The 53,030-nt window shown below is 38.2% G+C and carries 42 protein-coding genes, 1 tRNA gene and 1 pseudogene; 43 read left to right on the top strand and 1 reads right to left on the bottom strand.

The window, feature by feature from the left end; genetic code table 11:
• Positions 1-211 precede the first annotated feature (211 nt).
• The gene (locus HCZ11_RS17885; protein WP_167659119.1) at positions 212-2,860 is read left to right on the top strand and encodes a family 20 glycosylhydrolase; all 2,649 of its coding nucleotides are present in this window, start codon (positions 212-214) and stop codon (positions 2,858-2,860) included.
• Positions 2,861-3,407: 547 nt separating this feature from the next.
• Positions 3,408-4,691, top strand: a complete 1,284-nt coding sequence (gene nagP, locus HCZ11_RS17880) for an N-acetylglucosamine MFS transporter NagP (RefSeq protein WP_130050447.1) — start codon at positions 3,408-3,410, stop codon at positions 4,689-4,691.
• A 507-nt stretch (positions 4,692-5,198) separates the two neighbouring features.
• On the opposite strand, the gene HCZ11_RS17875 is transcribed toward nagP, so the two are convergent.
• A tRNA-His gene (locus HCZ11_RS17875) sits at positions 5,199-5,274 on the bottom strand.
• Between the two features lie 279 nt (positions 5,275-5,553).
• Between HCZ11_RS17875 and HCZ11_RS17870 the strand changes: the two genes are divergently transcribed.
• The 41 genes and pseudogenes from HCZ11_RS17870 (at position 5,554) to HCZ11_RS17670 (ending at position 52,940) form a co-directional block, all read left to right on the top strand.
• Positions 5,554-6,372, top strand: coding sequence for a mechanosensitive ion channel family protein (locus HCZ11_RS17870; RefSeq protein ID WP_054563554.1), 819 nt, complete (start codon positions 5,554-5,556; stop codon positions 6,370-6,372).
• 36 nt (positions 6,373-6,408) lie between these two features.
• Complete coding sequence (locus HCZ11_RS17865; RefSeq protein WP_130050448.1) at positions 6,409-7,188, top strand: YdiY family protein; 780 nt, start codon at positions 6,409-6,411, stop codon at positions 7,186-7,188.
• A gap of 126 nt (positions 7,189-7,314) precedes the next feature.
• Positions 7,315-9,984 (top strand): SLBB domain-containing protein, encoded by a 2,670-nt coding sequence (locus HCZ11_RS17860; RefSeq protein WP_167659120.1) that lies wholly within the window; start codon positions 7,315-7,317, stop codon positions 9,982-9,984.
• 58 nt (positions 9,985-10,042) lie between these two features.
• A complete protein-coding gene (locus HCZ11_RS17855; RefSeq protein WP_167659118.1) occupies positions 10,043-11,005 on the top strand; it encodes a Wzz/FepE/Etk N-terminal domain-containing protein in 963 nt (320 codons plus the stop codon).
• A gap of 85 nt (positions 11,006-11,090) precedes the next feature.
• Positions 11,091-11,972, top strand: a complete 882-nt coding sequence (gene rfbA, locus HCZ11_RS17850) for a glucose-1-phosphate thymidylyltransferase RfbA (RefSeq protein ID WP_167659117.1) — start codon at positions 11,091-11,093, stop codon at positions 11,970-11,972.
• A complete protein-coding gene (gene rfbC / locus HCZ11_RS17845) occupies positions 11,969-12,514 on the top strand; it encodes a dTDP-4-dehydrorhamnose 3,5-epimerase (RefSeq protein ID WP_058583919.1) in 546 nt (181 codons plus the stop codon). The genes rfbA and rfbC overlap by 4 nt, the downstream gene beginning before the upstream one ends.
• A gap of 11 nt (positions 12,515-12,525) precedes the next feature.
• On the top strand, positions 12,526-13,590 hold the full coding sequence (rfbB, locus tag HCZ11_RS17840) for a dTDP-glucose 4,6-dehydratase (RefSeq protein WP_167659116.1): 1,065 nt from the start codon (positions 12,526-12,528) through the stop codon (positions 13,588-13,590).
• Complete coding sequence (locus HCZ11_RS17835) at positions 13,587-14,420, top strand: NAD(P)-dependent oxidoreductase (RefSeq protein WP_167659115.1); 834 nt, start codon at positions 13,587-13,589, stop codon at positions 14,418-14,420. The genes rfbB and HCZ11_RS17835 overlap by 4 nt, the downstream gene beginning before the upstream one ends.
• Positions 14,401-15,378: a hypothetical protein gene (locus tag HCZ11_RS17830; RefSeq protein WP_167659114.1), complete on the top strand. Its 978-nt coding sequence runs from the start codon at positions 14,401-14,403 to the stop codon at positions 15,376-15,378. The genes HCZ11_RS17835 and HCZ11_RS17830 overlap by 20 nt, the downstream gene beginning before the upstream one ends.
• A complete protein-coding gene (locus tag HCZ11_RS17825; protein ID WP_167659113.1) occupies positions 15,372-16,616 on the top strand; it encodes a hypothetical protein in 1,245 nt (414 codons plus the stop codon). Before HCZ11_RS17830 ends, HCZ11_RS17825 begins: the two co-directional genes overlap by 7 nt.
• Positions 16,609-17,196, top strand: a complete 588-nt coding sequence (locus tag HCZ11_RS17820) for an acyltransferase (protein WP_167659112.1) — start codon at positions 16,609-16,611, stop codon at positions 17,194-17,196. The genes HCZ11_RS17825 and HCZ11_RS17820 overlap by 8 nt, the downstream gene beginning before the upstream one ends.
• A complete protein-coding gene (locus tag HCZ11_RS17815; protein ID WP_167659111.1) occupies positions 17,189-18,529 on the top strand; it encodes a hypothetical protein in 1,341 nt (446 codons plus the stop codon). Before HCZ11_RS17820 ends, HCZ11_RS17815 begins: the two co-directional genes overlap by 8 nt.
• The gene (locus HCZ11_RS17810; protein ID WP_167659110.1) at positions 18,516-19,622 is read left to right on the top strand and encodes a glycosyltransferase; all 1,107 of its coding nucleotides are present in this window, start codon (positions 18,516-18,518) and stop codon (positions 19,620-19,622) included. Before HCZ11_RS17815 ends, HCZ11_RS17810 begins: the two co-directional genes overlap by 14 nt.
• 7 nt (positions 19,623-19,629) lie before the next feature.
• Positions 19,630-20,634, top strand: coding sequence for an acyltransferase (locus HCZ11_RS17805; RefSeq protein WP_167659109.1), 1,005 nt, complete (start codon positions 19,630-19,632; stop codon positions 20,632-20,634).
• Between the two features lie 8 nt (positions 20,635-20,642).
• Positions 20,643-21,530, top strand: coding sequence for an NAD-dependent epimerase/dehydratase family protein (locus HCZ11_RS17800; protein WP_167659108.1), 888 nt, complete (start codon positions 20,643-20,645; stop codon positions 21,528-21,530).
• Complete coding sequence (locus HCZ11_RS17795; protein ID WP_167659107.1) at positions 21,530-22,078, top strand: sugar transferase; 549 nt, start codon at positions 21,530-21,532, stop codon at positions 22,076-22,078. Before HCZ11_RS17800 ends, HCZ11_RS17795 begins: the two co-directional genes overlap by 1 nt.
• A gap of 148 nt (positions 22,079-22,226) precedes the next feature.
• Complete coding sequence (locus HCZ11_RS17790) at positions 22,227-24,155, top strand: nucleoside-diphosphate sugar epimerase/dehydratase (RefSeq protein ID WP_167659106.1); 1,929 nt, start codon at positions 22,227-22,229, stop codon at positions 24,153-24,155.
• Between the two features lie 27 nt (positions 24,156-24,182).
• On the top strand, positions 24,183-25,349 hold the full coding sequence (locus HCZ11_RS17785) for a nucleotide sugar dehydrogenase (RefSeq protein WP_167659105.1): 1,167 nt from the start codon (positions 24,183-24,185) through the stop codon (positions 25,347-25,349).
• Between the two features lie 125 nt (positions 25,350-25,474).
• Positions 25,475-25,960, top strand: coding sequence for a transcription/translation regulatory transformer protein RfaH (gene rfaH / locus HCZ11_RS17780; RefSeq protein WP_167659104.1), 486 nt, complete (start codon positions 25,475-25,477; stop codon positions 25,958-25,960).
• 831 nt (positions 25,961-26,791) lie between these two features.
• Positions 26,792-27,910 carry a polysaccharide export protein gene (locus tag HCZ11_RS17775; RefSeq protein ID WP_167659103.1) on the top strand — a complete coding sequence of 373 codons (1,119 nt, stop codon included), beginning with the start codon at positions 26,792-26,794 and terminating at the stop codon, positions 27,908-27,910.
• 11 nt (positions 27,911-27,921) lie between these two features.
• Complete coding sequence (locus tag HCZ11_RS17770; RefSeq protein WP_167659102.1) at positions 27,922-28,356, top strand: low molecular weight protein-tyrosine-phosphatase; 435 nt, start codon at positions 27,922-27,924, stop codon at positions 28,354-28,356.
• A gap of 14 nt (positions 28,357-28,370) precedes the next feature.
• Positions 28,371-30,611, top strand: a complete 2,241-nt coding sequence (locus HCZ11_RS17765; RefSeq protein ID WP_167659101.1) for a polysaccharide biosynthesis tyrosine autokinase — start codon at positions 28,371-28,373, stop codon at positions 30,609-30,611.
• A 308-nt stretch (positions 30,612-30,919) separates the two neighbouring features.
• On the top strand, positions 30,920-31,834 hold the full coding sequence (gene cysD / locus HCZ11_RS17760) for a sulfate adenylyltransferase subunit CysD (RefSeq protein WP_058583902.1): 915 nt from the start codon (positions 30,920-30,922) through the stop codon (positions 31,832-31,834).
• A gap of 74 nt (positions 31,835-31,908) precedes the next feature.
• A pseudogene (locus HCZ11_RS17755) lies at positions 31,909-32,252 on the top strand (four helix bundle protein).
• 55 nt (positions 32,253-32,307) lie between these two features.
• A complete protein-coding gene (gene cysN, locus HCZ11_RS17750) occupies positions 32,308-33,747 on the top strand; it encodes a sulfate adenylyltransferase subunit CysN (RefSeq protein ID WP_167659100.1) in 1,440 nt (479 codons plus the stop codon).
• Entirely contained in the window at positions 33,747-34,505 is a 759-nt protein-coding gene (locus HCZ11_RS17745) for a sulfotransferase (RefSeq protein ID WP_167659099.1), read from the top strand. The genes cysN and HCZ11_RS17745 overlap by 1 nt, the downstream gene beginning before the upstream one ends.
• The gene (locus HCZ11_RS17740) at positions 34,466-35,752 is read left to right on the top strand and encodes a hypothetical protein (protein WP_167659098.1); all 1,287 of its coding nucleotides are present in this window, start codon (positions 34,466-34,468) and stop codon (positions 35,750-35,752) included. The genes HCZ11_RS17745 and HCZ11_RS17740 overlap by 40 nt, the downstream gene beginning before the upstream one ends.
• Positions 35,730-36,863, top strand: coding sequence for a glycosyltransferase (locus HCZ11_RS17735; RefSeq protein WP_167659097.1), 1,134 nt, complete (start codon positions 35,730-35,732; stop codon positions 36,861-36,863). The genes HCZ11_RS17740 and HCZ11_RS17735 overlap by 23 nt, the downstream gene beginning before the upstream one ends.
• A complete protein-coding gene (locus HCZ11_RS17730) occupies positions 36,860-37,867 on the top strand; it encodes a glycosyltransferase family 2 protein (RefSeq protein WP_167659096.1) in 1,008 nt (335 codons plus the stop codon). Before HCZ11_RS17735 ends, HCZ11_RS17730 begins: the two co-directional genes overlap by 4 nt.
• Positions 37,864-39,270 (top strand): mannose-1-phosphate guanylyltransferase/mannose-6-phosphate isomerase, encoded by a 1,407-nt coding sequence (locus HCZ11_RS17725; RefSeq protein ID WP_167659095.1) that lies wholly within the window; start codon positions 37,864-37,866, stop codon positions 39,268-39,270. Before HCZ11_RS17730 ends, HCZ11_RS17725 begins: the two co-directional genes overlap by 4 nt.
• Before the next feature lie 102 nt (positions 39,271-39,372).
• A complete protein-coding gene (locus HCZ11_RS17720) occupies positions 39,373-40,791 on the top strand; it encodes a phosphomannomutase (RefSeq protein ID WP_167659094.1) in 1,419 nt (472 codons plus the stop codon).
• A 179-nt stretch (positions 40,792-40,970) separates the two neighbouring features.
• Positions 40,971-42,362: an undecaprenyl-phosphate glucose phosphotransferase gene (locus HCZ11_RS17715; protein ID WP_167659093.1), complete on the top strand. Its 1,392-nt coding sequence runs from the start codon at positions 40,971-40,973 to the stop codon at positions 42,360-42,362.
• Positions 42,363-42,379: 17 nt separating this feature from the next.
• A complete protein-coding gene (locus HCZ11_RS17710; protein WP_167659092.1) occupies positions 42,380-43,546 on the top strand; it encodes a nucleotide sugar dehydrogenase in 1,167 nt (388 codons plus the stop codon).
• 35 nt (positions 43,547-43,581) lie between these two features.
• Positions 43,582-44,880, top strand: a complete 1,299-nt coding sequence (locus HCZ11_RS17705) for an oligosaccharide flippase family protein (protein ID WP_217702839.1) — start codon at positions 43,582-43,584, stop codon at positions 44,878-44,880.
• Positions 44,881-44,937: 57 nt separating this feature from the next.
• Positions 44,938-46,665, top strand: coding sequence for an SLC13 family permease (locus HCZ11_RS17700; RefSeq protein ID WP_167659090.1), 1,728 nt, complete (start codon positions 44,938-44,940; stop codon positions 46,663-46,665).
• Between the two features lie 164 nt (positions 46,666-46,829).
• Positions 46,830-47,207, top strand: coding sequence for a four helix bundle protein (locus HCZ11_RS17695; protein ID WP_167659089.1), 378 nt, complete (start codon positions 46,830-46,832; stop codon positions 47,205-47,207).
• A gap of 59 nt (positions 47,208-47,266) precedes the next feature.
• Positions 47,267-47,866, top strand: coding sequence for an adenylyl-sulfate kinase (cysC, locus tag HCZ11_RS17690; RefSeq protein ID WP_167659088.1), 600 nt, complete (start codon positions 47,267-47,269; stop codon positions 47,864-47,866).
• A 114-nt stretch (positions 47,867-47,980) separates the two neighbouring features.
• A complete protein-coding gene (locus HCZ11_RS17685; protein WP_167659087.1) occupies positions 47,981-48,937 on the top strand; it encodes a DHHA1 domain-containing protein in 957 nt (318 codons plus the stop codon).
• Positions 48,938-49,198: 261 nt separating this feature from the next.
• Positions 49,199-50,107 carry a UTP--glucose-1-phosphate uridylyltransferase GalU gene (galU, locus tag HCZ11_RS17680; protein WP_167659086.1) on the top strand — a complete coding sequence of 303 codons (909 nt, stop codon included), beginning with the start codon at positions 49,199-49,201 and terminating at the stop codon, positions 50,105-50,107.
• Between the two features lie 267 nt (positions 50,108-50,374).
• Complete coding sequence (locus HCZ11_RS17675) at positions 50,375-52,513, top strand: YjbH domain-containing protein (RefSeq protein ID WP_167659085.1); 2,139 nt, start codon at positions 50,375-50,377, stop codon at positions 52,511-52,513.
• Positions 52,514-52,595: 82 nt separating this feature from the next.
• Positions 52,596-52,940, top strand: coding sequence for a four helix bundle protein (locus HCZ11_RS17670; protein ID WP_167659084.1), 345 nt, complete (start codon positions 52,596-52,598; stop codon positions 52,938-52,940).
• Positions 52,941-53,030 lie beyond the last annotated feature (90 nt).

Genomic DNA, 53,030 nt, shown 5'->3' with positions numbered 1-53,030 from the left:
TAGCTGATAGCTGATAGCTGATAGCTGATAGCTGATAGCTGATAGCTGATAGCTGATAGCTGATAGCTGATAGCTAACTCCTCACCTATATTTTTCATAAAATGATAGCGCTGTCATTTTAGTTTTTATATGATAGGAACGAATTATTAACAAAAATGACAAATAGTACGCAGAAATACCGTACACTCAGGGCTTAAACGAGGAGAATGTAATGGGCTTTAAAAGGTCAGTATTCGCGGTAATGCTAGCAACTGCGCCTGTGATGGCAAATGCAGCGTTGACCCAATCGCAAGTTAATCACTTTGCTAAAGATACCGAGTTATTATTTTCGGTTGAAGATAACTTTCGTAATAAAGATGCGGGCTTTTTAGGGAAAATTACCCTCAATAATCGTTCTGATGTGCCATTACCTGCGGGTGAAAGCGACTGGCAACTTTATATTCACTCAGTGCGTGAAATTTCGACAGAGCATGTTGCTGGCCTTAATATCGAGCACGTTAATGGCGATTTACATCGCATTGTACCAACCAGTTCATTTAAAGGTTTAGCGGCTGGCGAGAGCTTAGAGCTGCCGTTTGATGCACAAGTGTGGATTGTCGCTTACAGTGACTTTATGCCACGCGCGTTTTTTGTTTCAGGTAAGAACAAACCCGCGGTATTCGCAAATACCGACACTGAAGACTTTAAACAGTTTGTAGCACCATTTACCCGCGAAAATCAGTTACGTCGTTACAATGAACCAAAAGATTTATCGGTTTTAGCAACAGCTAAGATCCGCTATGAACGTAATAGTGCTGATAAGTTTTCGGTCAGTAAAGACGATGCTTTAAAGCGCATTATTCCTAAACCACGTAAAGTCGATTTTAATCGTGGCAGCGCGACACTCAATAGTAATTGGCAAATTAGTTATCAAGGGCAACTTAAACACGAAGTCATGGTGTTTATGCAAGACTTACAAGATGACTATGGCATTAGCCTTAAAGCACAACCTGACCATATTAATGTAGGCAAAGACAAAGTTATTCGCCTGAAAGTTGACCCTAAGCTCAATAATGCAAAAGCAGAAAGCTATACCCTTGAGATTGATGATGAAGTAATCACAATCGTGGGTAGTGATAACGCAGGTGTATTTTATGCGATGCAAAGTTTATTGAACCTGATCCCTGCAAACAGCCAAGGTAGTGCGAGTTTACCGCAGTTAGAGTTAGAAGATTCACCGCGCTATGGCTGGCGTGGCATGCATTATGATAACGGTCGTAACTATCATGGCAAAGAAGCCATGTTCAAGCTTGTTGAGCAAATGGCACGCTACAAAATGAATAAGCTGCATTGGCACTTTTCAGAAGATGAAGGTTGGCGACTTGAGATCCCTGGTTTACCTGAGCTCACTGACGTTGGCGGTTATCGCTGTTTTGATTTAGAAGAGCGCGAGTGCTTATTAACTCAGCTTGGTACTGGGCCATTTAAATCTGGCTCAGGTAATGGCTATCTGAAACGTGAAGAGTTTGTCGAGTTACTAAAGTTTGCCAAAGATCGCCATATTCAAATTATTCCTGAAGTTGAAGGCCCGGGCCATGCGCGTGCCTCAATCAAAGCGATGGAAGCACGCTATCACAACATGCTAGAGCAAGCTGAAAAAGCCGCTAAAAATAATATTAAAACTCGTTCAGCGAACAAAGAAGTTCAGCACATCGATATGGGACCAGCAACACAATACTTGCTAACCGATCCTAAAGATACCTCTGTGTACATGACGGTACAAAACTACAAAGATAACTCAATGAATGTGTGTATGGACTCGACCTACGCATTTTTAGATAAAGTGACCTATGAGCTTCAGCAGATGTATCGCGAAGCAGGTGTTCAGTTAAAGAACCTGCACATTGGTGGTGACGAAGTAGGTGCTGGTTCGTGGATTGGCTCACCAATCTGTCAGGCGCTATTTGCAGATCCTAACAATGGTGTGTCTGGCCCCGCTGATTTAAAGCCTTACTTTACCCAGCGTGTTGCAACCTTACTTGAAAAGCGCGGTATTTCTCCGGGTATTTGGGAAGACGGCATCATGTATGACCGCGAAAATTCGTTTAAACGTGATGAGTTCCCTAATAAAACTTTTACCGTTAATACCTGGGATAATATTTGGGAGTGGGGTGTTGCAGATAGAGCATACCGCCTAGCCAATGCAGGTTACCAAGTGGTGCTATCACATGGTACGCACTTGTATTTTGACCACCCATATGAAGCAAGCCCAGAAGAACGAGGTTATTACTGGGCAACCCGTTACACAGATACTAAAAAAGCGTTTAATTATATGCCAGATGACGTGTATGCAAATGCTGATTACACGCGCACCCGTGAGCCAATCGTTAATTTAGAAGCTTTGGTTGGTCGTCCATTACCTAAACTTGAAAAGCCTGAGAACATTTTAGGTATGCAAGGTCAGGTATGGTCAGAAACGATTCGCACTGAAGATCAAGTATTAGCAATGATCTTCCCGCGTATTCTGTCAGTAGCAGAGCGCGCATGGCATAAAGCCGATTGGGAAGGTGAAAGTGTAGATACTAAAAAACAAGCAAAAGATTGGGCTGAATTCTCAAGTGCAGTAGGCTTAAAAGAGCTTGATAAATTAGCTAAAGACGGCATCAACCTGCATTTACCAGTACCGGGTGGTGTGATTGAAAATGGTAAGTTATATGCCAACAGTGCATTTGGTTATTTGAGCATTGAATACAGCTTAGATAACGGCCAAAGCTGGCAAACTTACGCTGAACCAGTCAAAGTTGATAGCAATGCAAAAGTTACGTTACGCACTCGCTTAAACGCACAGCAAGCCAGCCGCGTGACCGTTGTGGGTGAGTAATGCCTTCGTTTTGCGATAAATAAACATGACGCCTGCAGTAAACCGCAGGCGTCATTTTTTGTTTTAAACCACTTATTTTCACAAAGAGGATAAGAGACGCTACGCTTAAGAGAAAGTAATGTTTTGGTTTCCTCATTCTTTTCTCATTCATTACTCTTTGTGCAAAAAATTATTGAACCACAGAGTACACGGAGGCGCTGCGCGCTTCACAGAGAAAGCCAAATGATTACAAAGAGGGTAAGAGAGCGCTACAAAAAGCATTATTAGTACTTCCTCATTCTTTTCTCATTTACTTCTCTTTGTGAATAAATTTTCGCGCGAAATAAATTTCACGCCTACGGTATTGACTATCACTTCAGTTACGTATCCGCACATTCGGCTCAAAACTGACAGCTGAAAGCTGACCGCTCCTAGAAACCACTTAAAAGAAATATGTCAGCGCTGTCATTTTTGTTGCAGTAGTGTTATAAATATTTAATATACCTTTTATATAATCATCTAAATGAGCAGCGCTATAGAATTGAACTGTGCTGTTACGGGAAATGTTATGTCTGAAATGAATAAACAAAGCAGTGTTGTGCCTATGGCAATTGTTGCCACGCTGTTTTTTATATTGGGTTTTGCTACGTGGTTAAATGGCTCATTGATGCCGTTTCTACAGCAAGTTTTACAGCTGTCACCTTTTCAGGCATCGCTGATTATTTTCTCATTTTATATTGCAGTGACCTTTACTGCCCTACCTTCAGCAATGATCATCAGAAAGGTCGGCTATAAAAATGGTATGGCACTGGGTATGGCAACTATGATGGTGGCAGGCTTGCTATTTATTCCTGCTGCAAAAACGCAGGTGTTTGCGCTATTTTTATTTGCGCAACTTGTTATGGGAGCTGGGCAGACATTGCTACAAACAGCAGTTAACCCGTATGTTGTAAGAATCGGCCCAGAAGAGTCAGCTGCAGCCAGAGTAAGTATTATGGGTATATTAAATAAAGGTGCTGGTGTTGTTGCGCCGATTGTATTTACCGCATTAATACTGAGTGATTTTAAAGGTTTTGTCGGTAAAGAACTTAGCCAAACTGATATTGATGCCATGGCTAATGGCTTAATATACCCCTATTTAGGAATGGCACTTTTTATTGGTATACTTGGTTTTGCAGTAACGAAAATGCCACTGCCAGAACTTATTGATGATGCTGATGAACAAAAACCAGGGCAAGTAAAAGAAGCACTAGCGCATCCAAGCCTTGCTTTAGGTATTGTAGCATTATTCGTATATGTTGCTGTTGAAGTGATAGCAGGTGACACAATAGGCAGTTTTGCGTTGTCGTTAGGTGTTGAAAAATATAGCGTGATGACCTCGTACACCATGGGTTGTATGGTGTTAGGTTACTTTTTAGGGATTTTACTTATCCCACGAGTACTGTCGCAGCAAACAGCGCTGACTATCTCAGCAATATTGGGTTGTGTGTTAACGTTAGCGATAGTCACAGGTAGTAATGAATCTGTATTTATATCAACATTATTTGGCCTAAAATCGGTACTGCCTGATACCCTATTGCTCATTGCTGTGCTAGGCTTTGCTAATGCGATTGTTTGGCCAGCCGTTTGGCCGTTAGCACTATCTGGTTTAGGCAAACTTACAAGCGTAGGTTCTGGTCTGCTTGTTATGGGTATAGCCGGTGGCGCATTTGGCCCATTATTTTGGGGCCTTGCAAGTGGTGGTGTAAAAAGCGCTGAAGCGCAACAAATGGCTTACATTGTTATGTTGCCTTGTTATTTATTCATACTTTTCTATGCTGTGAAAGGCCACAAGATGAAAAGTTGGAAGTAATTATGAGCTTGAGGCTAGATGTAAACCTAATGGCCTTGAGCTTTGAAAAGCATTTCTAGTAAATAGAAATAATCCCGTGTGTAATGCCACCGAAAGGTGGCATTTTTTTGTTTGGGATTTGAGAGATTAGGTTCTAGGCTTTCGCGCGAAATAAACTTCACGCCTACAATATCTCGCACCTCGTATTTCGCATTTCGTATATCGTAGGAACGGCTTTAGCCGTGAATAGGTCAAATCTGTTCGGCGTTAAAACGCCTCCTACAATGTAGGCCTCACGCTTGCTTGGCGCGTCTTCCATTCAATACCCAGGCGGCAAAACAATACGGTTCCAACAAACAAAACAATCTAGCTTACAGCCAACCGCTTAAAGCTATTACCCACAGACAATACAGTTCGGCTCAAAACTGACAGCTGAAAGCTGACGGCTTTTTGAATTGAAAGCAGGTGTTAAAGATAAATCTTGGAACTTAAAATAGAAAATTATATGGATTTACTAAGGGAGAGAAGTGGGGCGACTGATGGGGCTTGAACCCACGACAACCGGAATCACAATCCGGGGCTCTACCAACTGAGCTACAGCCGCCACTGAGATACACCTCGTTTGGTGTGGCGCGCATATTACATAATTAAGTTTAGCTTGTGAACCCCTAAAATGAAAAAAGTCGAAAAAACTTACTTGTCTCAGAAAATTCAGAAATAACCCTTTGGTCAGCTGGCGTTCAGTTTCGCAGATTAGACTTGCGTTTTTTGTAATTGAGCAAATACTCATTTCTTAGTTTTGCGTGTAATTTAATGATTTTTTAACCAAAGATCATATATAATTTGCACAGCGTCATGCTACAAATGAACTTCAGGAGAGAACATGGATACAATAATGAACTGGATCAACGAGAATTCAGGTTTAATCATACATTACGCCGTTCAGGCGGTTCTAGCGCTAATCATTTTCTTCATCGGTGGTCGCATCGCTAAATTCTGCGAAGGCTTAACCGAAAAAGCATTTGATAAAAAGAAAGTCGATAAAGCTGTAGGTTCATTTGTTGCTAGCATTGTCTATGCAATTGTATTTGCTGCAACAATCTTAATGGCATTATCTCAACTTGGTATTGAGACAACATCGTTCATTGCTATTTTAGGTGCGGCAGGTCTAGCTGTAGGCTTAGCACTTCAAGGTTCACTTTCTAACTTTGCATCAGGCGTTTTAATCATCTTACTTCGTCCTTTCAAATCAGGTGACTATGTAGAAGCTGGTGGTAAAGCGGGTACAGTTAAGAAAATCGAAATTTTCTCTACAGAATTACGTACACCAGATAACAAAGTAATTATCATGCCTAACTCATCAATTATGGGCAGCCCAATTACTAACTTCTCTCGTGAATCAACTCGTCGTATCGATTTAGTTATCGGTGTTGGTTACGATGCAGATCTTAAAGAAGCGAAAGCAGTACTTAAATCAGTTTTAGATAAGGAAGAGCGCTTATTAAAAGACCCAGCATACACAGTAGCTGTATCTGAGCTTGCTGATTCAAGCGTAAACTTTGTCGTTCGCCCTTGGGTTAACTCAGCTGACTACTGGCCAACGTATTTCGACTTAATGGAAAACATTAAGATCGCATTAGATGATGCCAACATCACAATCCCATTCCCGCAAATGGATGTTCATTTGCACAAAGAAGACTAATAAGTCTAACTTACAAGTAGTAAAGGTTATTTTTTAATGAAATTAAAAGCTTTATCAGTTCTAGTTGCAGCAAGCGCTGCAACTAGCGCATTCGCAGCAGATGAAACCAAAACTTGGGATGTAACCAGTGAATTAGGTGCTATCGTAACAAGCGGTAACACTGAAACAACCACACTTAAAGGTGGTATCAAGGTTCTACATAACCTAGAAAACTGGAATAACGAGTACAAGTTAGACGGTCTTTATAAAGAAGATGAGATCGAAAACGACCAAGGCGTTAAAGAAACACAGCGCACTAACGAAAAGTACTCAATCTCTGCACAAGGTAACTACAAGTTAAACGAAAAGCATTCACACCTATTCATTTACGGTTCGCACGTATCTGATTACTTTGGTGCATACCGCAACGAATCTGTTATCTCAGCGGGTTACGGTTTACGCTTAATCGACCGCTCTGATATGTGGTTAAACGCTGAAATTGGTCCGGGTTATAAATACTTCCAATACCCTGATAACAGCACAGAAGTTGATGACAACGGTGAATCACTTGCTGGTGAGCGTGAAGGCGAAGTAATCGCTTTAGGTAAAGTTGACTATAACTGGCAGATTTCAGACAGCGCACGTTTTACTCAGTTAGTATCAGTTGAATATGGTGATACCAACACTAAAACACGTTCAGAGTCTGCAATCCTTGCTAAGATCAACGGCTCACTACAAATGAAAGTAGCATACAACATTACTCACAACTCAGATGTTGCGGATGATAAAGAAAACACAGATACAGAAACGTCACTAACGCTAGTTTACAGTTTTTAACTAAATAAATCGTTTTGTTGACAATTTAATGACAAAAAGGGACGAAAGTCCCTTTTTTATTTCTGTAATTTTCAGGTAGAATAGAAAACCTTTTTGACTGTAGAACTATGGATATCCCTACCTGTGATGTTATTTAAAAGACTCTTCATTACTTTTTTGCTGTTAACTTCCGCATCAGTATTGGCTTTTACCCCTACAGCCGCACAAATCGAGCAATTTAAAAAGCTTCCTAGAGCACAGCAAGAAGCGCTAGCAAAGCAGTATGGTGTCGACTTATCGACCATTACAGGTAAAAAGTCTTCAAGTGAATCTGCAGAGCAAGAACCAACAGTTCAACCTCGTCTAGAGCAAAATGATGAGCCATTAACTGATGAAGAGCGCTTTGCTCCAAAAGTTGATGAAGTAAAGCCTTTTGGTTATGACTTATTTGCTGGCGAGCCTACATCATTTATGCCAAGCGAAAATGCAGCAGTTCCCGACACCTACTTAATTGGTCGTGGAGATACACTTAATATCAACTTTTACGGTAAAGAAAGCGAGAGCTATGAAGTTGTTGTTGACCGCGAAGGGCGTATCAGCATTCCAAACTTAAGCCCTGTCCAAGTGGCGGGTCTGACTTTTGCAGAAGTTAAAGAGTTAATTAAAGCGAAAGTTGAGCAAGAAGTAATTGGTATTAAAGCATTTGTTTCAGTTGGCAAACTTCGTAGTATTCGTGTTTTAGTACTTGGTGAAGCATACAAACCAGGGAGTTATTCTGTTTCATCACTGACAACCGTATCGCATGCACTATTTGTTAGTGGTGGAGTGTCTGATATTGCCTCATTACGTAATATCCAAGTTAAACGAGCTGGTAAAGTTGTCGCAAATTTTGACTTGTATGACTTATTAATCAACGGTGATAGCAGCAACGATATTATTTTAAAGCCTGGCGATGTAGTTTTTATCCCATCAGTTGGCTCACAAGTCGCTGTTGAAGGCTTGGTCAAACGTCCTGCTATTTTTGAGCTAAAAAAAGGTGAAACAGCAGCACAGTTATTAAAAATGGCGGGTGGCTTAAAGCCGCAAGCTTACGCTAAAAAAGCAATTGTTGAACGCTTCAATAACAATAATATGAAAGAAGTATTATCAATTGACTTTAGTAGCAATAAAATTAACTACACTCCTCGTGATGGCGATCGTATTCGTTTTAATCCAGTGAGCTTCCAATATCAAAACAGCATTAGTTTAATTGGTGCTGTTGCACGTCCGGGTCATTATCAGTGGCATCAAGGTAAACAAATCTCAGATGTTTTAACTTCTGTTCGCGGTGATTTACTGCCTCAGGCTGACTTAGGTTATGGGTTACTTGTGCGTGAAGTAAACGTAGCCGGTGATATTCAAGTTTTTCAATTTGATATAGCACAAGCGATTGTTAAGGCTGCTGAGCATGATCTAGAATTGAAAGCTAATGACAAGCTTTTTGTGTTTAGTCGCTACCAGGAAAAACAAGCGGAAGAAAGTGCTCTTGCGAATATGGCGCTTACTGAAGAGCAGCAACAGCAGCAATATAAAGTCAAGCAATGGCACGAGTACCAGCAAAGAGAATTTGAAAAGTATATTGGGGTTACAGGTTCAGCTAATAATCCTAAATTAGAACGCGATAATGCAAAATCAATTGAAGATATTTCTAAGGGTAGACTGGGCGCTGGTAACAAGGAATTATCACCAGACGATTATGCAGTATTTAGTCGTTATAGCTTATTAAAGCCAATTATTTCAAAACTTAAACAACAAGCTTCAGTTTCTGCAGCGATGCAACTTGTAGAAATTAATGGTCACGTAACTTACCCAGGTGTATATCCACTTACTGTTAACAGTCAAGTAAACGATTTGATAGCAGCTGCAGGTGGTTTACTTGAATCTGCTTATACGGAGCAAGCTGAGATCACTCGCATAATGAATGGTGATGCGTCAAAGGTTAAACACATTAAATTTAACCTGCAAGCAGCAATGCTAGATAGTAATGGTGAAAATATCGCATTACGCAGTAAAGATAGTATAAATATTTTTTCTATCCCTAATTGGCAAGAGAATGTGAAGGTTCAATTAAGAGGGGAAGTTAAATTCCCTGGTGTTTATACAATTCGTCGTGGCGAAACATTAAGCAACTTACTTGAACGTGCGGGTGGTTTTTCTGAATTTGCCGCGCCTAATGCCGCTATCTTCACTCGTGAAGCAATTCGCAAACAAGAGCAAAAGCAACTTGCAAAACTTTCTGAAGATTTGCGCCGTGATATTGCATCTAAAAGTTTCGAAAATTCAGTAAGTAGCAGTACTCTGTCTTATGATGAAATGAATAAGCTATTGAATGATCTCGCAAATGTTGAGGCTATAGGTCGACTAGTCATTGATTTACCATTAATTGTTGAAGATAAACAAAAGCTCGTTTTACAAGATGGTGATGCCCTATATGTACCAAGCAAGCGTGATTCAATTAGTGTCATAGGCGAAGTTAATTATGCAACCTCGCATTTATTCAAACAAGGTATCTCAGTTGATGAGTATATTGACCTTAGTGGTGGCTTAAAAGAGCGCGCAGCTGATGAGCGTATTTATATCATCAAAGCAAACGGTTCTGTGAAAATTCCATCCTCTGGTAGTTGGTTTGCTGTAAATGACACAAACACACTTGAAGCGGGCGATACCATTGTTGTACCTATGAATTCAGATTACATGGATAACTTAACCTTGTGGAGTACAGCAACACAAATCGTATATCAGTTGGGTGTAGCTGTAGCCGCTATTAGCAGTATTTAATTTAATAGTTACCGAGCATTTAATTTTAGTAACTTTAAATAAATGAGATAACTTAACAATGGAAAGAAGTGTGGATTCACAGAATATTCAACAAAGTATGTATGCAGAAGATGAAGGCGTAGATCTTAAAGGCTTTTTCTTAACTATTTGGAAAGGCAAGTTAACAATTGCAATAGTCGCCGTCATTTTTACATGTTTATCTGTTGCTTTAGCGCTTAGCCTTCCAAATATTTATAAATCAGAAGCACTGCTTTCTCCTGCTGATAGTGGTCAAGGAGAAGGTGGTTTAGCTGCATTAGCTGGCCAATTTGGTGGTCTAGCCAGTATGGCTGGAATTGATTTAGGAGCAGGTTCTTCTGATAAGTCAGCATTAGCAATTGAAGTATTAAAATCTAGGAAATTTACAAGTGAGTTCATTGAGCGACATAATATTTTGCTAGATTTAATGGCTGCTAAGAGCTGGTCATACGAAGCTAATACTATATCCTACGATGAAGATATCTATGATGCCAAAACAAAGACTTGGGTCAGAGATGTTAATCCTCCATTTAAGCCAAAGCCATCATTACAAGAAGCTTATAAAGAGTTTAAAGAGATTGTCTACGTAAACTCTTCAAAAGACACTGGCATGATTACAATTTCTGTGGAACATATCTCGCCTTACATAGCCCAACAATGGGTAATTTGGCTCATTGAAGATATTAACAAAGAGATGAAAGAGCGAGATGTAGCCGAGGCAATTAAAAGTACTGAGTTTTTAAAGCAACAAATTGAAAATACAAAAGTTGCAGATATTAAAACAGTACTTTTTAAGCTTATCGAGGAACAAGCTAAAACAATTATGTTCGCTGAAGTTCGAGATGAGTATGTTTTCAAAACTATCGATCCAGCATTGGTTCCTGAAGAAAGAGTAAGTCCAAAAAGAGCGCTTATATGTGTTGTAGGGGCCTTATTTGGGATCTTAATTGGTATTCTGATTGTTTTAGGAAAGAACTATTTTAGAGAGCAAGAAAGTGCTTGATAATTAAGTACTATTTTGAAAATCACTCTATATCATTTTTTTAAAGTTAAGCCTGAAATTCAGGTATTAATATTATGGAAGTTATATGACTAAAGGTATTATTTTAGCGGGTGGTAGCGGTACTCGCCTTTACCCATTAACGAAAGTCGTAAGTAAACAACTTATGCCCGTCTATGATAAACCGATGGTTTATTATCCGATCGCTACCTTAATGAATGCTGGCATAAAAGATATTCTAGTTATAACAACACCAGCAGAATTAGACCGCTTTAAAGAACTACTAGGTGATGGCAAAGATTGGGGCATCAATATTGAGTACAAAACTCAACCGTCGCCAGATGGTCTAGCTCAGGCTTTTTTGTTGGGTGAAGAGTTTATTGGAAATAGCAATGTTGCATTGATCTTAGGTGATAACCTTTTCTATGGCCACGACCTTGTTAAGTCACTGCAGCTAGCTGCTTCTAGGGAGTCTGGATCAACGGTTTTTGGCTATCATGTAGCAAACCCATGTTCATATGGTGTTGTTGAGTTTGATGAGAGTGGCAAAGCTATTTCTATAGAAGAAAAGCCAGAAGCGCCAAAATCAAACTATGCTGTCCCAGGTTTATATTTCTTTGATAATAAAGTTGTTGAGTATGCAAAGAATGTTGAACCTTCACCTAGAGGCGAGCTAGAAATAACCGATGTGATCGAGCAATATTTGGAGACTAACTCTTTAAATGTTGAAATTATGGGACGCGGAACGGCTTGGTTAGACACCGGCACACATGACAGCCTATTACAAGCCGCGCAATTTATCGAAACCATAGAAAAAAGACAGGGGTTAAAAGTAAATTGTCCTGAAGAAGTCGCTTTTCGAATGGGATATATCAATGAGCAACAGTTACGGCAATTAGCTGCTCCATTAGTCAAAAGTGGTTACGGTGAGTATTTGTTGAGCCTACTTTCAAGAAGGGTCTTCTCATGAATATAATTGATACAGCTATCCCTGATGTAAAAATTTTAGAGCCTAAAGTATTTGGTGATGAGCGAGGTTTCTTCTTAGAAACATTTCGTGAAGACTGGTTCCGAGAGCATGTTGCAGATGTAACTTTTGTGCAAGACAATCACAGTAAATCTGGCCAAGGTATTTTAAGAGGTCTGCATTATCAAACGCAGCAAACGCAAGGGAAATTAGTGCGCGTGATAGCTGGAGAAGTTTATGATGTTGCCGTTGATATTCGAAAAGATAGCCCGACTTTTGGAAAGCATGTAGGTGTCTTATTAAATAGTGACAATAAAAGACAGCTTTGGGTGCCAGAAGGGTTTGCACATGGCTTTTATGTAACAACTGAATCTGCTGAATTTGTTTATAAGTGCACAAATTATTATGCACCTGAATTTGAACAAAGCATTTCTTGGGATGATCCTACTCTTGCGATTCAATGGCCTCTTGTAAATGGTATGCAGCCATTATTATCACCTAAAGATGAAGCTGGTTTAATGCTAGCAGATGCTCCTACCTTCTAATCGAGTAATTTATGAGTAAAACAATTTTTGTAACCGGCGGAGCTGGTTTTATTGGTTCAGCATTGGTTCGCTTCTTAATTAATGAAACTGAACATACAGTAGTTAACTTCGATAAGCTAACGTATGCAGGTAATTTAGAGTCATTAGCATCTGTAGAACAAAATGAAAGATATAATTTTGTTAAAGGTGATATTTGTGATCGAGAGATAGTTAGCGCTACGTTTGCCAAATTTCAACCTGACTTTATCATGCATTTAGCAGCGGAAAGCCATGTGGATCGTTCTATTGATGGACCAGGTGAATTTATTCAAACAAATGTTGTTGGAACCTACGAGCTACTCGAGGCTGCCAGAACTTACTATGCTTCTCTAAGTGATGAAAAGAAAACAGTATTCCGCTTTCACCACATTTCAACAGATGAAGTATACGGCGATTTAGGTGAAACGGGTCTTTTCACTGAAAAAACGCCCTATGAGCCTAGTTCACCTTACTCTGCGTCTAAAGCTGCATCCGATCATCTTGTTCGAGCATGGAACAGAACTTTCCAACTACCAGTAGTGCTAACAAACTGCTCAAATAATTATGGTCCATATCATTTTCCGGAAAAATTGATCCCGCTAATTATTCTTAATGCTTTAGAGGGTAAAAAACTACCTGTATATGGCGATGGTAAGCAAGTAAGAGATTGGTTATTTGTTGAAGACCATGCGAGAGCACTTTATAAAGTTGTATCTGAGGGCAAACTAGGCGAAACATACAATATTGGTGGCTTCAATGAGAAACAAAATATTGAGGTAGTTACAACAATTTGTAACCATCTGAATGATCTAATTACAGAAAAGCCTGCTGGCTTAGATGACTTTAAAGAGTTAATTACATTTGTACAAGACAGGCCCGGCCATGACTTAAGGTATGCAATCGATGCTTCAAAAATAAACAAAGAGCTAGGTTGGCAGCCACTTGAAACATTTGAGTCAGGTATTTTAAAAACAATTAAATGGTATTTAGAAAACTCACGATGGTGTGAAAATGTCCAGTCTGGTAATTATCAACGTGAGAGGCTTGGCAGCGCATGATTTACACAGTTATTGGTGGTAAAGGTTTCATCGGTAGTGAGATTGTAAAGCAGCTTAGAGAGGCTGGTGAGCAAGTATATGTTCCAGAAAAGCTAGATGAGGGTGTTTTCACTAAAGCATTAGGCACAGTGATTTATGCTGCAGGCCATGGAGACTGCGCTAATAATCCAATGAAAGTACTCGACTCAAACGTCAGTTACCTAGTAAAAATGCTAGAAAGTAGCCAGTTTGATAGGTTTATTTATATTTCATCTACGCGTGTATACATGAATCAGCAAGCAAGTTGTGAAAGTGCCGACCTCACTGTTTGCGCTAAAGATAACAGAGCGCTATTTAACTTAACAAAGCTTACGGCTGAGAATTTAGTATTAAACCTAGTAGATAAAGCAATCATAGTTCGACCTAGTAACGTTTATGGATTAGCGGTAAACAGCCCTCTATTTTTACCTTCAATAGTTAGAGATTCGATCGCCAAAAATGAAGTAAATATGTATATCCGCGAGGACTATCAAAAAGACTATGTTTCAGTAGTTGATGTAGCTAGTGCAATCTACAAGTTAGCCAAAGCTGACATTCAAAGTAATGAAATATTTAACATTGCTTCAGGAAGAAACACTCGAGCAGATACAATTGCAAAAGTATTGACTGATAAAACAGGCTGTAAAGTAAATTGGTTTGAAAGTAACGTTAATGAAGCCTTTTCTGAAGTTGATATTAGCAAGCTGCAAAGTGTGATTGACTTTAGCCCGAATACAATTGAAGACGATCTCGAATCAATGATTAATTCATTTACGGAATTTTACAACAAGCATGAAAGTTTTACTCTTTAGTCCAGATACGTTTGGCTATTACACAAAAATTATAAATGTGATGGAGTCAAAAGGTCATTCTGTAGACTGGATTAACCACATTTATGTAAAGAGTAACTTTGATCGAGTAAAATCAAGGTTAATGCCAAGCCTCACAAGTAAGTTAACAGAAAAGTACTTCATAAATGAAATTGACTGGCAAGGCAACTATGAGTTGATTGTTGTCATTAAAGGTGAAGGACTTTCAGAGTTTTTGCTTGATAAAATGAAGCAGACCTTTAGCAAAGCTAAGTTTGTGTATTACTCGTGGGACTCACTGTCTAATGTGAAAGGTGCTAAAGGTAAGTTTAAGTATTTTGATGCGATAAAATCATTTGATAGGGTTGATTGTCAACATATTGAACACCTTGAGTATTTACCGCTTTTCTATAGCAAGGAATATAGCCGAAAGCCAAATTCAGTCACAGATAATAAATACTCAGCAGCTTTTGTTGGAACACTACACTCTAATCGCTTTAGTGATGTACTAGGGATGGCTTCTCTAGTTGAAAAGAATCTTAATAAACCTGCTTTCACATTTTTTTATTACCCTAGCAAACCCGTCTTTAAAGTACTCAAAGTTATTAACAAATCCTTTCGTAAGGTACCAATAGAAGAAGTTTCGTTCGATAAGCTGAGCGCTCAAGATGTTTCTCGTGTAATGTGTGATTCTGAGGTCATTATTGATTATGGACACCCTAATCAAACAGGCTTAACAATGAGAACCATTGAGACCTTAGGAATAAATAAAAAGCTAATAACTAACAATAGACTAGTAATGGAAGAGCCATTTTATAAAGCTGAAAATATTTTTGTAATTGGCGAGCAGAGCGAGCAAGAACTAGCACAATTTCTAACTTCACCATATGTTCCAGTTAGTAATGAAGTTTATGAAAGCTACGCGATAGAAAACTGGGTTGAGCGCTTAATTCAATGCTAAAAAAACTCTTTTCTAGTGCATTTTTATTAATGCTTAGTACTTTAATAGCGAAAGGCTTTATATTAATTCTTAATATTTTAATTGCTCGTTACACATCAAAAGATGTTTATGGAACTTTTGTGTTTTTGCGAAGTACAATTAACTTATTTGAGACTACATTTAGCTCAGCAGTTAACCCTTTTGCTGTTAAAGAAAGCTCTAAAGAGAACTTTAGTAGGGTGTCAGTGCTTGCGTATGGTGCATTTTATGCATTTACTGCATTAATAATCTCAACCTTATGCCTGTCATTATGGGCAAGTAGTTCATTTTTAGGAAGTTTATCTTCTTTTGATTTTTTGACACTTCAAATAGTTTTGACAGTAGTAATATTGATCTCACTAACTCTGTTAAATGGCTATGCGATCTCTGTGTACATAGGGAAAGGCAATTATAAAGTAATTTTCTTCTCAACAGTAATTAGCATTGTTTTATCAGCCGCTTTTATTTTCAATACATATGAAGATATTACTGTAGAAATAGCTTTATTTTATATGCTTATTTATCAGCTTACAGATTTAGCAATCAAAGCATGTAATGTCTTGATGAATCATACGCATATTTTAAAAAATATTAAATACGATGTGCTTTTTCAGAAAACTAAAGGTGTATTCAATACGATAAAGCCAGTAATTTTAGGTTCTGCAATTAATGCTTTTATCTTTTGGTTTGTAAGGTATATAACAGCTAACAGTGAAAATGGCTTTGTAGCACTCGCTGAATTCGATGTTTCATTTCAGATGTTTATGATTTGTTCAATCCTTTTAAATATCATCTGTAATATTGTTTTACGAAAATTAACTAAGCTCCATGAATCGGGTAGCAATGTAAAACAGCTTCTTATCTACGCTTTGCGTTATATGTTTTTATCTTGCCTTCTGTTCATTGCTGTAGGTTACTTACTTTACGACTATTTCTTACTTTTATATGGTGAGCAATATACTGCGAATCTATTTTTAGAAGTAACTTTAATCTGTTTATTCTATTCTATTGCTTTAGCATTCAACCGAGTAATGGTAGTTATGAATAAAACATATCAACTCTTTTACGTTGCTTTGACTTCTGCGGTAGTAATGGGCATATATATTTTGGCTGCAACTGCCAGTGCAGAGAGCTTAGCAATTTCGTTTAGTATTTATTATCTAACGTCATGTGTTGTTTATTTATATATCTTTTCGCAAATAGGCTTATCTAATGATTAATCGTATTATGAAACTTTACCAAGACAGTGGCTTACTACTTTTCTGTGTACGAATTCCTTTACGTTTTCTAAAAGTCTTTTTCGATATTTTAAATACTCTATTTTATAAGGCAGTATGTAAAAAAGTAGGTAAGAATGTTCGTATCGAGTTTGGCGCTAGAATTGAGTCACCTAAGCTTGTAACCATCGGTAATGGGGTTTTCATCGGAAAAGGAACATTGCTTGTATCAGAGAACAACACCGGTGAATGCATTATCGAAGATAAAGTACATATATGCCGAAATTGCCATTTAGATCACACTGGTGGATTAACTATTGGAAATAACACCTTGTTATCAGAGGGAGTTGTTATTTACAGCCACAGCCATGGCTACGACCCTAAAAGTAATCCTGTTGGTATAGAAAAGGAAATTGCAGCAAATTGCTGGTTAGGTACACGTGCAATTTTATTAGAAACCGCTGAAAGTATCGCTGAAAAAACGATCGTTGCTAGTGCTGGGGTTGTATCTAAGTCTATTACAGAAAAGCAATGTATCTTTGGTGGTGTACCTGCAAAAAGAATAAAACAATACAATGATTGATGCATTTATAACCTTTTATTTTATTGTCCTATTGCTGTTGCTTCTTTATTTGAAAAAGGGGAAGAAAGACTTTTTTCATGTAATTCCCTTTTTCATTTTGTTCTCTATGGCCGAAGTGCCGTATCTATATTTTATAGCCCATAATCCGCAAGAGCTTCATCCAAAAGTTATCTATCACTTAGATGATTTTAGTTTTGCTTTTTTTCAGCATGTTATGTACAAGCTAATATTTGCAATTGTTTGTATTTTCACCATGGCTTTTTTTGAACCTAAGGGCAAACTTTTTGGCGTATCAAGTATTGGCGTAGGCATGAAGGTCGTAAAGTTTAAATATGCGAGCTACTTCTTTATTGCCCTCACTATACTAATGTTTGCTTTGTTTCTTCATAAAGTAGGTGGTTTCTTCTTTCTGATAAGTAATATGGATAATAAAACCTTGGTAGTTCAAGGCACTGCAATGTATAGGAATATCTTTTTTATATCTGCGATGCTTTCTATAGGCTACTATATAACTTACTTGTCATTAAAAAGAATTAAGCTTAAAAATTACCTTTTTCTATTTTTTATATCAGTGTTTTTCTTTGCCATGTTGGCATCTTACGGCGAAAGAAAAAATCCACTACTCCTTTTAGTTTTCTTAGTTCTAATGTGGAACTATAAAATTAAAAATGTAAATGTATTTTCTGTTAAAAACTTACTCTTATTATTCTTTTTAGTTTTCTTTGCTTCTCTTGCACCTGTTTTAAGGGTCGATGGAGCATTAGATTACTATATGTCAGATCCAAGCTCATTAATACCTGATGCCCTGCCATATATGGGCGAGTTATTTAAGCGATTCAGTGATATTGATATTTCGCTATTTATCTTTCCATATTTTGACTCTATTAATAAGCTTTGGTTTGGTAGTACGTTTATGGACTTCTTTACAGGGTTTATTCCAAGCTCATTTTATGAGGCTAAACCACCACTAGATGAAGGTGTTTATATCTATAATTTCGCGCAGGGGAATAATGTTGCAATTAATTCACCATTTAAGTACATGATCCCTGTAGGTTGGCCTCTAAGTCGTGTAACTGCAGGTTATGTACACTTTGGTCCTGTTGGAGTTATTTTGTATGCAATTTTGACAGGTATGATTTTAAAATATTTCTATCAAGTAATGATCAGTTCAAAGTTTGCTCCTTTATGGGTTTCTTTTTATGCCTTTATGATGTTAACAGGGTTTGGTATTTCAAACGCTTTTATTTTTAACACATTAACCATATTCGTTTTATTAATGTTATTCACTTTGTTTATTTACTTATTTGAGGGCAAGAAGAATGTATCTCGTTAACTTTTCAAATCAGATTGCTGCAGGCCCCAAAAATATTGCTAATAATTTTATCCGTAATGCATTGCAAAGCGGTGAGAAGTTCGTATTTATTGTGCCAAACTTGCCTGAGTTTCTAACATACTCAGAGACAGAAAATTGCAAATTTGTAGTTGTTGATGTAGTACCTGGCAGCATTAAAGCTTTATTGAATGTGTTTAAAGTCAACTTTTCTTTGATGAATTCATTAGTAAAACAATATGAGCCTAAAGCAATTCTTGCTTTCGGTAATTTTTTATTTGGTATTAAAAGTAATCAGAAAAAAGTAGTCTTACTTCATCATCCATACATCGTTGATGATCGTTTATATGGTAATTTATGTGGAGTTGCAAAAATTGCCGAGAAAATTAAGCGTTACCTTTTTGGTAAAACAGTTAAAGCTGTAGACACAGTTGTTGTTCAAAGTAGCTACATGCAAAAATTGCTCAATGAAAAAGTAACAATTGATTCTGAAATTATTTTTAACCCAATTAGCGACAACTTCAAAAGAGAGAGCATAGCAAATTTTCAAGCTAAACAAGAGTTACCTAAAGTAAAAGAACTACTTTATGTTAGTCGCTTTTATGCACATAAAAATCATGCATTTTTATTGAAGCTTGCTTCTGAAATAAAAGAAAAGGCATTACCTGTTTTTATTAATATTACGGTTGATGAGTCAATAGCTGAAGCTGCAGAGTTTATAGCAGCTATAAAAGAACAACAATTACCGATCAATAACCTAGGGGAGTTACCTCAGGCAGATCTTAAGCAATATTATCAAGACTTTGCATTTGCGGCTATTTTTCCTTCAAAATCTGAAACCTTCGGTAACCCTTTAATAGAGGCTATGTTTTACGATCTTCCAGTTATTGCCCCAGACCTTGATTATGCTCATTCAGTTTTAGATCAAGCGGGTGTGATTTACAAAGAAGATGATGTGCATGATTGCGTAAACCAAATAATTAAGTTATTTGATCTGGAAATGTATAACGATACGCGCCTAGCTTCACACACGAGAGCGCAGTTATTTCCTGATTCAGAGTCATGGTTTGAAACTTACATGGCGCTTTTGAGGTAGTACATAAATGAAGTATGTTTATAAAAGCAATAATCTAGACTTTTTAAGATTGGTACTTGCCACGGCAGTAGTGTTTTTACACTTAGCCTTTTTAGCTAAAACCCCCCTGACTGAGTCAGTTAGTGAATCACTACACTGGTTATCTGGTAGTGCCGTGTCAACATTCTTCATCGTTAGTGGCTTTTTGATTTATATGAGCTACGACAGAAAAAAAACCGTAATTAATTATTTTTGGGGACGTTTTCTTCGCCTTTACCCCGCATATATTTTGTTAATTTTGTTTTCTAGCTGTTTATATTTTATGGTCGGGGACGGGAGTTCGGTTGGAAACTATGCATCTGAAATTAAGTACTTTATAGCTAATGCGGTTTTTCTGAATTTCTTAGCACCTACTATTGATGGTGTATTTTCAACGAATCCAGAGCCCTTTATTAATGGTTCATTATGGACTTTAAAAATAGAAGTTATGTTTTATTGCATGGTTCCTATTATTTACATGCTGTTAGAGCGCAAATATAGTTACTTATATATGTTGGTAATCTATGGATTATCATTCATTTATAAAGATTTTATCTTATTGCATAAAGATACTATTCCAATGGCTGAAACACTGGCATCACAGCTGCCAGGGCAAATGATGTATTTTGTTTCAGGTATATTTTGCTTTAAATACTTTGATATATTGAAAAGACAATTTTCAGCTTTGTTAATTGCATCTATTATTTTGATGTGGCTGAATTTCCCTTACTTACAACCATTTGTAATTGCTGTTTTCATTACATTGGTATTTATTTCACTGCCTAATGTACTTTCATTTAAAAAGTTGGGCGATATTTCATATGGTGTATATATCTTTCATTTCCCGATCATTCAGTTATTTATAGCAAATGGTTTTGAGTTTAATACGGTTTCATCTTACTTCGTGCTATTTACGACGATATTTGTCGTTTCTACAGTTTCGTGGAAACTAGTTGAAGCACCGAGTTTAAGACTTAAGAATAGATTCTTTTAGGAGTTAATGTGGGAGTCTTAATTACAGGTGGAAATGGCTTTATTGGTAAGAAGCTTGTTGATTATTTAGCAAAAGATTTCTCTATCTCGATAACACAAAGAGAGGGCGAAATTACTACTCAAGCCGCAGTTAAATCTGTAGTAACTGGTGACTTATCTGAATTTGCTCAGTGGGATAGTGCGCTAAAAGGATGCACTCAAGTTATTCATTTGGCATCGTTTGCTCATAAACATGCACCAGCTATTCAAGAGCTTGAGCAAACAAATATTAGTGCTCTAAAGGACTTATTAGTAGCGTGTAAAAACAGTAATATAAAAAAGTTTATTTACTTTAGTACGGCATATGTGCACGGTAAATTCGCGAATTTAGATATTAATGAAAACTCTTCATTAATTGATGGGGAGCCACAACTTCAAACGAGAATCATCGCAGAAGACTTAGTAAAAACTTTTTGTTCCGATTCAGGCATTGATTACATTATAATTCGCCCTACACTTGTTTTGAGCCATGATGCACCTGGGAACATAAGAACTTTAGCTAAACTGGTCTCTAAAGTTCATGCTTTTCCTTTCAAAGCAATTAGCAATCAGCGTTCTTACTTATCAGTAGATAAATTACTTCGTTTCACCAAACTTTGCTTAATGACCGACAAAGTAAATGGTGAAACTTACCTATTAGCTGATGAAAAAGCTTTATCACTTCAACAAGTGCTGAATTATCTTGCAGGTAGTCAAAAAGTAAATATTAGGCACTTTTACTTTCCTGAGGTATTGCTGCGTTTGGGTTTAAGAGTTCTAGGGCAAAAAGAACGTGAAAATGTCCTGCTTGATAACTTTGTGGTCGACTCTTCGAAAGCAGACAAACTTTTAACAGAAATAAATATGGGTAGACGTTAATGTTACGTATTTTAGATTTTTTCATTGCTTTGTTCGGATTGGTATTTGCTTTTCCTTTTTTGATTATACTTTTCATTATTGGTTTATTTGATACAGGCTCTCCAGTCTTTAGACAAGAGCGGGTTGGACGTAATCAAAAGCCATTCATCTTAGTAAAGTTTAGGACAATGAAGGTTGATACCGCATCTGTGGCAAGTCATCTAGCAAGCTCTGCTTCAATAACTCCATTTGGGTCGTTCTTACGTAAGACTAAATTAGATGAAATTCCTCAATTATGGAATGTGCTAAAAGGAGAAATGAGCTTAGTAGGTCCAAGGCCTGGGCTATTTAACCAAGAAGAGCTCATCTTAGAAAGAAGTAAATTAAACGTATTTGATGTGCGACCAGGAATTACTGGTTTAGCACAAGTAAACGAAATTGACATGTCAACGCCAGCTAAGTTAGCTGAGGTAGATAAGCAAATGATTGATACATTAAATATAAAACTGTATTTCAAGCTAATACTTATGACAGTAACAGGCAGTGGTAGTGGTGATAGAGTAAAGTAAATGACTTGGTAACAAATTTACACTCATTATTACAAACTAATAAAGAGTTCGCAGTCGTTTAAGGTTAAATTATTTTCATTGTTATGAATGTTGTTGCTGTAGTAAAATCGGCACAGATGTGAACACTTAGCTCAGGAAGGGCCCTCGATTGTTACTTAATTACCTTGTGAAATTACCAAGAAGCCAAAAACGTATTTTGTCTGTGGCTATTGATACAGTATTTATATTTACTGCTTTTTGGCTGGCCTTTATCTTGCGTTTAGATAACTTTGATGAATTCCACGAAGTAAAAAATTGGTGGTTGGTTTTTGCCATAACTCCATTAAGCCTTCTAAGTTTCATAAAGTTAGGCCTTTACCGTGCTGTGCTTAGGTACATAAACTCACAAGCTCTATGGGCAATTCTTGCGGGTGTAATTTTATCAACAATTTACTTTGTTGCTAGCTCATTCTTTTTAGGCGTACAGGTACCAAGAACTGTTCCTGTTATATACGCTTGTATCTGTTTATTGTTTATCGGTGGTAGTCGATTAACTGTCCGTGCGATTGTCGGTAAACTGATAATGCGCAGAAAAGAGAATGTAATTATTTATGGCGCTGGCTCTGCAGGTCGTCAATTATCCACAGCTCTAGCTAATGGACCTGAGTATGCGCCAGCTGCATTTATTGATGATGATATTAAAAAGCAAAATACCTTTATCCAAGGTATTAATGTTTTTCATCCTGATGACATTCCCTCAGTGGCAAATAGTAAATCGGCAAGTAAAATTTTATTAGCTCTTCCAAGTGCAGGGGGAAGCCGAAGAAAAGAAATTCTAAATAAAATTGAGTCTTTTAAATTACAGGTTATGACAATCCCTGGTATGGCAGATATTGTGGCTGGTAATACAAGCTTAGAGCAAGTCAAAGAAGTTGGTGTTGAAGATCTTTTAGGGCGGGACCCAGTAGAGCCAAACACAGAATTAATGTCTGCTAATATTCAAAATAAGGTTGTTTTGGTATCTGGAGCTGGTGGTTCTATAGGCTCTGAGCTTTGTCGTCAAATCGTTAAAAACTCACCGACGAAGCTAGTTTTGTTTGAGCTTTCTGAATATGCATTATATGCCATTGAAAAAGAGTTAAAGGATTACGTATTTAAAAATTCTTTAAATATCGAAATAGTGCCAATTCTTGGCTCTATTCAAAACTTTAAACTCATCTCAATGACACTTTCGTCATTTAAAGTGCAAACTATCTATCATGCTGCGGCTTACAAGCATGTTCCTTTGGTTGAGCATAATGTGATTGAAGGTGTTAAAAATAACATATTTGGTACCAGTAACATTGCCCGTGCTGCGATAGAAAACAACGTTGAGACCTTTGTACTTATTTCAACTGATAAAGCGGTTCGACCTACTAATGTCATGGGTACGACTAAGCGTATGGCTGAGTTAGTGCTGCAAGCATTATCTGATACACAAAAAGCTACGCGCTTTACTATGGTTCGTTTTGGTAATGTTCTGGGTTCTTCAGGCTCTGTTGTACCATTATTCAGGCAACAAATTAAGCAAGGCGGCCCTATCACTTTAACCCATAAAGACATAACTCGTTATTTTATGACTATTCCTGAAGCTGCACAGCTTGTTATTCAAGCAGGTGCAATGGGTAAGGGGGGCGATGTGTTCGTTTTAGATATGGGCGAACCGGTTAAAATAATGGATTTAGCGACTAAAATGGTCCACCTTTCAGGCTTAGAAGTAAAGTCAAGTAAACATCCTGCAGGCGATATTGAAATTCAATGTACTGGTCTACGTCCTGGCGAAAAGCTTTATGAAGAGCTATTGATTGGTGATAACGTTGTTGGTACTGATCATCAAAGAATCATGAGTGCACATGAAGTTAAAATGCCATGGGATGAGCTTGAACAAGTTTTACTTGAGCTTAAATCGTCATGTGATTTAAACGACCATCACTCGATTCGCAAGCTGTTGTTAGAAGCGCCAACAGCGTTCAATCCAACTGATGGTATTTGTGACCTCCACTGGCTTGAAAGTGTTAAAAATAACGAAAACGTAACTGTATTGAAGAATGCAAAGTAAAAAATAAAGCAGTTTAATTAGGTATATATGAAGATTACAATCGCGGGTACGGGTTATGTTGGTTTATCTAATGCCATGTTGTTGGCCCAACATAACAATGTAGTAGCTCTAGATATTGTTGAAGAAAAAGTAGCGCAACTAAATGCCGGGAAGTCGCCAATATCAGATACAGAAATTGAAGACTTTCTTGCTAATAAGCAACTAAGTTTTACTGCTACTACAGATAAGCAATTGGCTTATCAAAATGCAGATTTCATCATTATCGCTACACCTACCGATTATGATCCAAAGACCAATTACTTTAATACAAAGTCAGTTGAAGCTGTTATTGCTGATGTACAAGCAATAAACCCAACAGCAGTAATGGTTATTAAGTCAACTGTGCCTGTTGGTTTTACCGAAAGCATTAAACAAAAGTTTAATACCGATAACATTATTTTTTCTCCAGAGTTTCTAAGAGAAGGTAAAGCGCTGTACGACAACTTACACCCGTCGCGTATTATTGTGGGTGAGCGTTCAGAACGCGCCGAAGTATTTGCAAATTTATTAGTACAAGGGGCTATTAAAGAAGGTATTGAAGTTTTATTCACAGATTCAACCGAAGCAGAAGCAATCAAGCTGTTCTCAAATACTTACCTTGCTATGCGTGTTGCTTACTTTAACGAGCTTGATAGCTACGCTGAAAGTCATGGTTTAAACTCTAAACAAATAATCGAAGGGGTTAGTTTAGACCCACGTATCGGTGGTCATTATAACAACCCTTCTTTTGGTTATGGTGGCTATTGTTTACCTAAAGATACCAAGCAACTGTTGGCTAACTATCAAAACGTACCAAACAACATGATCCGCGCCATTGTAGACGCAAACTCTACTCGTAAAGACTTTATCGCAGAGTCGATTCTCGCCAGAAAGCCAAAAGTGGTTGGCATACATCGCTTAATTATGAAAGCTGGTTCAGATAACTTTAGAGCATCCGCTATTCAAGGCATCATGAAGCGAATTAAAGCTAAGGGCATTGAAGTAATTGTTTATGAACCTGAATTAGATGAAGCAACTTTCTTTAACTCTAAAGTGACCCATGACCTAGCTGAATTAAAGTCTTCTGCTGATGTAATTATTGCCAACAGAATGGTTACTGAGCTCGATGATGTTACTGAAAAAGTATACACCAGAGACTTGTTTGGTAGTGATTAGTTCTCACTAGAGGTTATAACAATTTTGTAATAGACACGCCTAAATTCTCTGCGTATAATCGCTGGCTCATAAAAACCAATCCTTTTGGATTGGTTTTAAGGAAAATGAGTATTTTAGGTGTGACTATGGAAAGTTGGTACTTACTTTTTTGTAAATCAAAACAAGAGCTAAGAGCTCAAGCTAACCTTCAAAACCAGGGTTTTGAAGTCTTCTTTCCCGAACATAAAATCGAGCGTATCGTAAAAGGTCGCCGTTCAATTCGTACATCTCCTCTTTTCCCTAGTTATTTATTTATAAAGCTAGACTCGCAAAACTGTAACTTTTCTGCAGTAAAAAATACCCGTGGAGTGAGTGGCTTTGTTGCTTATGGTCATAAATTTCAAATCGTACCTGATCAGCTAATTGCTCACCTCAAATCTATGAGTGATTTAAGAGAGGTAACATCAACGCTACCAAAAGCCGGCGACGTTGTTTACCTAAATACCGAATCATTTAAAAATGTCCAAGCTATATACCAAGAGTCAGATGGTGACATGCGTAGCATTTTGTTGGTTAACTTATTGAACAAACAAGTCACCGTAAGTGTAGATAACAAAGAAATCAGTTTATGAGTCGCGATTCAAAACGACATTAACGTAGGAACGCTTTTAGCCGTGAACATGATTTAAATGTTCGGCGTTAAAACACCTCGTACGGAACGGATAATTTATAAGTCGTGATTCCGCGCGACATTAACGTAGGAACGGCTTTAGCCGTGAACATGTTCAAAATGTTCGGCGTTAAAACGCCTACTACGGTGTAAGCATTAAGGTTTAACACGTAAAAAACAAAAAATAATAAAATCAGTACGTAGGAACTGCAACCTAGGGGCGGAAGCGTGCCCGAAGCCGTAGGAACGACTTTAGCCGAGAATGATTGAAAATGTTCGGCGTTAAAACGCCTCCCACGGTCGTTGGCGTCACGCTTGCTTAGCGCGTCTCAAATACGGCGCTGTTGTTAATAATTCGCGCGAAATAAATTTCACGCCTACAAAAGGGCGAATTCCGAAGGGTAAGGCTTAGCCAATCGCGTAGGAACGGCTTTAGCCGTGAATGGTGAATAATGTTCGGCGTTAAAACGCCTCCTACGAAGTAGGCTTTTGTATTAATAACGCGATACCGCTTGCAAACACACACAAGCAACGATTTACAATCTTGAAGAACCTAGAACCTAGAACCTAGAACCTAGAACCTAGAACCTAGAACCTAGAACCTAGAACCTAGAACCTAGAACCTAGAAGTATTCATTAACTATTTTGCAAAAACCTGTCACAAGTGAGCGTTTACTAAACACTCAGTCTTGCGAACCTTGTAATGCCATGCTTTAATTAGGCAGCGTAAAAATAAACAGTTGTGGTTTTATTTTAACTGGACGTTTTAAGAATAATTATTTGGGAAATAACAATGGCGCTTAGCTGTAAAACAATTGTAACGTCATTTGCGTTACTAGCAATGACTGGCTGTACAATCATCCCCGGTAGCCATTTTGAAGGAATCGAATCGGGCGAACAAATAGATAATCTTGAGAAGGAGCTCGATAAAGTTAATATCCAAATCATCGACTCTTCTCTAATCAACCAACAAAAGCAAAGTAAAACGAAACCAGCGTTACCATCAAGCCTTGATGGCATCGACACCTCTGATTACCAGTACAAATTAGGTGTTGGTGATGTAATCACAATCGGCGTATGGGACCATCCTGAATTAACAATTCCTGCTGCAGTACAGCGTACTGCGGAGTTCGACGGCTTCCGTGTGCAAGCTGACGGCACAATTACCTTTGCCTACGCTCCAGATATTCAAGCAGCAGGTAAAACAGTACAGCAAGTTCATAAAGAGCTTGTTAAGCGTTTAAGCCGCGTAATCGAAGACCCACAAGTAGATATTAAAATTGTTGGCTTTAGAAGCCAAAAAGCCTATGTAACAGGTGAAGTAAATAACCCAGGTGTTCTTCCTGTAACTGAAGTGCCACTTACTCTAATTGACGCATTAAACCAAGCCGGTGGTTTAACAGATGCCGCTGATTGGCGCACTGTAACCTTTACGCGTGGTGATAAAACAGAGGTAATTCAATTAGATGATTTTTATGCCCATGGTGATATTTCGCAAAACCGTTTATTAAAACATGGCGATATTGTGCATGTTAATCGCAACGACATGCAAAAAGTGTTTGTATTAGGCGATGTAAAGCGTGCTGGTACAGTTGGCGTTAATCGTTATGGTTTAAATTTAGCGCAAGCTTTAAGTGATGCAGGTGGTTTAAACGAAAACACCGCTGACGCAAATGGTGTATTTGTGTTACGTAAACGCAGCTTAGAAAAAGACGGAATTATTGCTGATGTATATCAACTACATGCTAAAAATGTTGCAGCATTGGTGTTAGCAGAGCAGTTTGAATTACAGCCGCACGATATTGTGTATGTAACTTCAGCACCGCTAGCGCGTTGGAACCGTGTAATCAGCTTGTTATTACCATCGGTCAGCTCAGTTAATGCGATTGATGATGTTACAGGGTCAAACTAGGGGTAAGTAGTATGTTTGATTCTGTATTGGTTGTGTGTGCCGGCAATATTTGTCGAAGCCCAACCGCTGAATATGTATTAAAAAGTAAACTACAAGGTAAAAATGTTAGTGTGTCTTCAGCAGGTTTAACGGCCCTTGAAGGTAAGCACGCAGATGCACAAGCACAGCAAATTGCAACGCAACATGGTATTGATATGAGTGAGCATCAGGGCAGGCAAATCACCTCAGCCCTTGTTGCGCAGCACAGTGTTATTTTAGTGATGGAACAACGTCATATAAACGACTTATGTGCTCGCTACCCGCAAGCTCGTGGTAAAACATTTTTGCTAGGTAAATGGATCGGCGATAAAGAAATACCCGACCCATACCGTCAAAGCCAAGAGGCTTTTGAGCATGTTTACGCATTAATCGATAGCGCATGTAGCGCTTGGCAAAAGTATTTATAAGGAAAGGGTAGTAGATGAATGCTCAGCCCACTGCATTAGCAGCAAGTAAAAATCAAAATAGAAGTCAAGAATCGCAATCGCAAGAAATAGATCTACTCGCATTACTTGGTACTTTACTAGACCGTAAATGGTTTATCGTTTTAGTTACCGCTGTATTTGCCATTATTGGTGTAGCCGTTGCGGTATTAAGCACACCAATATATAAAGCAACAGCACTTGTACAAGTTGAAGAGAGCAGCCCGTCGGTACCTGGTCTTGATGATATGGCAGGAATGTTCGAAAGTAGCAGTGAAGCAGTAACCGAAATCGAGCTGTTAAAGTCACGCTCTGTGATTGGTGAGGCGGTTGATACTTTAAAGCTAAATATTATTGCAGAGCCTAAATTATTCCCAATTATTGGTGGTAAAGTTTACCGCAGCTTTGTTGCTGATTCAGAAGGAGATATAGCTGAGCCTTTATTGGGGCTGAGTAGCTACGCCTGGGGCGGCGAAAGTATCAATGTATTTAGGTTTAATGTGCCTAAAGCGTTTGAAGGCGAAGAGTTTGAATTAGTAATTGGCGAAAATAAAAGTTATGAGCTTTTTAACCCCGACGGTGAATCTGTCTTAAAAGGTGTTGTAGGCAAAGAGCAAATAGCAGGTTATTACGAATTAACAGTTCGTGATTTGAATGCGCGCTCTGGAACAGTTTTTACATTAGTTAAGAACAACAGATATCGCACTATTGTCGAGTTGCAAGAAGAGATTAGTGCCAGTGAAAAAGGTAAAGACTCTGGCATTATAGCGATGGGGTATGAGCATAAAAGCGCAGCACATGCAGCAAAAGTGCTTGATAAAGTAGCTGATATTTATGTACGCCGTAATGTAGAGCGTAATAGTGCAGAAGCTAAAAAGTCATTAGATTTTTTAGAGGTGCAATTACCTGAAGTTAAAAGGCAGCTTGAACAGTCTGAGCAACGTTTCAACGACTACCAAAAACAGCGTAACTCGGTAAATATTAGCCTAGAAACACAAGGTGTGCTTGAGCAAATTGTCGAGTTAGATACAACCTTGCAAGAGCTAGAGCTTAAGCGCTTAGAGTTGAGTCGTAAGTTTAAGCGAGAGCACCCAGCCTACCAAGGTGTTTTACAGCAAATAAAAGCAGTCGAAGATGAAAAAGAACAGCTAACGTCTAAAGTAGGTAACCTACCAGAAACACAGCAAGAACTATTACGTTTAACCCGCGACGTAGAAGTAGGCAACGAAATTTACATGCTTTTACTAAGTAAGACCCAAGAGCTTGATATTGTTCGCGCTGGAACTGTTGGTAATGTGCGTGTGGTCGATGCTGCAGCGGTAGATACCACAGAGCCTGTTAAACCTAAAAAAGCACTCATTGCTGTTGTTGCAACTTTACTTGGTGGCTTTTTAGCAGTTGCCATTGTGTTAATTCAAAAAGCAATGCATCGCGGTGTAGAAGACCCAACAGAGATCGAGAGCATTGGCTTACCTGTTTATGCATCAGTACCATATTCAGACTTTCAAGATAAACTTACAGGCTTTAGCAAGGCTAAAAAAGGCCGTAATAAAGCTAAGACTATTCTGGCAGTAGATAACCCAGCTGATTTATCGGTAGAGGCACTACGCAGTTTACGCACAAGCCTACACTTTGCGATGATGGAGGCTAAAAACAACATTATTGCTATATCTGGCCCAAGCCCGGGTGTGGGCAAGTCGTTTATCTCAGTAAACCTGGCAGCAGTACTCGCACAAAGTGGTAAAAAAGTACTGATTATCGATGCTGATATGCGTAAAGGTTACTTACAAACTCAGTTCGGTATGAAGTGGGACGATGGTTTAAGCGATTTATTATCGGGCCGTTTAAACCTTGAGCAAGTGACTAAAAAGTCACAAGTTGAAGGGTTAGATGTAATCACCCGTGGTCAAATACCACCAAACCCATCTGAGCTATTAATGCATAGTAACTTTAGCAAAATAGTTGAAGAGGTAAGTGGCAAGTACGATATTATCATTGTTGATACACCACCTATTTTAGCGGTTACAGACCCTGCAATTGTAAGCGCTCATGCAGGCAGTACATTATTAGTAACGCGCTTTGGCCAAAACCATTTACGTGAAATTGAACTTACTCGTAACCGCTTTGAGCAAAACGGCATAGACGTAAAAGGTGTTGTATTTAATGGTGTAGTACGTAAAGCAAGTAATGCATACGGTTACTACGGTTATTACAACTATGAATATAAATCTGATAAGTAATTAAAGACGTTCTAGGTTCTACTTGACTTAATTGTCACCACGAAAAGCGTGTTGAAGAACCTAGAATTGAATTAAAAATTTTAAATAATCTCGGTGATTGAAGCCCAAATTCTGAAATCAAAGCACCAATATCCGAAAACAGACATCTGATATCTTAAAACTGATATCTGAAACCTGATATCAAACCTCTGATATCTAACCTCTGATATCTTTCACTTGATACCTCACGTCTAACCTCTGATATCTAACTTCTGACTTCTCCTACGGCTTCTTTCTTTCGAAACCTAGCATACTTTCATGGAGTAAAAATGGAAATCTCCCAAGCCCGCATGACTCACCTAAAGCAACTCGAAGCTGAATCTATCCACATTATTCGTGAAGTTGCTGCCGAATTCGATAACCCAGTAATGCTTTACTCTGTCGGCAAAGACTCTGCGGTAATGCTGCACTTAACAATGAAAGCGTTTTACCCAGCTAAACCACCGTTCCCTTTAATGCATGTTGATACAACATGGAAATTTAAAGAAATGATCGAGTTTCGCGACAAAATGGCTGAAAAGCTAGGTTTTGACTTATTGGTGCATATTAACCAAGAAGGTGTAGATGCAGGCGTAGGCCCATTTACCCATGGTAGTGCAAAACATACCGACATCATGAAAACTCAGGGGCTAAAACAAGCATTAGATAAGTACCAGTTTGATGCAGCATTTGGTGGTGCACGTCGCGATGAAGAAAAATCACGCGCTAAAGAGCGTGTATATTCATTCCGCGATAAAAACCACCGTTGGGATCCTAAAAACCAGCGCCCTGAGTTATGGAATACCTTTAACGGCAAAGTAAACAAAGGCGAGAGTATTCGTGTATTCCCACTAAGTAACTGGACTGAGCTAGATATTTGGCAATACATCTACCTAGAAAATATCGATATTGTACCACTTTACTTAGCGGCAGAGCGCCCGGTAGTTGAGCGTGACGGTACATTAATTATGGTTGATGACGAACGTATGCCACTTGAAGAAGGCGAAGTGCCAATGAAGAAAATGGTACGCTTTAGAACCCTAGGCTGTTACCCGTTAACAGGTGCGGTTGAATCTAACGCCACAACGCTACCAGAAATCATTCAAGAAATGTTACTAACCAAAACATCGGAGCGCCAAGGCCGTGTAATCGATCACGATTCATCAGGCTCAATGGAGAAAAAGAAAATGGAAGGTTACTTTTAAAAAGCCGTAAGCTCTAAGCTGTAAGTCTTAAGTGGATTAAAGACTTTACTAAATAGATACAACAAGGAATTGTTATGAATTTTGAAAATTTAGAAGTTTGGAAGCGTTCGGCAAGGTTGTCTTCGAATATTTAAAAAGGAACAACTGAATTGCGGGATTACGGCTTTCGAGATCAGCTGACTAGAGCGGCTTATCAGTACCTAGTAACATCGCGGAAGGGATGAGTAGAGATAGTAATAAAGAAAAACGTCGATTTTTAGATATTGCTCGCTCATCGCTTTCAGAAGCCCGGACTCAAAGTTATATCGGAATAGAAATTGGTTATATAACTAACGATATTGGGTCTTTATGGGTTGCCGAAACAAAAGAGTTACACGCAATGATTTATTGCCTAAAGAACTCGATTGAAACAAAATAATACTTATAGCTTATAGCTTATAGCTTATAGCTTATAGCTTAAGTAAGGATGGAAAATGACTGAACAAATTACTCCAAACCTTCTTGAAACAGATATCGAAGGTTACTTAAAACAACACGAAAACAAAGATCTACTGCGCTTTTTAACTTGTGGTAATGTTGATGATGGTAAATCAACATTAATTGGCCGTTTATTACATGACTCAAAATTAATTTTTGAAGATCATATGGCGGCAATCAAAAACGACTCAAAAAAATTCAATACCACAGACGAAGAGTTCGATTTAGCGTTACTGGTAGATGGCCTTCAGTCAGAGCGTGAGCAAGGTATTACCATTGATGTAGCTTACCGTTATTTTGCAACAGAAAAGCGTAAGTTTATTATTGCTGACTGCCCAGGGCACGAGCAATACACACGTAATATGGCAACCGGTGCATCTAACTGTGATCTTGCCATTGTGATGATTGATGCCCGTAAAGGCGTACAAACCCAAACTAAGCGCCACAGCTATATTGCATCACTACTTGGCCTTAAGCACGTTATTGTCGCCATTAATAAAATGGACTTAGTTGATTACAGCCAAGATGTTTACCGCCAAATTAAAGCGGATTACAAAGCCTTTGCTGAGCAATTAGATATTCCTGATGTACGCTTTGTACCAATCTCGGCGCTTAAAGGCGATAACGTTGTTGATAAAGGTAACAACCTAGATTGGTACCCAGGTGCTACATTAATGCAATTACTTGATACAGTAACCATTAGTGACGATAAAAACCTAGATACCTTCCGCCTGCCGGTACAGTATGTTAATCGCCCTAATTTAGATTTCCGCGGCTTTTGCGGCACGATTGCCAGCGGCATTATTAATGTAGGCGACCAAATTACAGCATTCCCATCGGGTAAAACATCATCGGTAGAGCGAATAGTTACTGCTGATGGCGATTTACCAAGCGCCTTTGCCGGTCAAGCAATCACACTTACTTTAAAAGACGAAATTGATATTTCGCGCGGTGATGTGATTGTTAAATCAAGCAATGATCAAAAACAACAGCCGACAACGAGCTCAAGCTTTGCTGCAACGCTTGTATGGATGGCCGATGCCGCAATGCAGCCTGGTAAAGAGTACGAGCTAAAAATTGGTACTAAAAACACCTTTGGTAAAATCAGCAATATTAACCACCGTATTGATGTAAATACCCTAGAGCAAATTGATGCTAGCGAATTACAATTAAACGAAATTGCCAATTGTACTATCGAAACATCAGCCCCAGTGGTGGTTGATCAATACAGGCAGGTTGTTGGTACCGGTTCATTCATCATCATTGACCGCTTAACCAATGTAACGGTTGGTGCGGGTATGATCACAAATACAACCGCCGAAACTCAAACCTTAAACACTGAACCTCGTATTTATACAGACGCTGAAATCGCATTGAACAAATATATAGCTGAACACTATCCAGAATGGAATATTACAAGAGTAGGATATAAGTAGTGATAATTTTTTTAGTTGGTACTCCTCGCTCAGGAACAACACTGATTCAGTCTGAAATAGCAAAAGTAATAGGGGCATATACTGGCCCCGAAACTCATTATTATTCACTTAGAAATTCTAAAAATTTTTTAACCAAAAAATATTGGAGAAAAAATCAGGCTGCTTATAATACACTGAAAAACTACTCCAAAAGCTCAAGTGTAAGTTTGAATAGTAGCAAAATAAATCCATGGTTTCATGAATTAGAAGTTCAATATAAAAATGTAATCGAAAAAACTCCTAGGCACTTACATTACTTAAGTCATATTTATAGAGACTTTCCTGATTGTAGGGTATTCGCTATCGTAAGAGAGCCTTATTATGTTTGTAGATCTATGTATTTTGCTTCTAATGAACACCCAAAAGCTTGGAGTGGTAGACGGAGTATTAGAGATTGTGTTAATAGGTGGATAGCTGATACTAGAATAATAATAAATGAATCAGAACGCTTAAAAGTCATTTGCTATGAAGATACTTTGTGTGACGAATTTGATTGGTTAGCTTTACTAGGAAGTGATGTGGAGTTGGGGACGCATAAGTTTGAAGCTAGTGATATTATAAATCCAGAAGAGCACTGGAAAAGTAATAACTTAAAAGCTAAAGGTACAGTTACAGACTATTCTGATTTCATCTCTAAGGATGAATTCTATTCTATTTATGGGGTAGAGTTGATTAGTTTATGGGAAACAGTGAAGTCATTCAAATGCACAAAACAATAAAATTTAATATATTATCTTTTGTAATATTTTTGTGCATAATATTTAGTGTTTGGATTAATCCGTCTTTATTTGGTGGGGTTATTCCAATGCCAATACCATATTTACTTGTTTGTATTTTAATTTTATTCTACAAGATTAATATTCGAACTATCTGGTATTTTACATTTTTTTTATGTGCTGTTTTAGTTTCTTCTTTACTTTCGCCAGGTTTTTATAACGAACCTACTTCTGTTCTATTGGGCGGGTTTCAGTTAGTTGGCTCTATTTCACTTTTCTTAATCTTAGTTGACATCACAGCTAGAAATAATAACTCTGAACATATAGAGCGATGGATATTTCGACTTTTTTATTTTCTAGTTTTCCTTGTCTTTTTTGAAATTTTTCTCGGAGGAAGAGAAGTTTTAGAACTACTAAGAAACTTAATTTACGAAAAAAGCCTTTACACAAGCTTTGAACGAGATGTAAGAGAATACGGCTTAGTGAGGCCAATGGCATTAAATAGAGAGCCTGCACACCTTGCATTTTTACTATCAACTCTTAGCTTTTTCATTATTAATAAGAAAACTTACAGTTTCAATAAGAAACTACTTTTATCTTTTGCACTGTTTTTTGTATTTATTTTGCTTATAAGAAGTCCCGTACTGATCGTTTTGCCGCTGGCTCAGGGGTTTATTTGGTGTTTTGTCTATAAAAAAAATGCATTTTCCTCAGTGGTCGGTTTGATCTTCCTAACTATATGTGGTGCGGTTTTCTACGCTTTTATATTTGATATAATATCCAGTCGATTCGACAACATAATGGCTGGCTCTGATTTTAGTGCGGTTGCGAGGCTGATTGCACCCATAATGGTTTGTGTAGATGTTCTGAGAGATTACCCAATTTTTGGTGTTGGCGTTAGCTCTGATGGTACGCTTTTTAAGTATGTTTATGATCTTTTTGTTAGTTTTGGTTTTAAATCAAGATTGTTGGATATGGATAATTCTTCAATAGCTAATTATGTCACCAATTACTTTTTTCAGATTTTCATTTATTTTGGTGCTTTGGGTGGGGGGGGATTACTTTTAATAAAATACAAATTTTTATCCCTTTATAACTCAAAAGTTTATATTTTTCTTGGTTTGTTTTTTATTTTTTCATTGGCTATTGGTGGGCTTGTAACCTCAAAAGTTTGGGTTTCATTTTTCATTATCTGGCTTGCAGTGAAAGATTACTTAGGTTTCGAGTATGAAGAAAATATTTGTCGTTGATCCCTCTCTTTTTTCGCTTCCATATGATAAGAAGTTAGTTGAAGAGCTTTCAAAGGTCGAGTCACTCGATGTTACTTTATTTGGTAGAATGTTAAGAGAAAATGAGAGTAATAACTTTAGTTTTAAATTTATTCCTTATTTTTATAATTTCACATCTAAATTAGGTTTGAAAAATAAGTATTTAAAAGCCTTCGAACATTGCATGAACATGTTATTTTTCCTCTTTTATGTAATTAGAAAAAGACCGGATGCTGTACATTTTCAGTGGTTGGCTATTCCTTTTGTGGATAGTATTTTTATTAAAGCAATTAAGCTCTTTAGTTCTTCTAAAGTTATATTTACTGCACACAATTCAACAGCATTTCATGGCGAGAGCACAAGCCCATTACAAAGTTTGTATTGGGAGAAGTCTCACTTAGTCTTTGACAGGATACAAGTTCATAACCATGAAACAGCTATCAAGTTAATAAATAATGGTATTGCAATCCAAGATAAGTTTTTTATCGCCCCACATGGCCCTTTGTCATCAATAAATAACATAAATCAGGAGGAGGTTGATACTCCTGTGAAAGTATATGATTTTATCATGTTTGGAAATTTAAAAGGGTATAAAGGGGTTTCATTTTATTTAGAAGCTCTTAGTGAATTGTATGAAAAAGGATTTAAGTTTAAAGCTTTAATGGTAGGGCGACAGTATTTATCTGAAGCTGATTTAAATTTAAGCAGTGAATTGGAAGCATTAGGACTGCTTGATACTAAGTTTGGCTATTTAAAGGATGAGGAGCTTGAAAGCTTTGTAAGGTTTACTAAGTTTTCAGTATTTCCTTATAAGGAAATAGATGGAAGTGGAGCTTTGGCTCTGGCTGTATCTTTAGGAAGTGTACCAATTATTACTAAGCTACCTGGGCTGTTGGAGCCTACAGATAACGGGAAAAATGCTCTTCTTATTGCTGAATTAACTAATGACTCATTAACACAAACTTTGATAGAGGCATTATCTGTTTCTAGTCTGAGGCTCCATGAAACTACCGAACGTGGCAAGTTGTTTTTCATTAACCATTATTCTTGGGAAAATGCCGCGCTTATTCTAACTGAAGAGTATTCAAAGTGATTGATTTAAGTATTATTATACCCGTATTTAATGAAGAGAAATTTATAGCTAAGTGCTTGGATAGTATTATTCAACAAGATTTTGGTGATATGAAAGTTGAATTTTTACTTTCTGATGGAGGTAGTACTGACTCAACTAAAAAGATAATTAATAAGTATATTTTACAAGATAGTAGAGTGAAGGTTTTTGATAATAAAAAGAAATTTCAAGTATATGCTTTGAATCAGCTGGTACGTGAAGCTGCTGGAGAATATATAATAAGATGCGATGCTCATGCCTTATATGAAAATGGTTATTTTATTAGTCTGGTAAATTATTTAAAAAACAATACAGATGTGGGGAACGTTGGTTCAAAAGTAGAAACTGTTACTGCGAGTAGTGATGAGATTCCTCAGTTGATTGCTATTGCCCTTGGCTCCAAATATGGAGTCGGCTCTTCTCATAGAAATATTACTTCAAATGAGCCTATCGAAGTTGATACCGTATTATTTGGAGCTTGGAGAAGTAGCCTTTTTAAGGAAGTTGGTGATTTTGATGAAACATTTGTTAGAGGGCAAGATTTAGAACACAATATAAGAATTGTTAAATCTGGTCTAAAAGTCGTGCAAATTAACGGTCCCAAAGTTACTTACTTTGCTAGAGATAAAGTTTCCAAGCTATTTAACATGATGAAACAATATGCATCTGTTAAGCCTTTTATATTTATGAAACATGGTATATTTCCAACTTTAAGATCTTTGATTCCATTTTCCTTTTATTTATCACTCATTTTTCTATGTTTAATTTCTCCTGTTTCAGCATTCGGTTTGATATGTGTATATTTACTTTATCTATTCAGTGGTGCTTATAAAGAAATACAAAATCGAAATGCATTTAGTAAATTTTCATTTTTCAAATTAGGTACTTTGTTTATTGTTCAACATATTGGTCATGCTTATGGAATGTTGATTGGTGGGCTTTCCTCATTCCGAGGAAAAAATATTAAATGGAGAGAAACACGATGATTTTACCAGTAATCATGGCGGGTGGTTCAGGGACACGCTTATGGCCACTTTCACGTGGCAATTATCCAAAACAATTTTTATCGCTTAACGGCGAGCAAACCATGCTTCAAGACACGCTAAACCGCTTAACGGGGTTATTGCATTCACCTGCAATGCTAATTTGTAATGAGGAGCATCGTTTTATTGCAGCAGAGCAAGTGCGCCAATTAGGTGCCGAGCATGGCGGTATTTTTTTAGAGCCAGTAGGACGTAATACCGCCCCGGCTATTGCTTTGGCTGCTTTTAAAGCCATTGAAAATGAGCAAGACCCATTATTACTTGTGCTTGCTGCAGACCATGTAATTGAAGACTCAGTTGCTTTTCAGGCAAGTGTAAATAAAGCAGCTGAATTAGCAAACCAAGATAAACTAGTTACATTTGGCATTGTAGGTAACAGCCCTGAAACAGGTTATGGCTATATTAAACGTGGTGAAGCTGTAGAGCATGGCTATGTTGTTAACAGTTTTGTTGAAAAGCCGAACTTAGATACAGCCAAGCAGTATATTGAAAGCGGTGATTACTACTGGAATAGCGGTATGTTTTTGTTTAAAGCAAGCCGCTATTTAGAAGAATTAAAAGCATTTCGCCCAGATATCTATGCAGCTTGTGAAAAAGCCATTGCAGTACAAAACAGTGATATGGATTTTATTCGCGTAGATAAAGCCGCTTTTGAAGCCTGCCCTGATGAGTCGATTGACTATGCTGTAATGGAACACACAAAAGATGCTGTTGTTGTGCCTATGGACGCAGGTTGGAGCGACGTAGGTGGTTTTGCTGCCCTTTGGGAAGTGTCGTCACAAGATGAAAATGGCAATGCCTTTAAAGGTGATGTAAAAGCGGTAGATACAAAAAATACACTTGTATTTGGTGAAGATAAACTCGTTGCAACAGTCGGTGTTGAAGACTTGGTGATTGTAAACACGAAAGACGCTATTTTAGTTGCCCATAAAGATAAATCACAAGAAGTTAAAGCGATTGTAAACCAGTTAAAAGCGGAAGAACGTTCTGAAGTTACGTTCCATCGTGAAGTGTATCGCCCATGGGGTAAATATGACTCAGTTGATAACGGTGAGCGCTTCCAAGTAAAACGTATAACCGTAAAGCCAGGTGCAAAACTATCGGTACAAATGCACCACCACCGCGCAGAGCATTGGATTGTGGTATCGGGTACAGCAAAAGTACAAATTGATGAGACAGATCAATATGTAACAGAGAATGAGTCTGTGTATATTCCAATTACAGCGGTTCATGCGTTAGAAAACCCGGGTAAAGTTGACTTAGAGTTAATCGAAGTGCAATCGGGTTCGTACTTAGGTGAAGATGATATCGTACGTTTTGAAGACCGTTATGGTCGAGTGAAATAAACGAAGAGATAGATGTTAGAAGTTAGATATCAGAGCGCAGCTAGCGCAACTCGTATTGTGCTAGTTGTATGCTTTTAGAATAGTTAAATAAATAGGTTTTTTATGGATAGCCAGTTAGTTTGCTCTGAAATCATTGCAAAGAGTGGTATAGAGTTCGGTACGAGTGGTGCGCGAGGTCTTGTAAAAGATTTTACCCCAGATGTAAATGCAGCATTTGCTTTAGCCTTTATATCAGCAATAGAAAATGAATTTTCATTTAATACAGTTGCAATTGCTATAGACAATCGCCCAAGTAGTTATGCAATTGCGCAGGCATGTGCAGAGGCTTTAAAGCAATACAAGTTAAATGTAGTGTTTTATGGAGTAATACCAACGCCTGCACTTGCTTACAAAGCAATGCAAGATAATATGCCTTGCATCATGGTTACTGGCAGCCATATTCCATTCGATCGCAATGGTTTAAAATTTTATCGCCCTGATGGTGAGATCACAAAAGCCGATGAAAAGGCTATCTTAACAAGCAAAGCCATATTCACAGCGTTACCAGAACATCTAAGTGAATTGCTATTAGATAAGACTGCTTGTGAATTCTACACAGAGCGTTACACCTCGCTTTTTAATGCTGATAACCTTAAAGGTAAGAAAATCGGTATTTATGAGCATTCAAGTGCTGGGCGTGATATTTATAAAGTGCTATTTGAGCAATTAGGTGCAGAAGTCATCAGCCTTGGTAGAAGTGATGAATTTGTACCAATCGATACCGAAGCTGTATCGGAAGAAGATAAGCAAAGAGCACTTGATTGGTCCAATGAATACAGTTTTGATGCTATTTTTTCAACAGACGGTGATGGTGATCGCCCCTTAATTGCAGATGAAGATGGTGATTGGTTACGCGGTGATATTTTAGGATTGCTTTGTAGTCAGTTATTAAATATCGAAGCACTTGCAACCCCAGTAAGTTGTAATACAGCAATTGAAAAATCATTAAACTTTAAGCAAGTTAAACGTACTAAAATTGGCTCGCCATATGTTATTGCTGAATTTGCAGAGTTAGCTGAACAATACACATCAATAGCAGGCTTTGAAGCGAATGGTGGTTACTTACTAGGTTCAGATATAACATTCAATGGTAAGTTACTAAAGGCTCTACCTACAAGAGATGCACTACTTCCTGCATTGATTTTGTTAGCGCAACCTAAGCATGTTTCTGAGCTACTAGCCAAGCTACCACAACGATTTACTGCTAGTGACCGCATTAAGGACTTTGCAAGAGAGAAAAGTTTACAAATTATTGCTGCGTTACAGCAAAATCCGCAAAGCTTTTTGTTAGAACTAGGCTATGATGAAAGTTATGAATTAGACTTAACTGATGGTTTACGTATTTCGCTTGCATCTGGTGATATAGTACATTTAAGACCATCTGGCAATGCGCCAGAATTAAGGTGCTATGCTGAGGCTAAATCAAGCGAAAAAGCGATAAAGCTTGTAAATAAAGCATTGGTTTTAGTACAAGCATCATAGTTATTCGAACAAGCAGCAAGATACTTGCTGCTATCCCTTTTGTTTAGTAAAAATAAACGTTGTAAAAATGGCAATAACCAACGGTTAGATTATACTTTGAAGGCTACCATAATGAACAAGCAGTAATGTAATTATGGTAACCTTCCCCTAGTAATAATAAAAATGAGAAGTAAACATAAATGCATAAAGGTATTTTGCAAAGTAATTCAACAGTAATAGCATTCGTGCAGCGGATCCTCGATATTACTATTATTGTTGGTTGTTTATGGGTAGCTGTCGCTTTACAAGAAGTCCCCTGGTTACTTCAGCACACAACAGCATCCTTACTTGCAGTATTCTTGTTTCATTTCACTAGTGAGCTCGATAAACTTTACATTTCTTGGCGTGGTCTTTCTATTTATAAAGAGCTTAAAAAGACTATTTCGCACTGGTTTGTTAGTGCAGCTATCCTATTTTTAAGTGTTAACTTTTTAGCCCCGCAATACTTAAACCCTGAAGGTTTGCAGTTTTATTGGTTTGTATCAGTATTGGTTTCGCTGTGTGTATACCGTGTTGTATTGCGTTTTATATTAAGAGCATTGCGTTCTCAGGGGATAAATACACGCTCGGTTGTCATCGCAGGGGCGGGAACTTTAGGTCAACAATTAGCAAATAATATTATTGCTAACTCAAGTTTTGGCTTAGTCTTTGGTGGCTATTATGATGATACGGCACCAAAGCAAAAATTAGTTGCAGCTCAAACTATCGGAAACTTAGAGCAGCTAGTTGCTGATTGTAAAGAAGGGGGGATAGACCGGGTTTATATTGTATTACCGCCACAAGCTTATGAGCGCCGTAAATGGCTGGTTAAAGAACTAGCTGATAGCACTGCAAGTGTTTACATCGTACCCGATGTATTTACTTATCAGTTATTACACTCTCGCAGTGATACCATTATGGGTATACCTACAATCAGTATTTATGACTCACCGCTAGATGGTAGTAACGCCATCATCAAGCGTATTGAAGATATTGTACTCTCTACACTTATTTTAATAATGATATCCCCTGTTTTACTTGGCTTAGCCCTTGCGGTTAAGTTTACCTCTAAAGGACCAGTATTCTTTAAACAAAACCGTTATGGTATTGATGGTAAGCCGATTAAGGTATGGAAGTTCCGCTCGATGAACGTAATGGAAGACGGAGCTAAGGTAACCCAAGCCACTAAAAACGATTCACGTTTTACACCAATAGGTCAGTTTATTCGTAAAACGAGCTTAGATGAGCTACCGCAATTTATAAATGTATTACAAGGGCAAATGTCGATTGTTGGGCCAAGGCCTCATGCTGTTGCTCATAACGAAGAGTATCGTAAGCTTGTTGACGGTTACATGCTACGCCATAAGGTTAAACCCGGTATTACTGGCTGGGCACAAATTAACGGCTGGCGCGGCGAAACAGATACATTAGATAAAATGGAAAAACGCATAGAGTTTGACCTAGAGTACATTCGTAATTGGTCATTGTTATTTGACCTTAAAATAGTGTTTTTAACTATTTTTAAGGGCTTTATTAATAAAAATGCGTATTAAACATTAAGGAAAGAAAGATGAAAATTGCTGTAGTTGGAACAGGCTATGTAGGCCTGTCGAATGCGATGTTATTAGCACAAAAAAACAAAGTTATAGCATTAGATATTGATAAAGAGAAAGTTGCGCTTCTATGTGAAAAAAAGTCTCCGATAGTAGATGCTGAAATAAGTAAGTTTTTACAAAATGAGCAATTAAATTTTACTGCAACCATTGATAAGCACCTAGCGCTTAGTGGGGCTGATTTTGTAATTATTGCGACTCCTACGGATTATGAGCCTGAAACAAATTACTTTAATACGCGCTCTGTAGAGTCTGTAATTTCAGATGTTTTAGAGATCAACCCAACCGCAACCATGGTTATCAAATCAACAGTGCCTGTTGGTTATACAAAATCTGTTATCGAGAAGTTTGGCACTGACAATATTATTTTCTCACCTGAGTTTTTACGAGAAGGAAAGGCGCTTTACGATAATTTACACCCATCACGCATTATCATTGGTGAACAAAGTGAGCGTGCTGAAACATTCGCTTATTTACTAGCTGATGGGGCCGTTAAAGAAAATATCGATATTCTGTTTACTGATTCTACCGAAGCTGAAGCAATAAAACTATTCTCTAATACTTACCTTGCAATGCGCGTGGCCTATTTCAATGAACTAGATAGCTATGCTGAAAGTCATGGGTTGGATACTAAACAAATTATTCAAGGTGTTGGCCTAGACCCGCGTATAGGTAAACACTATAACAATCCATCGTTTGGTTATGGTGGTTACTGTTTACCAAAAGATACCAAACAATTATTAGCTAATTATCAAGATGTGCCAAACAATATGATTCGCGCAATTGTTGATGCTAATACGACTCGTAAAGATTTTATTGCGAGCTCTATCTTGGCACGCAACCCAAAAGTAGTGGGGATTTATCGGTTAGTCATGAAGTCAGGCTCTGACAACTTTAGAGCATCGGCTATTCAAGGTATTATGAAGCGCATCAAGGCAAAAGGCATTGAAGTGGTAGTTTACGAGCCAACCTTTGAAGGGGATGCGTTCTTTAACTCACGTGTGATTAAAGATCTTGATGAGCTTAAAAGTATCTCTGATGTAATCGTATCTAACCGTATGGCAGAAGAGTTGAGTGATGTTGTTGCTAAAGTATATAGCCGAGATTTGTTCGGTAATGATTAATCTTAATTGTGCAACCTCTGAGTAGTCTTAACCAAATGAAATCAAAAATTGAAGCACTGTTTGATGATAAAGAGCAACGTCATACAATTATAAATTCTGTTCTAGCCTTAGCTATAAGAGTTTTGGGGGCTTTTATGGCTTTTATCTTTAATTTGATAATAGCTAGAGGACTTGGTGCTGAGCAGTCAGGGTACTTTTTTCTCGCTCTTGCTGTGGCTATGTTACTTTCGGCGGTGTCTAGGCTCGGCTTTGACAATACTGTGTTGCGTTTTACGTCAGCAAATGCAGAGTGTGGTTATACAGTTAAAGCAATATTAAACTTTGCACTTAAATATGTTCTGCCAGTAGCAAGCTTATTTACTCTCTCTACGTATTATGTTGCACCTTGGGCTGCAGAAAATATATTTAATAAACCAGGGCTTGCAACAAGCTTGCAGTTTATAGCACCCGCGATAGTTGGTTTGAGTATCGTATTCTTAGTGGCAATGAGCTTACAGGCTCGCCATAAACTTATTGCTAGTATCCCTTGTCAAAACATTGCCCATTTAATGTTATGTGGCGCGGCAGTAGTTGTGTTTTCGGCTGACTCAGCAAGTACAGCAGCGCTTTATTTGAGCTTATCGTTAGGGGTAACCTCTAGCTTTTTTTACTGGCTAAATATTAAAAACTTAAATAATAATGGCGAAAAGCCAGACCCTAAAAAGCTTTGGCATAGTGCAAGGCCTAATTGGGTCATTATAATAATGAGCCAAGCAGTACAGTGGAGTGCACCGATCATCATAGGTGTATTTTTAGTGGCAGAACAGGTCGCTTTTTTTAGTGTTGCACAACGTATTGCACTTTTAACCTCGTTTATTTTAATGGCGGTAAATTTGGTTGTTGCACCCAAATTTTCGGCCTTTCATGCTAAGGGTGATGATGTTGGCATTCGTAAAACTGCTTTGTTCTCTGTGCGGTTATTAGTATTAAGTGCGTTACCCATAGTGCTCTTTATGTTGCTGTTTCCTGAATTTTTAATGGGCCTTTTTGGTGAAGAATTTAGGCAAGGAGCGCTAATTTTACAGATTTTAGTTTTAGGGCAAGCGGTTAATGTAGTAACAGGGTCTGTTGGTTATTTATTAATGATGAGCGGCCATGAGCGCGATATGCGTTTAGTCACACTCATCAGTGGTTTTGGTGTTTTAATCAGTGTGCCTGTTTTCACTAAGTTGTTTGGTGCTGTTGGTGCAGCGTCTGCCACTGCGTTTTTTGTTAGTTTACAAAACTTACTCGCCGTTTATTTTGTTAAAAAACGATTAGGCTTCAATACCTTAATGTTTTGGCAGAAGATATGATTTGGCGAGCTACGAGCTACGAGCTACGAGCTACGAGCTACGAATAAGGATGTTTGAATGATTTTACAGCAATGGTTGATAGTGGTTATATTTTTTACAACCATTGTATGCTTAATAAAATTTCAAAAATTCCCTGAGCGTGTATTTGCTGCCGCTTGTTTAGCCTGCTTTGCTACAAACTTGGTTTCTACCGAACAGCTTTTGAATAATGCAGTGAACCCAGGTTTAGTTACCTTGTTGCTATTAGTGGTATGTGCATTTGCTTTTGAGCGCACCAGCTTTTTACGCAAACTAGCTAATGTTTTATTTAATGGCTCTGTGGTTAAGTCTTATGTAAGAACCTTATTCGCAACAGTTGTGGCTTCTGGTTTTTTAAACAATACTGCTGTGGTTGCTACTTTAATTAGCCCAGTAAAAAATAATAAGCTTATTGCCCCTACCAAACTTTTACTGCCCCTTTCTTATGCCGCTATTTTAGGTGGCACCCTCACTTTAATTGGTACCTCAACTAACTTAATTGTTAACTCTATGCTGATTGAACGTGGTGCAGAGGGGTTTAAATTTTTTGACTTTTTACCTATTGGCTTAGCTGCCGTGATAGCCTGTGTACTAGTGATGGCACTCACGATTAACCGTTTAAAAGGTAAAGTATGCAAAAATGAAACCTCTAGCGATTATTTTGTTGAAGCTAAGGTGAATACCGACTCACCACTGATAGGTAAAACCGTAGAGCAAAATGGCTTACGTAACTTAGAGTCATTATTTTTGGTTGAAATAGTACGCGATAACCGCTTAATTTCGCCCGTAGCGCCAACGCAGATGATCCGTGAAGGCGATAAACTTATTTTTTCGGGCGATGTCACTAAAGTACTGGTGCTACAGCAATTTGAAGGCCTAAGTTTATTTGCAGAGCAAGATGGTTTACTACGCGATAACTTAACCGAAGTCGTTATTAAACCGGGTGCTGCAGTGGTGGGTAAAACTTTAAAAACGGCAGGCTTTCGAGCAAGGTTCGATTCCGCTGTAGTAGCAGTGCGTCGCGAAGGCGAAAAGCTCTCGGGCAAACTAGGTGATATCACCATACAAAGCGGTGACTTTTTGATTCTTGCTGTTGGCCCTGACTTTGCTAAACGTACTAACTTAACGAAAAACTTTTTTATTCTTAGCGGTGTTAAAGCCGATAACATGCTTAAAGGCTTAAAAGAGCGTATTGTTACTTGGGGCTTTGTGGCAACCATTGCTAGCTCGTTAATTTTTGATATTAGCTTATTAAAAAGCTTTATTTTTTATTTAGCCGTGCTGGTGAGTTGCCGTTGTTTATCGCTAAATGAAATTAAGCGACGTTTTCCACTAGAGCTTTGGCTTATTGTAATGAGTGCTTTAACATTAGCTACAGCCTTAGATAATTCAGGTGTATCTAAACTAATAGCAGAGCAAGTTGAGGGCTTACTTGCCGGGCAAAGCGTTTATATAGCCTTTATTGGTGTGTTTTTACTTACTCTATTATTTACAGAGCTAATTACTAATAATGCAGCCGCAGCGCTTACATTCCCCATTGCATTTAGCATAGCTCAAGGCTTAGGCGTAAGTTACATGCCATTTGTTCTTGCAGTCGCTTTTGCCGCGAGTGGCAGTTTTATTAGCCCTTACGGCTACCAAACCAATCTAATAGTTTACAATGCCGGCAATTACAAACTAACCGATTTCATAAAGTTCGGCCTACCGATTTCTATAACCTACAGCCTAGTGGTACTGACCCTGATACCCGTGTTTTTTCCGTTTTAGGTATAAGGCGCTAGGGGCTAGTGGTTAGGTAATAGGCGCTAGGTTGCTAGGAGCTAGGTGCTAGGCGTTAGCTAGAAATATGTCTTTAGGCTCTAGGCTCTGGGTCTATTTTGCGATAAGGTTTAGTGGTGAATGGATTTCACTTAATGGCGAAGGGACTAATTATGAAGTTTGAACAAATGGATGTATGGAAGAAGTCATCACGATTAGCATGTGACATATATAAAGTAATGTTTGTTTGCAAAGATTACGGTTTTAAAGATCAAATAACACGTGCGGCATTATCAATTCCTTCTAATATCGCTGAAGGCCTCGAAAGAGAAACAGAGAATGATGAAGCTCGTTTCTTGGGCTCTGCAGGAGAACTCGTAACTCAATTATATATTGGTATTGAGATAAAATTTATCGATAAGCATGTTGGCTTGCAATTAATATCAGAAGCAAAAGAAGTTGCAGCTATGATTGCAGCGTTAATAAAATTAAGAAAAGGCTGCGTTAAAGAGTCAGCCATAGATTATCATTTTGAAGAACCTAGAACCTAGAACCTAGAACCTAGAACCTAGAACCTAGAACCTAGAACCTAGAAACCCCAAGAGGTACCATGACCGAGAACATTGTATGGCACGATCAAACTGTTTCGCGTGCTGAAAAAGAACAACACAAAGGGCATAAGCCGGTATTACTTTGGTATACGGGACTAAGTGGCTCTGGTAAGTCGACTATTGCGAATGCGGTTGAGGCTAAACTATTCGAATTAGGTTGCCATACTTATCTGCTTGATGGCGACAATGTACGCATGGGCTTAAACAAGGGCCTTACTTTTAGCGATGAAGACCGTATTGAAAATATTCGCCGTATTAGCGAAGTAGCTAAATTGTTTGTTGATGCTGGTTTAATTGTATCAACCGCGTTTATTTCACCGTTTAAAGAAGACCGTGCTCGCGCTCGTAGCATCATGAACCAGGGGGAATTTGTAGAGGTGTTTATCGATACGCCATTAGAGGTTTGCGAAAGCCGCGACCCTAAAGGTTTATATAAAAAAGCCCGTGCCGGTGAGATCCCTAATTTTACAGGTATTAGCTCGGCGTTCGATGTACCAGAGCAACCAGAAATTCATGTAAAAACAACTGAGCAAACTATTAAGCAAAGCGTTGAACAAATTATTGGTTATTTACGCGAAGCAGGGATTATAGAAATCTAGAGCTAGAAACCTGACGTCTAAAATCTGATATCTGTCTTCTGACCTCTAACGTCTGAGATCTAACATCTGTAATCTGACTTCTAACCTCTGACTTCTATTATTCTTTGATATTTTATGAACTACGATATTTTTAACGGTGATGCAGATGGCATCATTGCACTTTTACAATTGCAGCTCGCTAACCCTGTTGAAAGCGTGAAAGTAACCGGTGTTAAACGTGATATTCAGCTATTGAAAAAAATTACTCCACAAGCTGGTGATAATATACGTGTACTCGATATTTCCATGGAAAAAAACATGGCAGAGTTGCACGACGCCCTTTGTGTGGGTGCACGTGTTATGTATGTAGACCATCATAAAGCGGGTGATATTCCAAACCACGCTAACTTATTTGCCCATATCGATTTAGATGCAAACATGTGTACTAGCTTAATAGTGAGCAACCTTATCGATAAGCAATATCACTTATGGGCAATCACAGCTGCTTATGGCGATAATTTATTTGCAAAAGCCGATAGCGAAGCCGATAAACTAGGCTTAACAGAGCTCGAAAAGTCACAACTTAAAGCATTTGGCACGTATATTAATTATAACGGCTATGGCAGTGAGGTAGCCGATTTACACTTTGCCCCAGCAGACTTATTTAACGAGCTACTAAAATATAAGTCACCCCTTGATGCCATTAACGACAGTGAGTCGGTTTATTACGTGTTAGAAAAAGCTTACAAAGCCGATATGCAAAAAGCAGCCGATGCTAAAGTTTTACATAATTGCGATACAGCAAAGGTTATTTTACTTGATGACGCCCCATGGGCGCGCCGTGTAAGTGGTGTATTAGGTAACGACCTTGCAAACCAAGCACCTAATAAAGCCCATGCAGTACTTACCTATAATAATAAAGGAAGTTATACCGTAAGTGTAAGAGCGCCACTCAACAATAAACAAGGCGCTGTTGACGTATGCAGTCAATTTGCCACCGGCGGCGGCCGCGCAGCTGCAGCAGGTATAAACGAGCTAGACCAACAACAAGTTGAACAGTTTATTACTACTCTAGTTAATTTTTATAACTAACTCCTTGCTAGTGGCACCCCAGCCACTAGCATCTTTTAGCTCCTAGCTCCTAGCTCCTAGCTCCTAGCTCCTAGCTCCTAGCTCCTAGCTCCTAGCTCCTAGCTCCTAGCTCCTAGAACCTATCGTTTCCTGTTCATCCTCCGTCAATATTATTACTGCTAACGTGTTTATAAATCTTTTTCTACTATTGCGCAAAATGAGTAAATAACTCATACTTTGTAATTATTTATTCTTATCACTACAATTAAGGGACTAAACATTATGAAAGCTGTCATTCCTGTTGCAGGCCTTGGTACACGCATGTTACCGATGACAAAGGCAATTCCTAAAGAAATGCTGCCGCTGGTTGATAAACCACTTATTCAATACATAGTAAACGAATGTGTTGCTGCCGGTATTAAAGAAGTCGTATTGGTTACTCATAGCTCTAAAAATGCCATTGAAAACCACTTCGATACCAGCTTTGAGCTTGAAGCAACCCTCGAAAAACGCGTAAAACGTACCTTGCTTGAAGAAGTGCGCTCAATTTGCCCACCAGATGTAACCATTATGCACGTACGCCAAGGCGAGGCTAAAGGATTAGGCCATGCTGTTATGTGTGCAAAACCAATTGTTGGCGATGACGACTTTGTTGTTGTACTGCCAGATGTAATTTTAGATAGCTACACAGCAGATCAAAAAACCGAAAACATTGCAGCTATGATTAAGCGTTTTAATGAAGTTAAAGCAAGCCAAATCATGCTAGAGCCAGTACCACAAGAAAGTGTACATAAATATGGTATTGCTGACATCGGTGGCGTTAAAATTAAAGCGGGCGAAAGTGCGCCGATTAAAACTATGGTCGAAAAACCAAAAGCTGAAGAAGCACCATCTAACCTTGCAGTTGTGGGCCGTTATGTTCTATCAAAAGCGATTTGGCCATTACTTGCTAAAACACCAGCGGGTGCAGGCGGCGAAATTCAGCTTACTGATGCTATCGATGAGCTAATGAAGCACGAAATCGTTGAAGCATTCCACATGAGTGGCCGAGCTCACGATTGTGGCGATAAGCTTGGCTACTTAAAAGCGATTGTTGAATACAGCATGCGTGATGAAAACTTAGGTGAAGAATTCACTGATTTTGTAACGCAAATGGTAGCGCCAGCAGCGCGTCATTTAAAAGCGGTTTAAAAAAGATATTAGATATCAGACGATAGATATTAAATTTCAGAAGTTTAGTGGTTAGAAGTTAATTTTTAGCTTTTAACCACTTGCTTTATCCCACCCCAAATAAAATCTTGTTCAACTCGTAACTCGTAACTCGTAACTCGTAACTCGTAACTCGTAACTCGTAACTCGTAACTCGTAACTCGTAACTCGTAAACTTCTCGTTTTTCACATCTAATGTTATATTTAATCTAATTTAAGGATTTTTATAATTTTAACTCGGAATAGTTTATGTCTAAGCTTAATGTCATTTTAGGTAGTGCAATAGCTCTAAGTTCACCATTTGTTTTTGCAGATCAAATTAATTCTCATCAATCTTTCGTTGGTTATACTGGCCTTATTAATACTCCTAACGCTGAAGTCCAAGAAAAAGGTGAAGTAGGCTTTGGTTATAATAATCAGCTCGATTTGAGAGGCGCAGAGTATATAGATGGCCACAACATTATTGTAAGTGTTGGATTATTCGAAGGTTTAGAAGTGAGCGGTTTGATAGCTTCAGAGACTATGCATGATAAATTTTTTGATCCAGACACATCATGGCAGTTAAGAGACTTATCTTTTAATGCTAAGTATCAAATTCCTTATATCCCAGAAGATTGGTTCAATTTAGCTGTTGGTACTAAAGATGTTGGGGGAGACGTTAATCAATATGAGACATATTATGCTGTGGCATCAAAAGAATTATGGAACTTTAGATTTTCTGCAGGTATTGCAAAAAGTAAACGCCCTCATGGCGAGATGGATGGTGTATTTGGTGGTATAGAGTATCAAGTTTTTGATTGGTTTAGTTTGCAAGCAGAGCATGATGCAGAGGCATTTAATGCGGGCGCTAAGGTGACTATTCCTAAAAAGTGGCTGTATGATATTGGCGAGCTAACCTTTACCAGCCGTTTTTATAGTGATACAGATTACTCTAAAGAGGACACTTATTGGGGCGTTGACTTTAGTATGCCGCTTTCGAGTGAAGATAAACAAAATTATAAAAAAGTTGAAGCAGCCCCTTATTTAGCACCGGTTGCTACAAAGCCAATTGCTAAAATTGATGATCATGGTATCGGTTTTATTCAAACAGCCATGGCGCCAGAATTAGCTGAACAAGCAAAGGCCCTTACGGTAGCAAGTGTAAAACAAGCCCCAGCTGCCAATACGCAAAAACTAGCCAACACAAGTTTAAATAGCCAAGTAATTAAATTAAAAAAAGCGTTAATAAACGATGGCTTTGAAAATGTAGTGGTGGGTTATAACCTGAATACTGTGTTCGTTAACTTTGAAAACTCGGTATTTAACCGCAACGACATTGATGCTATTGGTGTGGTGCTTGGTCGCATTGCCGAAAGTGTAACTAACGAAAGTACGCACTTTAACGTACAACTTTCTAAAACAGATATTCCTTTAATTGCGATTCAGGGCAAGGTTGATAACTACCGCTTATTTATCGAAAAAGGTGTAAGCCCTGATTTAAATGTACAGCAGGGCAAAGCGAGTATTCCTGAAGGTGTAGTATGGGCCGGTAAAGCAGAGGCAAGCCCTTACTTTAAACCGCGCGTAACTTTAAGCCCAGCTTTATCTAATACTTATGCAACAGAGTTTGGAGTATTTGACTACTCTGTAGGCTTGCGTGCCGAGCTTGACGTGCCGCTTTGGCAAGGTGGTGGCATAAAAGTTACTGGCCAAACTATTTTAGATGAAAGCAGCGACTTTGAAGATAACGGTGTATTTGATAATTACAGCCTAGATGAAGGCATTGTAAATGCAATGCTGCACCAAACCTTTGCACTGCCGTATGGCTTTTATAACCAAACGCAGATCGGTTTTTTTAAAGACTACTTTGATTATAAAGCTATTATTAACGAAACGGCTTGGTTAAGCCCTGAGGGTCGCCATAAAGTAAGTGCTAAAATCGCTTATTTTGATTATGCAGATTACCGCGCATCACGTGAGTACGAAACACTCACATACCAGTACAACTGGGTAGAGCAAGATATTACTTTTCATGCTACGGCTGGTAAGTATTTTTATGGTGACAGTGGTGTAAAACTTGAAAGTCGCTTTTGGTTTGGTGATAGCTACATAGCTGTATTCTATGAAAATACCGATGCTCAAAAAGCAGGGGTTGGCTTGAGTATCCCACTTACACCTCGCAAAGATATGAAAGTAACACCATTTGGCCAGTTAAAAGGCCGCGATATATGGCGTATTGGCTTATCAACACAAATAGGCACGTATAATACTCTTGTATTTAACCAAGGTTACGCTCCATCTACACAAGTATCTTTAGACAATACAATGTTTAAACGTGGCCGTTTAACTTCGAGCTATATTTATAGCAACCTAGCGCGAATGAAAGAAGCGTATGAGAGCTATAAATAAATCGAAGTAACGAGGGGCGAGTTTCGAGAAACGAAATACGAAATACGAGATTCGAGTCAGATACTGATGCCAAGGAGTGGCTATGTACTACGAGAGATTAGATGTATGGAAAAGATCTTTTCAATTAAGTCTTTTAGTTTATAGAAGTTTTTATTTACTCAAAGATTTTAGTTTAAAAGATCAAATGTGTCGCTGCTCGGTTTCAATTCCAAGTAACATCGCTGAAAGGTATGAGCGCTTTTCTAAAAAAGAAAGAGCTCATTTCCTTTCTATAGCTAAAGGCTCCATCGGTGAACTCAAAACACAAGTTATGCTTGCTTTTGAGTTGGGTTACTTACATAAGGAAAACTACTTACTCATAACAAATGAGTGTGAAGAAATTGGTAAAATGCTAGGTAAATTAATGTACTTACATAAAAATAATTAATTTACCCTTGTATACTCGCAACTCGCAACTCGCAACTCGCAACTCGCAACTCGCAACTCGCAACTCGCAACTCGCAACTCGCAACTCGCA

Source organism: Pseudoalteromonas sp. HF66, from assembly GCF_011806445.1.
GTDB lineage: Bacteria > Pseudomonadota > Gammaproteobacteria > Enterobacterales > Alteromonadaceae > Pseudoalteromonas > Pseudoalteromonas apostichopi.
Note: the sequence above shows the minus strand (reverse complement) of the source record. Positions and strands in the feature narration are given on the sequence as shown.

What these genes read in the sequence shown, in the direction of transcription:
- HCZ11_RS17735 (WP_167659097.1), top strand. Translation starts at nt 35,730, where the DNA reads ATGAAGAAAATATTTGTCGTTGATCCCTCTCTTTTTTCGCTTCCATAT.
- HCZ11_RS17700 (WP_167659090.1), top strand. Translation starts at nt 44,938, where the DNA reads ATGATTTTACAGCAATGGTTGATAGTGGTTATATTTTTTACAACCATT.
- HCZ11_RS17685 (WP_167659087.1), top strand. Translation starts at nt 47,981, where the DNA reads ATGAACTACGATATTTTTAACGGTGATGCAGATGGCATCATTGCACTT.
- HCZ11_RS17870 (WP_054563554.1), top strand. Translation starts at nt 5,554, where the DNA reads ATGGATACAATAATGAACTGGATCAACGAGAATTCAGGTTTAATCATA.
- HCZ11_RS17715 (WP_167659093.1), top strand. Translation starts at nt 40,971, where the DNA reads ATGCATAAAGGTATTTTGCAAAGTAATTCAACAGTAATAGCATTCGTG.
- HCZ11_RS17785 (WP_167659105.1), top strand. Translation starts at nt 24,183, where the DNA reads ATGAAGATTACAATCGCGGGTACGGGTTATGTTGGTTTATCTAATGCC.
- HCZ11_RS17855 (WP_167659118.1), top strand. Translation starts at nt 10,043, where the DNA reads ATGGAAAGAAGTGTGGATTCACAGAATATTCAACAAAGTATGTATGCA.
- HCZ11_RS17765 (WP_167659101.1), top strand. Translation starts at nt 28,371, where the DNA reads ATGAATGCTCAGCCCACTGCATTAGCAGCAAGTAAAAATCAAAATAGA.
- HCZ11_RS17675 (WP_167659085.1), top strand. Translation starts at nt 50,375, where the DNA reads ATGTCTAAGCTTAATGTCATTTTAGGTAGTGCAATAGCTCTAAGTTCA.
- HCZ11_RS17695 (WP_167659089.1), top strand. Translation starts at nt 46,830, where the DNA reads ATGAAGTTTGAACAAATGGATGTATGGAAGAAGTCATCACGATTAGCA.
- HCZ11_RS17830 (WP_167659114.1), top strand. Translation starts at nt 14,401, where the DNA reads ATGAAAGTTTTACTCTTTAGTCCAGATACGTTTGGCTATTACACAAAA.
- HCZ11_RS17710 (WP_167659092.1), top strand. Translation starts at nt 42,380, where the DNA reads ATGAAAATTGCTGTAGTTGGAACAGGCTATGTAGGCCTGTCGAATGCG.
- HCZ11_RS17865 (WP_130050448.1), top strand. Translation starts at nt 6,409, where the DNA reads ATGAAATTAAAAGCTTTATCAGTTCTAGTTGCAGCAAGCGCTGCAACT.
- HCZ11_RS17725 (WP_167659095.1), top strand. Translation starts at nt 37,864, where the DNA reads ATGATTTTACCAGTAATCATGGCGGGTGGTTCAGGGACACGCTTATGG.
- HCZ11_RS17805 (WP_167659109.1), top strand. Translation starts at nt 19,630, where the DNA reads ATGAAGTATGTTTATAAAAGCAATAATCTAGACTTTTTAAGATTGGTA.
- HCZ11_RS17835 (WP_167659115.1), top strand. Translation starts at nt 13,587, where the DNA reads ATGATTTACACAGTTATTGGTGGTAAAGGTTTCATCGGTAGTGAGATT.
- galU (WP_167659086.1), top strand. Translation starts at nt 49,199, where the DNA reads ATGAAAGCTGTCATTCCTGTTGCAGGCCTTGGTACACGCATGTTACCG.
- HCZ11_RS17670 (WP_167659084.1), top strand. Translation starts at nt 52,596, where the DNA reads ATGTACTACGAGAGATTAGATGTATGGAAAAGATCTTTTCAATTAAGT.
- HCZ11_RS17720 (WP_167659094.1), top strand. Translation starts at nt 39,373, where the DNA reads ATGGATAGCCAGTTAGTTTGCTCTGAAATCATTGCAAAGAGTGGTATA.
- rfbB (WP_167659116.1), top strand. Translation starts at nt 12,526, where the DNA reads ATGAGTAAAACAATTTTTGTAACCGGCGGAGCTGGTTTTATTGGTTCA.
- cysD (WP_058583902.1), top strand. Translation starts at nt 30,920, where the DNA reads ATGGAAATCTCCCAAGCCCGCATGACTCACCTAAAGCAACTCGAAGCT.
- HCZ11_RS17740 (WP_167659098.1), top strand. Translation starts at nt 34,466, where the DNA reads ATGGGAAACAGTGAAGTCATTCAAATGCACAAAACAATAAAATTTAAT.
- HCZ11_RS17705 (WP_217702839.1), top strand. Translation starts at nt 43,582, where the DNA reads ATGAAATCAAAAATTGAAGCACTGTTTGATGATAAAGAGCAACGTCAT.
- HCZ11_RS17825 (WP_167659113.1), top strand. Translation starts at nt 15,372, where the DNA reads ATGCTAAAAAAACTCTTTTCTAGTGCATTTTTATTAATGCTTAGTACT.
- nagP (WP_130050447.1), top strand. Translation starts at nt 3,408, where the DNA reads ATGTCTGAAATGAATAAACAAAGCAGTGTTGTGCCTATGGCAATTGTT.
- HCZ11_RS17860 (WP_167659120.1), top strand. Translation starts at nt 7,315, where the DNA reads ATGTTATTTAAAAGACTCTTCATTACTTTTTTGCTGTTAACTTCCGCA.
- HCZ11_RS17770 (WP_167659102.1), top strand. Translation starts at nt 27,922, where the DNA reads ATGTTTGATTCTGTATTGGTTGTGTGTGCCGGCAATATTTGTCGAAGC.
- rfaH (WP_167659104.1), top strand. Translation starts at nt 25,475, where the DNA reads ATGGAAAGTTGGTACTTACTTTTTTGTAAATCAAAACAAGAGCTAAGA.
- rfbC (WP_058583919.1), top strand. Translation starts at nt 11,969, where the DNA reads ATGAATATAATTGATACAGCTATCCCTGATGTAAAAATTTTAGAGCCT.
- cysC (WP_167659088.1), top strand. Translation starts at nt 47,267, where the DNA reads ATGACCGAGAACATTGTATGGCACGATCAAACTGTTTCGCGTGCTGAA.
- HCZ11_RS17885 (WP_167659119.1), top strand. Translation starts at nt 212, where the DNA reads ATGGGCTTTAAAAGGTCAGTATTCGCGGTAATGCTAGCAACTGCGCCT.
- HCZ11_RS17810 (WP_167659110.1), top strand. Translation starts at nt 18,516, where the DNA reads ATGTATCTCGTTAACTTTTCAAATCAGATTGCTGCAGGCCCCAAAAAT.
- HCZ11_RS17795 (WP_167659107.1), top strand. Translation starts at nt 21,530, where the DNA reads ATGTTACGTATTTTAGATTTTTTCATTGCTTTGTTCGGATTGGTATTT.
- cysN (WP_167659100.1), top strand. Translation starts at nt 32,308, where the DNA reads ATGACTGAACAAATTACTCCAAACCTTCTTGAAACAGATATCGAAGGT.
- HCZ11_RS17820 (WP_167659112.1), top strand. Translation starts at nt 16,609, where the DNA reads ATGATTAATCGTATTATGAAACTTTACCAAGACAGTGGCTTACTACTT.
- rfbA (WP_167659117.1), top strand. Translation starts at nt 11,091, where the DNA reads ATGACTAAAGGTATTATTTTAGCGGGTGGTAGCGGTACTCGCCTTTAC.
- HCZ11_RS17775 (WP_167659103.1), top strand. Translation starts at nt 26,792, where the DNA reads ATGGCGCTTAGCTGTAAAACAATTGTAACGTCATTTGCGTTACTAGCA.
- HCZ11_RS17815 (WP_167659111.1), top strand. Translation starts at nt 17,189, where the DNA reads ATGATTGATGCATTTATAACCTTTTATTTTATTGTCCTATTGCTGTTG.